This is a genomic window from Bifidobacterium ramosum, from assembly GCF_009299505.1.
In the GTDB taxonomy this organism is placed as follows: Bacteria; Actinomycetota; Actinomycetes; order Actinomycetales; family Bifidobacteriaceae; genus Bifidobacterium; species Bifidobacterium ramosum.
Map to the genome: position 1 here is coordinate 57,672 of NZ_WBSM01000012.1, position 52,795 is coordinate 110,466.

At 63.6% G+C, this 52,795-nt stretch carries 44 protein-coding genes (1 of these 44 running past the window's edge); 13 read left to right on the forward strand and 31 right to left on the reverse strand.

Annotated features, from left to right (window positions below):
* The 4 genes in view from DSM100688_RS10020 to DSM100688_RS10035 are tightly spaced (at most 48 nt apart) and all read right to left on the reverse strand, a layout consistent with a single transcriptional unit that may run on beyond the window.
* A protein-coding gene (locus tag DSM100688_RS10020; protein ID WP_152358956.1) for a sugar phosphate isomerase/epimerase family protein crosses the window boundary here: on the reverse strand, positions 1-419 show its 5' end (the start). 469 nt of this gene lie to the left of the window's left edge; the window shows 419 of its 888 coding nt (coding positions 1-419); the start codon lies at positions 417-419; its stop codon lies off the left edge, out of view.
* A gap of 35 nt (positions 420-454) precedes the next feature.
* Positions 455-2,200, reverse strand: coding sequence for a glycoside hydrolase family 43 protein (locus tag DSM100688_RS10025; RefSeq protein ID WP_163146942.1), 1,746 nt, complete (start codon positions 2,198-2,200; stop codon positions 455-457).
* A gap of 5 nt (positions 2,201-2,205) precedes the next feature.
* Positions 2,206-4,377: a glycoside hydrolase family 36 protein gene (locus DSM100688_RS10030; protein ID WP_152358957.1), complete on the reverse strand. Its 2,172-nt coding sequence runs from the start codon at positions 4,375-4,377 to the stop codon at positions 2,206-2,208.
* 48 nt (positions 4,378-4,425) lie between these two features.
* Positions 4,426-5,562 (reverse strand): glycerate kinase, encoded by a 1,137-nt coding sequence (locus DSM100688_RS10035; RefSeq protein ID WP_152358958.1) that lies wholly within the window; start codon positions 5,560-5,562, stop codon positions 4,426-4,428.
* Between the two features lie 148 nt (positions 5,563-5,710).
* Between DSM100688_RS10035 and DSM100688_RS10040 the strand changes: the two genes are divergently transcribed.
* Positions 5,711-6,811 (forward strand): LacI family DNA-binding transcriptional regulator, encoded by a 1,101-nt coding sequence (locus tag DSM100688_RS10040; protein ID WP_152358959.1) that lies wholly within the window; start codon positions 5,711-5,713, stop codon positions 6,809-6,811.
* Between the two features lie 190 nt (positions 6,812-7,001).
* Here the strand turns inward: DSM100688_RS10040 and DSM100688_RS10045 are convergent, their stop codons facing one another.
* On the reverse strand, positions 7,002-7,997 hold the full coding sequence (locus tag DSM100688_RS10045; protein WP_163146940.1) for a hydroxyacid dehydrogenase: 996 nt from the start codon (positions 7,995-7,997) through the stop codon (positions 7,002-7,004).
* A 372-nt stretch (positions 7,998-8,369) separates the two neighbouring features.
* On the opposite strand from DSM100688_RS10045, the gene DSM100688_RS10050 reads away from it, so the two are divergent.
* Positions 8,370-9,251 carry a DUF3737 family protein gene (locus DSM100688_RS10050; RefSeq protein WP_152358961.1) on the forward strand — a complete coding sequence of 294 codons (882 nt, stop codon included), beginning with the start codon at positions 8,370-8,372 and terminating at the stop codon, positions 9,249-9,251.
* A 58-nt stretch (positions 9,252-9,309) separates the two neighbouring features.
* On the opposite strand, the gene DSM100688_RS10055 is transcribed toward DSM100688_RS10050, so the two are convergent.
* From DSM100688_RS10055 to DSM100688_RS10080, 6 genes are all read right to left on the reverse strand, one after another.
* Positions 9,310-10,521 (reverse strand): MalY/PatB family protein, encoded by a 1,212-nt coding sequence (locus DSM100688_RS10055; protein WP_152358962.1) that lies wholly within the window; start codon positions 10,519-10,521, stop codon positions 9,310-9,312.
* Between the two features lie 245 nt (positions 10,522-10,766).
* Complete coding sequence (locus DSM100688_RS10060) at positions 10,767-11,387, reverse strand: TetR/AcrR family transcriptional regulator (RefSeq protein ID WP_152358963.1); 621 nt, start codon at positions 11,385-11,387, stop codon at positions 10,767-10,769.
* Positions 11,388-11,794: 407 nt separating this feature from the next.
* Positions 11,795-12,193, reverse strand: a complete 399-nt coding sequence (locus tag DSM100688_RS10065; RefSeq protein WP_152358964.1) for a cupin domain-containing protein — start codon at positions 12,191-12,193, stop codon at positions 11,795-11,797.
* A 126-nt stretch (positions 12,194-12,319) separates the two neighbouring features.
* Positions 12,320-12,976: an ABC transporter permease gene (locus tag DSM100688_RS12285; RefSeq protein ID WP_338070098.1), complete on the reverse strand. Its 657-nt coding sequence runs from the start codon at positions 12,974-12,976 to the stop codon at positions 12,320-12,322.
* 259 nt (positions 12,977-13,235) lie between these two features.
* Positions 13,236-15,146, reverse strand: a complete 1,911-nt coding sequence (locus DSM100688_RS12145; RefSeq protein WP_152358966.1) for an FtsX-like permease family protein — start codon at positions 15,144-15,146, stop codon at positions 13,236-13,238.
* 10 nt (positions 15,147-15,156) lie between these two features.
* Positions 15,157-15,858 (reverse strand): ABC transporter ATP-binding protein, encoded by a 702-nt coding sequence (locus DSM100688_RS10080; RefSeq protein WP_152358967.1) that lies wholly within the window; start codon positions 15,856-15,858, stop codon positions 15,157-15,159.
* 210 nt (positions 15,859-16,068) lie between these two features.
* On the opposite strand from DSM100688_RS10080, the gene DSM100688_RS10085 reads away from it, so the two are divergent.
* Positions 16,069-16,716, forward strand: coding sequence for a TetR/AcrR family transcriptional regulator (locus DSM100688_RS10085; protein ID WP_152358968.1), 648 nt, complete (start codon positions 16,069-16,071; stop codon positions 16,714-16,716).
* Between the two features lie 278 nt (positions 16,717-16,994).
* Here the strand turns inward: DSM100688_RS10085 and DSM100688_RS10090 are convergent, their stop codons facing one another.
* Positions 16,995-17,204, reverse strand: a complete 210-nt coding sequence (locus tag DSM100688_RS10090) for a response regulator (protein WP_152358969.1) — start codon at positions 17,202-17,204, stop codon at positions 16,995-16,997.
* Positions 17,205-17,306: 102 nt separating this feature from the next.
* On the opposite strand from DSM100688_RS10090, the gene DSM100688_RS10095 reads away from it, so the two are divergent.
* Together DSM100688_RS10095 and DSM100688_RS10100 are read left to right on the forward strand one after the other, a co-directional pair.
* Positions 17,307-17,705 (forward strand): maltose acetyltransferase domain-containing protein, encoded by a 399-nt coding sequence (locus DSM100688_RS10095; protein ID WP_204316728.1) that lies wholly within the window; start codon positions 17,307-17,309, stop codon positions 17,703-17,705.
* 300 nt (positions 17,706-18,005) lie between these two features.
* Positions 18,006-19,103 carry a CTP synthase gene (locus tag DSM100688_RS10100; RefSeq protein ID WP_239519427.1) on the forward strand — a complete coding sequence of 366 codons (1,098 nt, stop codon included), beginning with the start codon at positions 18,006-18,008 and terminating at the stop codon, positions 19,101-19,103.
* 232 nt (positions 19,104-19,335) lie between these two features.
* Here DSM100688_RS10100 and DSM100688_RS10105 read toward each other — a convergent pair whose 3' ends face one another.
* Positions 19,336-20,430, reverse strand: coding sequence for an aldose 1-epimerase family protein (locus DSM100688_RS10105; protein ID WP_152358970.1), 1,095 nt, complete (start codon positions 20,428-20,430; stop codon positions 19,336-19,338).
* 253 nt (positions 20,431-20,683) lie between these two features.
* On the opposite strand from DSM100688_RS10105, the gene DSM100688_RS10110 reads away from it, so the two are divergent.
* Entirely contained in the window at positions 20,684-22,177 is a 1,494-nt protein-coding gene (locus DSM100688_RS10110; RefSeq protein WP_204316727.1) for an MDR family MFS transporter, read from the forward strand.
* Between the two features lie 177 nt (positions 22,178-22,354).
* Here DSM100688_RS10110 and DSM100688_RS10115 read toward each other — a convergent pair whose 3' ends face one another.
* From DSM100688_RS10115 to DSM100688_RS10130, 4 genes are all read right to left on the reverse strand, one after another.
* On the reverse strand, positions 22,355-23,875 hold the full coding sequence (locus DSM100688_RS10115; protein WP_152358971.1) for a DHA2 family efflux MFS transporter permease subunit: 1,521 nt from the start codon (positions 23,873-23,875) through the stop codon (positions 22,355-22,357).
* On the reverse strand, positions 23,872-24,387 hold the full coding sequence (locus DSM100688_RS10120) for a MarR family winged helix-turn-helix transcriptional regulator (protein WP_152358972.1): 516 nt from the start codon (positions 24,385-24,387) through the stop codon (positions 23,872-23,874). Before DSM100688_RS10120 ends, DSM100688_RS10115 begins: the two co-directional genes overlap by 4 nt.
* Positions 24,388-24,505: 118 nt before the next feature.
* Positions 24,506-25,120: an endonuclease III domain-containing protein gene (locus DSM100688_RS10125; protein WP_239519432.1), complete on the reverse strand. Its 615-nt coding sequence runs from the start codon at positions 25,118-25,120 to the stop codon at positions 24,506-24,508.
* Between the two features lie 104 nt (positions 25,121-25,224).
* On the reverse strand, positions 25,225-25,749 hold the full coding sequence (locus DSM100688_RS10130; RefSeq protein ID WP_239519426.1) for a PadR family transcriptional regulator: 525 nt from the start codon (positions 25,747-25,749) through the stop codon (positions 25,225-25,227).
* 258 nt (positions 25,750-26,007) lie between these two features.
* Between DSM100688_RS10130 and DSM100688_RS10135 the strand changes: the two genes are divergently transcribed.
* Positions 26,008-26,682: an NADPH-dependent F420 reductase gene (locus tag DSM100688_RS10135; RefSeq protein ID WP_276607811.1), complete on the forward strand. Its 675-nt coding sequence runs from the start codon at positions 26,008-26,010 to the stop codon at positions 26,680-26,682.
* 150 nt (positions 26,683-26,832) lie between these two features.
* Here the strand turns inward: DSM100688_RS10135 and DSM100688_RS10140 are convergent, their stop codons facing one another.
* The 7 genes from DSM100688_RS10140 to DSM100688_RS10170 form a co-directional block, all read right to left on the reverse strand.
* Entirely contained in the window at positions 26,833-27,879 is a 1,047-nt protein-coding gene (locus tag DSM100688_RS10140) for a LacI family DNA-binding transcriptional regulator (protein ID WP_152358975.1), read from the reverse strand.
* A gap of 243 nt (positions 27,880-28,122) precedes the next feature.
* Positions 28,123-29,073: a carbohydrate ABC transporter permease gene (locus tag DSM100688_RS10145; protein ID WP_152358976.1), complete on the reverse strand. Its 951-nt coding sequence runs from the start codon at positions 29,071-29,073 to the stop codon at positions 28,123-28,125.
* Between the two features lie 19 nt (positions 29,074-29,092).
* A complete protein-coding gene (locus DSM100688_RS10150) occupies positions 29,093-30,049 on the reverse strand; it encodes an ABC transporter permease (protein WP_152358977.1) in 957 nt (318 codons plus the stop codon).
* Between the two features lie 192 nt (positions 30,050-30,241).
* A complete protein-coding gene (locus tag DSM100688_RS10155) occupies positions 30,242-31,852 on the reverse strand; it encodes a type 2 periplasmic-binding domain-containing protein (protein ID WP_152358978.1) in 1,611 nt (536 codons plus the stop codon).
* 355 nt (positions 31,853-32,207) lie between these two features.
* Positions 32,208-32,741, reverse strand: coding sequence for a PadR family transcriptional regulator (locus tag DSM100688_RS10160; RefSeq protein ID WP_152358979.1), 534 nt, complete (start codon positions 32,739-32,741; stop codon positions 32,208-32,210).
* A gap of 102 nt (positions 32,742-32,843) precedes the next feature.
* Positions 32,844-34,208 carry an MATE family efflux transporter gene (locus DSM100688_RS10165; RefSeq protein ID WP_152358980.1) on the reverse strand — a complete coding sequence of 455 codons (1,365 nt, stop codon included), beginning with the start codon at positions 34,206-34,208 and terminating at the stop codon, positions 32,844-32,846.
* A gap of 57 nt (positions 34,209-34,265) precedes the next feature.
* The gene (locus DSM100688_RS10170; protein WP_152358981.1) at positions 34,266-34,592 is read right to left on the reverse strand and encodes a type II toxin-antitoxin system HicB family antitoxin; all 327 of its coding nucleotides are present in this window, start codon (positions 34,590-34,592) and stop codon (positions 34,266-34,268) included.
* A 174-nt stretch (positions 34,593-34,766) separates the two neighbouring features.
* Here DSM100688_RS10170 and DSM100688_RS10175 point away from each other — a divergent pair, with 174 nt between their 5' ends.
* Positions 34,767-36,101, forward strand: a complete 1,335-nt coding sequence (locus DSM100688_RS10175) for a hypothetical protein (protein ID WP_152358982.1) — start codon at positions 34,767-34,769, stop codon at positions 36,099-36,101.
* Here the strand turns inward: DSM100688_RS10175 and DSM100688_RS10180 are convergent.
* The gene (locus DSM100688_RS10180) at positions 36,067-38,589 is read right to left on the reverse strand and encodes an excinuclease ABC subunit UvrA (protein ID WP_420837503.1); all 2,523 of its coding nucleotides are present in this window, start codon (positions 38,587-38,589) and stop codon (positions 36,067-36,069) included. The genes DSM100688_RS10175 and DSM100688_RS10180 overlap by 35 nt on opposite strands.
* A 151-nt stretch (positions 38,590-38,740) precedes the next feature.
* On the opposite strand from DSM100688_RS10180, the gene DSM100688_RS10185 reads away from it, so the two are divergent.
* Complete coding sequence (locus DSM100688_RS10185) at positions 38,741-40,003, forward strand: MalY/PatB family protein (RefSeq protein ID WP_152358984.1); 1,263 nt, start codon at positions 38,741-38,743, stop codon at positions 40,001-40,003.
* A gap of 783 nt (positions 40,004-40,786) precedes the next feature.
* On the opposite strand, the gene DSM100688_RS10190 is transcribed toward DSM100688_RS10185, so the two are convergent.
* Positions 40,787-41,830 carry a zinc-dependent alcohol dehydrogenase family protein gene (locus DSM100688_RS10190; protein ID WP_152358985.1) on the reverse strand — a complete coding sequence of 348 codons (1,044 nt, stop codon included), beginning with the start codon at positions 41,828-41,830 and terminating at the stop codon, positions 40,787-40,789.
* 330 nt (positions 41,831-42,160) lie between these two features.
* On the opposite strand from DSM100688_RS10190, the gene DSM100688_RS10195 reads away from it, so the two are divergent.
* Positions 42,161-44,041, forward strand: coding sequence for a hypothetical protein (locus tag DSM100688_RS10195; RefSeq protein ID WP_152358986.1), 1,881 nt, complete (start codon positions 42,161-42,163; stop codon positions 44,039-44,041).
* A gap of 82 nt (positions 44,042-44,123) precedes the next feature.
* Here the strand turns inward: DSM100688_RS10195 and DSM100688_RS10200 are convergent, their stop codons facing one another.
* Positions 44,124-45,287 (reverse strand): sensor histidine kinase, encoded by a 1,164-nt coding sequence (locus tag DSM100688_RS10200; RefSeq protein ID WP_152358987.1) that lies wholly within the window; start codon positions 45,285-45,287, stop codon positions 44,124-44,126.
* A gap of 4 nt (positions 45,288-45,291) precedes the next feature.
* On the reverse strand, positions 45,292-45,972 hold the full coding sequence (locus DSM100688_RS10205; RefSeq protein WP_152358988.1) for a response regulator transcription factor: 681 nt from the start codon (positions 45,970-45,972) through the stop codon (positions 45,292-45,294).
* Positions 45,973-46,291: 319 nt separating this feature from the next.
* Between DSM100688_RS10205 and DSM100688_RS10210 the strand changes: the two genes are divergently transcribed.
* Complete coding sequence (locus DSM100688_RS10210) at positions 46,292-47,911, forward strand: beta strand repeat-containing protein (RefSeq protein WP_239519425.1); 1,620 nt, start codon at positions 46,292-46,294, stop codon at positions 47,909-47,911.
* 75 nt (positions 47,912-47,986) lie between these two features.
* Positions 47,987-48,811, forward strand: coding sequence for a hypothetical protein (locus tag DSM100688_RS10215; protein WP_152358989.1), 825 nt, complete (start codon positions 47,987-47,989; stop codon positions 48,809-48,811).
* A 241-nt stretch (positions 48,812-49,052) separates the two neighbouring features.
* Here the strand turns inward: DSM100688_RS10215 and DSM100688_RS10220 are convergent, their stop codons facing one another.
* Together DSM100688_RS10220 and DSM100688_RS10225 are read right to left on the reverse strand one after the other, a co-directional pair.
* Positions 49,053-50,117, reverse strand: coding sequence for an AEC family transporter (locus DSM100688_RS10220; RefSeq protein ID WP_152358990.1), 1,065 nt, complete (start codon positions 50,115-50,117; stop codon positions 49,053-49,055).
* A gap of 130 nt (positions 50,118-50,247) precedes the next feature.
* Positions 50,248-50,694, reverse strand: coding sequence for a MerR family transcriptional regulator (locus tag DSM100688_RS10225; RefSeq protein WP_152358991.1), 447 nt, complete (start codon positions 50,692-50,694; stop codon positions 50,248-50,250).
* A 255-nt stretch (positions 50,695-50,949) separates the two neighbouring features.
* Here DSM100688_RS10225 and DSM100688_RS10230 point away from each other — a divergent pair, with 255 nt between their 5' ends.
* Positions 50,950-51,957: an aldo/keto reductase gene (locus DSM100688_RS10230; RefSeq protein ID WP_152358992.1), complete on the forward strand. Its 1,008-nt coding sequence runs from the start codon at positions 50,950-50,952 to the stop codon at positions 51,955-51,957.
* 644 nt (positions 51,958-52,601) lie between these two features.
* On the opposite strand, the gene DSM100688_RS11945 is transcribed toward DSM100688_RS10230, so the two are convergent.
* On the reverse strand, positions 52,602-52,795 hold a 194-nt coding region (locus DSM100688_RS11945; RefSeq protein WP_205730652.1), incomplete at its 5' end, for a hypothetical protein.

Here is a 52,795-nt window from a genome sequence, read left to right on the forward strand (position 1 = left end):
GCGCCTCGCTTGGACACGCCGGCGAGGTTCATGCCCTTGGGCAGCACCATGCCGGGGAGCCTGTCCGGGTCCCACGAAGGCTCGAGCGGCGCGGTCGGGAAGACACGGACATATCGAGCACCGAGCACGGAGGCCATGTGCAGGCAGTGTTCGAGGCTCGCGACCAGTTCGTCGTCCTCGCGGTCGGTGTTGCACACCTGCACGCGCGAATCGACGCCGAAGATGGTCACGCCGGCCTTTTCGGCGAGTTCGTCGCGCATGGCCTTGAGCTCATCGTCGGTCGAGGCCATCGTGAACTTCATCTCGTCGCCGACGGCGACCTCGATCTGCTTGACGCCGGTGTTCTTGAACGTGCGAGCGAGTTCGTCCATCGTGTCATACGGTGCGCCGAGGGTCGACGCGGCCAGTTCCCATGTCATGATTCATGTTCCTTTCGGTATTGTTCCTGATGGTTTCAGTGTTGTTCCCGGTAGTCGAAGTACTGGAAGTCGGCGTGCGACTGTTTGGCGTCCATGTCCTGCGCGCAGATGCCGACCATGCCGCCGGTGAATGCGCAGCCCTTGATGGTGCGTTCCACGTAGTCGTCGCTGATGTGGTCGGCCGGCTGGTCGCCGCCGATCGCATGCCACGAGGCGTTGTCGGCATGCATGTTCGGCCCCTGTGCGAAGCGGAAGCGCGCCAAGGCACGTCGCACTTCCACGCGGATGCGCACCGGCCCGTCCTCGAGGGCGATCGCCTCGGAGCCATACGTCAGCTCCTCGTGGTCGCAGCGCAGCACCTGGATGATGCGCCGATCGGTACCTTCCGAATCGAACGACACATATGCGTAGATCCAGTTCTGCGTGTCGTAGTACAGGATCAGCCCGGCCATCTGCTGGTAGTTGGTCGGATTGAAATCGAGCACGGTCTCGACGTCGAAGTCGTACGCCTCCCAGCGCCGCGCGAACAGCACCTGATGATGCTGCGAGCGCAGCGACTGGTCGCCATACAGACGCAGCCAGCCGGGGCGGGCGGTGAGCGAGTAGTCCTTCTCGGCCGTGAGCGCACCGCGCAGGGTCTTCAGGCTCGGCGGAATGGCCGGGTCGGTTACGGATGTGAGCGGCACGCACGTCTGCGAGGAGCCGGTGACGCCGCTCCCCTCAGTCCGCTGCGCGGACAGCTCCCCTCCGAGAGGGGAGCCGGAATTCGTGTTCTCGATCTCAGCCGCGTCCGCCTCGAACTCGACACGCTCGGAGTGGTCGTTCCGCTGCACGACGCCCTGCGCGACGGCCGGCGCGGGCACGACCAGGTCCGGACTGATCGTGTCGTTGATCAGCCGCGGCCAGCCGTCCTCGGTCCAGTAGATCTTCTGGATCGCGGTTTCGCGACCGAGCGTGCAGTTGCCACGTTCGGTCAGGGGACGACCGCAGATCTGCGTGACGTACCATTCGTCGCCGATCTGCAGGAAGCAGCAGTGGCCGGACTTCTGCAACGGGTTGGTCGGCTCGTCGCGCGTGGTCATCAGTGGCGTATACGGCGAATCCTCAAACGGGCCTTCCAAAGACCGCGCGCGGGCCACGGTGGCGGCGTGCATGTAGCCGGTGCCGCCGGCCGCGCACAGCAGGTAGTACCAGCCGTTGCGCTTCAAAATCTGCGGACCTTCGCACACACCGAGCTTGGTGCCTTTGTAGAAGTGCTTGCGTTCGCCGACGAGCCGCATCGTTTCGGGGTCGAATTCCTGGATGACGGTGCCGGCGAACATCTGATGGCCCGGACGGTAGTCGTAGAGCATGTTGAGGAACCATTTGCGGCCGTCGTCGTCGTGGAAGATGGCCGGGTCGAAGCCGGAGGCGGTCACAAACGACGGTTCGCTCCACGGGCCGGTGATGCTCGGCGCGGTGATGACGTAGTTGAGCGTGTCCTTGAACGGCGCGTATGTTTTCACGTCGGTGTAGACGAGCCAGAACTTGCCGTCGGCGTAGCTCAGGTGCGGCGCCCACAGGGAGCCGGAATCGTAGTTGCCGTGCAGATCGACCTGCGATTCGCGGTTGACGGGTGCGGCGATCCACTCCCAGTTGACGAGGTCGCGCGAATGGTAGATGTCGATGCCCGGCCACCATTCGAACGTGCTCGTGGCGATGTAGTAGTCGTCGCCGACGCGCAGCGCGCTCGAGTCGGGGTGGAAGCCCGGCAGGATCGGGTTGGTGATCATCGTGGTCATTGGTGTCAGCTCCTTTGCGTTATGTCGTGTTCAGCGGTATGGCCGTTCAGCAGTACGGCGACGCCGTCGAAGTCGGTGAGACCGGAGACGGTGAGCATGCCGTCGTCCAGCGTGACGGTGACGCCGTCGCGGTGGAACGTGCGGACGATGCGTGCGGCGGTCTCGGTCGTCACGTCGCCGTCGACCGGCACGGTGATCGTTGCGGGCGCGTCGTGGAACGTGTGCAGGACGACGAGCGTGCGTCCGTCGGCCGTGGTGCCGGTTTCGCCGTCGCGTACGACGGCCTGCCAGCCGGTCGGATGGTCGTAGCTGCCGATCCGCGGCCCGTACCAGTGCGAGTCGCCGCGGTCGATGACCGGTGCGGCCGCATGGTAGAACGCGACGCCGTCATGGATGATCTCGTTCTTGCGGCCGGCGAATGCGGTCGCGTCGCCGCTGAAGCACAGTCGGCCGAGCAGTCCGGAGCAGATCTGATAGTACAGTTTGTCGTCCGGTTCCTCGTCGCGTACTACGGCCCAGATCTGCGATTGACGCGGCAGGATCATGCGGTGCATGTTCGCGGCGACGACGGGGATGTAGTCGCATTCGTGCGCGTCGGAGAAGCTGGCCATCGCGCCGATCGTCATGAAGCTCTGCACGAGACGGTGGCCGCCGGACGCGCAGATCTCGATCATGAGGTTCGGTAGTTCCTCGCGGATGCGGCGGAAGAACGCCTGCGACGCCTGGATCTGGTCGTACAGTCCCTCCCCCAGCGACGCGTGAGGATCACCCGGCGTTTCGCAGCCGATGCCGATCGTGTCGTTGTAGTCGACCTTCATGTAGTCGAAGCCGTTGCCGCGCAGGAAATCGATGACCTTGTGCGCCAAGTACTCGCGCACTTCGGGATTGCGCATATCCCACCAGCGGCGGTTGCCGGAGGTGATCGGCAGGCCGTCGCGCTTCAGGAGCCACTCGGCCTTGTTGAAGCAGTCGGGTTCCTCACGGCCGACGACCTCGAACTCGAACCAGATGCCGGCCTTGAGCCCGGCTTCGTGGATGCGGTCGACCACCGGTTTCATGCCGTGCGGGAACGCGGTCCGGCTGACCTCCCACTTGCCGAACTTGCTGGCTGACTCGAACGCCTGGTCGTCGAACCATCCGGCGTCGATCACGAAGTATTCCACGCCGAGTGCCTTGACCGCGTCGAGCTGTTCGGTGACGCTCCGCTCGCTCGGGCATCCCCAGGTCGAGCAGAATTCGTTGAAGATCACCGGCAGCCGGTCCTCGCACGCCGGCACGTGCAGGTCCTTGCGCACGTTGCCGGCCACGGCCTGCGCGGCTTCGTCCACGCCGCCGACGACGGCCGTCACGACCGCGTACGGCGCGTCGAACCGTTCGCCGGGGCGCACGACGTGCGTCCACTGGCCGAACTCACGGTCGGCGATGCCTCCGGACAGGCTGAGCCCATTGTCGCGGCGGTACGCTTCGATCTGCCAGCTGGACGCGTGCGTGGTCGCCGCCGCCCACGTCACGCCGGCACGCCGATCGGTCACGCCGACGAACGGCGCCCATTCGCGTACCGGGAAGCTGCCGATCGAGCCGAAGCGCACGGAATTCGCGCTGTACCGCTGCCAGCTCGGTTCGAGTTCGAGGTCTTCGACCGGCTGGGAGAGCACGCGGCCTTCGGCGCTCCACGTGCTGCGCAGCCGGTGGAGCATGAGGTTTTCCGGGTCAAGGCCGGTCTGGTATGGCGAAACGGAGCCGAGCGTGAAACTGGAGAGCATCTCGAACGTGATCGGCTGCGCGGAGTCATTGACGACGGCCGTGCGGATTTCGGCGGCGCGGCTGACCTTGGTCATGGTGAGCGTGTGCTCGTAGTGCCAACCGCGGTCGTCGGCGATGCGCGTCGTGACGGTGACGGTGCCGGTCGTCTCGTCACGACGTACGGTCGGCTCGCCGTAGGTCATGTGCTTGGTGACGGTGGTGGCGTTGCGCATGGTGCGGCCTTGGCTGAAGCCGAACGGATAGTCGTCGCCGATGATCTTGGCCTGAACGAGCGGTTCGGCGGCGCAGTCGTCGCGCATGATGTCCGCGACCTTGCCGGCCGGCGACAGGACGAGTTCGATGACGCCGGTCTCGTCGCGGCGGTATATGGCGGCGAGGTCGCCGCAGGTGACGGTTTCGAGGATGGTTCGCATGATTGATTCGATGTCCTTGTATCCGAGATTCGCGGACCGGGAACGGCGTTACCTTGTGAGCTTGAGCAGCCGCGTGATCTGCCCGGCGGTGCGTGCGACGTTCGCTGCGGCGTCATGCAGGAGCGTGTCGAGATCAGCCGCGCCGGGCGCGATGCCGAAGACCGCGTCGATGCCGATCGCGTGGAGCTCCTCGATGCCGTCGCCGATGTGGCCGGCGACGGCGATGACCGGCTTGCCGTACCGCTTGGCGGTTTTGGCCACGCCGGCCGGGGTCTTGCCGAACTTGGTCTGGAAGTCGATCGAGCCTTCGCCGGTGAATACGACGTCGGCCCACTGCACGGCCTCGTCGAGTCCCGCCCGGTCGATCACCAGGTCGACGCCCGGCTTGAACTCGGCGTGCAGGAACGTCAGCAGCGCCGCGCCGATGCCGCCGGCAGCGCCACCACCCGGCAGCGCGGCGACGTCCATGCCTAGCTGACGGCCGGCGACCTCGGCGAAGCGGGTCAACGCGTGGTCGAGCAGTGCGACGTCGTCCGCGGACGCGCCTTTCTGCGGTCCGAACACGGCGCTGGCGCCGTTCGGACCGGTCAGCGGGTTGGTCACGTCGCATGCGGCGATGATCGTCACGTCGTCCAATCGCGAGTCCAGTCCGCTTACGTCGATCGTCGCCAGATCGGCAAGCGCCGCGCCGCCCGGTTCGAGATCATGACCTGCCGCGTCGAGCAGCCGTGCGCCGAGCGCTTTGAGGATGCCCGCGCCGGCGTCGTTGGTGGCGCTGCCGCCGAGGCCGACGATGATCGTCGTCGCGCCCGCGTCAAGCGCGGCCTTGATGAGTTCGCCGGTGCCGTACGAGGTGGCGGTCAGCGGGTTGCGTTCGTCGGGAGCGAGCAACGCCAAGCCACTCGCTTCGGCGGTTTCCGCGACGGCGGTCGTGCCGTCGCCGAGCATCGCGTACCGCGCGGCGACGGGTCGGCCGAGCGGATCGTGGGCGATGGTCCGTCGCATCTGGCCACCGGTCGCGTCGGCCAACGCCTGTGCGGTGCCTTCGCCGCCGTCGGCCATCGGCAGCAGTCGGATGTCGGCGTCCGGGTCGGCCTGTCGTATCCCCTGCGCCATCGCCTGCGCGGCCTCCATGGCCGTCAGGCTCTCCTTGAAGGAGTCGGGAGCGCATACATATCGCGTCATGGCTACCAGCGTACCTCACGACACGCCGAGTCGGAAAGCGCTTACCCAAAAATTTCCAGCAAACACCATCATCAGCACAGCAAAATACACGATATACTGGTAAACGCTTAATACCCGTTTTCCACAGCAGTACCAAAGGACGGCAAACGTGGCAGAACAGAACGACAAAACGGCCCCCGCAACGCTGATGGACGTGGCGAAGAAGGCCGGCGTCTCCATCGCCACCGCGTCCCGCGTACTCAACGGCAGCACACGCAAGGTACGCAACGACTCCTACGTCAAGGTCATGGAGGCCGCGAAGAAACTCAACTACCGACCGAACGCCTACGCGCAGGCCGTCGCAAAGGGCACCGCGCCAAGCATCGTGCTGCTCGTCTCCGACATCTCCGACCCGTATTTCGCCTCCGTATCGCAAGGCGTCGTGAAGGCGGCGGGCGAACAGGGCGTCGCCGTGACGATCGGCGTGGCGGCCGGCCCCAAGGAGGAGCTGGAGGCCGTGCGCAAGGCGGTGGCGACCCGCCCGCGCGGCATCATCATCTCGGAAAGCGAATACGTCGACGCGCCCGAGCGCACGGCGCTCGAGGCGGAGCTCAAGCAATACGAGGCATCCGGCGGACGCGCGGTGTTCATCCTCAACCGCAACCTGCCGTTCCCGGCCGTGGACGTGGCCAACGAGGTCGGCGCACGGGCCATCGCAAAACTCGTGGTCGATTCGGGATACCGCCGGCCGGCGATCCTTAAGGGCGACGACAACCATCGGTCGTCGCGAGAACGCCTCGCCGGCGTGTTGGACGTGCTCGGCAAGGCCGGCATCAGCGTCGATCCGCGGGCCGTCGCCAACGGACGGTTCAGCAGGACGGAAGGATACGCGGCGGTGATGCAGCTGGCGCGGACCGGACTGCTCACGGCCGGTGACGGCGCGTTGTATGACGGTGCCGGCGTGGACGCGGTGATCGCGCTCAACGACGTGATGGCGATCGGCGCGATGACCGCGCTGCGTGCGAACGGCATCGAACCGGGGCGCGAGATCGGCGTGACCGGATTCGGCGACATCCCCTACTCCGCGGACGTGCACCCGTCGCTGACCACCGTGCACCTGCCCTTGATCGAAATGGGGCAGGCGGCGGTCGACTGCGTGCTGGCCGCGCACGACGAGGACGAAACCGCCGCCCCGCAACCCGCCAACCGGCTCATCTTCGTGCAGAGCGCGCCCGACATCGTGCTGCGCGAATCCCTGCCGCGCCGGTAGAACGGCGACGCGCCGGGCGGGTGATCACGACACGCTTGATACGTTCCGCACATTCCCGAAAAGTCGCCAATGTCGAAAATGCGTCAAGCGTGTCGTGATCACCCGGCCGGCGTGTCGCAATCAAATATGGTCGTGACCAAGTCATCGGTCACGACCATATTGTCCGCCGTCAACGGCGGCGATCAGGGTCTCACTCGCCGAATTCGAGCGGTTCGCCCTTGATCATGTGGGTCAGCTCGTTGACCACGTTCTCGCCCATGCCCTGCAGCTCGGTGCCTTCGGAACCGGCGATGTGCGGGGTGAGGATCACGTTCGGCATGTCCCACAGCGGCGAGTCGGCGGACAGCGGCTCGTCCGGGTCGGTCACGTCGAGGATCGCGTTGATGCGGCCGGTCTTGAGCTCGGCGATCATCGCGTCGGCGTCCACTACAGCGCCGCGGGCGGAGTTGATGAACCACGCGCCGTCCTTCATCATCTTGAAGTACTTCGCGCCGATCATGCCCTTCGTCGCCGGCAGGCTCGGGGTGTGCACGGAGATCACATCGGACTCGCGGAACAGCGTCTCCAGATCGACCTTGGTCGCGCCATACGATGCGGTCTCCTCGGCGTCCATCGAACGGGACTCCGCGAGCACGCGCATGCGGTACGACTTGAGCAACGTCATCAGGTGACGGCCGATGCGAGCGGACGCGGTGACCAGGCCCACGGTCTTGAGATAGTTGCCGGCGGTCGGGAACTCGACCTCGCGGTTGATGTATTCGCGACGTTCGCGGTAGATGCGCTCGGCGCGGAAGAAGTCCTTGTTGGCCATGAGGATCATCGCCATGCAGTATTCGGCGACCGGGATGCCATTGACATAGCCGGAGTTGGACATGAGGATGCCGCGCTTCTTGACCTCTTCGAGCGCTTCCGGGGTGAGCAGGCGCCACGCGTTGCCGGCGGCGGCCGCGATGCCCTTGAGGTTCGGCATCTTGGCGAGCGTCTCCGCGTCGATGCGGGCGTCGGGGCCCCAGCCGGAGAAGATGTAGTCGGCCTTGGCGAGACGGTCGTCGAGTCCGTCCGCGTGGAAGTCCTCGATGACGTCGCGGTCGACGTCGGCCACGGCGTTCAGCCGATCCCACTGGGTGTCGTTCATGAGCTTGTCCACCAGATTGGCGGGCTTCATGGTGAGGATGACGTTCGGCATGGTGATACTCCTTCGTTGGAAAGCGATTTCCGTTGTTACCACAAGAGAATAGCACATATAATTACGTCGAAACACCTTTGTGCGGTAACTTTGTTGGTAAGCCCTTACCACACAGGGCGCCATTCATGCGGCGTCACCGGCGACACGCCGGCCGGGTGATCACGACACGCTTGATACGTTCCGCACATCCCCGGTTTTCCGCCGCAGCCGAAAACGCATCATGCGTGTCGTGCGCAGGTCCCCGGCGTGTCGCGCCACCACCACACCCGCGCCCCTGCGCCGACAGCACAAACATGGCATCCGCGTTGACTTCACGCGCTCGAAGTTTCTATCGTCGTAACGGAACACATCAAGTCCGGAGGAGAGACACCAGTGAGCAACGCAACGCAGCAGCAGCAACACCAGCAGCCAGCCGACCACGAGGAGATCCGCCAGCAGCGGTTCATCGGCGAGCGCGCCGAGTTCTTCGCACACGACCGCCACTACATCGACTGCATCTTCGCGGACGGCGAGTCGCCGCTCAAGCATGGCCGCAACCTCGAGGTGACGTCGGGCGCGTTCCAGTGGAAGTACCCGCTGTGGTACTGCAACGACGTGATCGTACGCGATTCGACGTGGTTCGAGATGGCACGCGCCGGCGTGTGGTACACGAACCGGCTGCTAGTCGAGGACTCGACCGTCGAGGCGCCGAAGAACTTCCGCCGCGTGCGCGACCTGACGCTGCGCAACGTCGATCTGACGCACGCCGAGGAGACGCTGTGGAGCTGCACGGACGCGACGCTCGAGAACGTGGTGGCGCGCGGCGACTACTTCGGCATGAACAGCGAGAACGTGACGGCCGACCGGTTCCGTCTCGTCGGCAACTATCCGTTCGACGGCGCGCGCAACGTCACGGTGCGCGACTCGCGGCTCATCTCGAAGGACGCGTTCTGGAACTGCGACAACGTCACCGTCGAGCATTCGTACATCTCCGGCGAGTATCTGGGATGGAACTCGCGCAACCTCACGTTCGTCGACTGCACGATCGAGAGTCTGCAGGGCATGTGCTACATCGACAATCTGACGTTGAAGAACTGCCGTCTGATCAACACGACGCTGGCGTTCGAGTATTCGACCGTCGACGTGGACGCGCACGGCACGATCGACAGCGTGATCAACCCGTCGGGCGGCATCATCCGCGCCGACCGGATCGGCGAGCTGACGCTCGATCCGAACAAGATCAACCCGGCCGACACGACGATCGTCACGCGCTGACGTTTCGTGACGGCTGTCGCGCGCCGGACGTCACGTCTCGGCCGTCACGAAACCGACGTCAGGCGTTGAACACGTACCGGTCGAGGCGCGCCATCGCCTCCCGCACGCGGCTGAACGGCAACGCGAGGTTCACGCGGATCGCATCCGGCCAGTGGAACAGCGTGCCGTCCTCCCACGCGACGCCCACGTCCCAGCCGCGCTTGATCAGCTCGTGGATGGTAACGCCGTGGCGGGCGCACCACTCGGCGCAGTCGAGGAACAGCATGTACGTGCCTTGCGGCTTGGCGAGCGTGACGCCGTCGAAATGCGACGTGATGTAGTCGACCGCGTAGTCTACGTTTCCGGTGATCGTGGCGCACAGTTCGTCGCACCACTCGTGGCCTTCGGGTTTGTACGCGCCGATGAGCGCGTGCATCGACAGCACGTTCATCTCGTTGTAGTGCGACTTGGAGCCCTTCGCGACGATGCGGTCGCGCAGGTACGTGCTGTAGATGATGTGGTAGCTGCCGACCAATCCGGCGAGGTTGAACGTCTTGCTCGGCGCATAGAACGCGGCGGTGCGGTTGCGCGCGTCCTCGCTGACCGACTGGGTGGGGATATGCTTGTGGCCGGCGAGGATGATGTCCGACCAGATCTCATCGGAGATGACGACGACGTCGTTCGCGCGGTAGATCTCCATCGCGCGTTCGATCTCCCAGCGCTCCCACACGCGGCCGGTCGGGTTGTGCGGGCTGCAGAACACGGCGACGTGGATGCCGTGCTCCTTGACACGGCGGTCCATGTCGTCGAAGTCCATGCGCCAGATGCCGTCGGCGTCGCGGTGGAGCGGGCTGTGGACGATGTGGAAGCCGTTGTTCTCGATGCACTGCGTGAAGCCGTTGTAGGTCGGGCTGTGCAGCAGCACCGCGTCGCCGGGCGCGGCGAACGATGTCAGCGTGGAGATGACGCCGCCAAGTACGCCGTTCTCGTAGCCGATGTGTTCGGGGGCGAGTCCGGTGACGCCGTTGCGTTTGGACTGCCAGTTGATGATCGCGTCGTAGTATTCGTCGGTCGGCTGGAAGTAGCCGAACATCGGGTGTTGGGCGCGCTTGATGATCTCCTCCTGCACGGTCGGCACGGTGGGGAAGTTCATGTCGGCGACCCACATCGGGATCAGGTCGAAGCCGTCCTTCGGCGCGTCGGGGGCCATGCCGGGGATGGCGCCGAGCCCGTCCACGGCGAGGGCGTCCTTGCCGTGGCGATCGATGATGGACGTGAAATCGTAGGTCATTGGCTCTCTCCCTCCGGCGTGCGCGGCGTGGCGGTCCGGGCCGTCCCGGACCGTGGTCACGCGCGGTCACCGGTGATCACGTGCGGCCGCGCGGACGAATCTCTCTGTAGCTTAGTCGTCCCGCAGGGTGATCGTACGTAACGTACGACGTCGTGTCGCGGCGACGGCGACAACGGCTGTGACGCAACGTCCGGAGACCGTCGGCCGACCGTTGCGCAGGTACTGCGTACCGGACGGAAGTCCGGTTACGACAGCCCCGCAATGCGACGGAAGCCGTCGCGCAACGTCTGCGCGTCGCGCGGCACGTCGTCGAGCGCGCGGTGCAATGACATGCCTTCGATCATCGCGTCCATCAGCATGGCGGTGGGCGCGTCGAAGAACCGTTCGAGTTCGGCGCGGCTGGCGGCCATCCAACGGTCGGTGACGTCGCGGTACGACGGGTCGCGTGCGGCGAGCGTGTAGAACTCGAGGTTGATGGTCAGGTCGCGTTGCGTGCCGAGCAGGTCGCTTTCGATGTGGCGTGCGATCTGTTCGCACGCCTCGTCGGGCGTCGTCGCGGCGGCCATACGCGCGGCGAACCGGTCGATGCACTGCTGCGCATACTGGTCGAACGTCTGATGCAGTAGATCGTCCATGCCGTCGAAGTGATAGGTCATCGATCCGAGCGGCACGTTGGCCGCGGCGGCGACCACGCGATGCGAAGTGCCGCGCACGCCGCGTTCGGCGATGACGTCGAGGCACGCCTCGATGATGCGCTGCTTGCGGTCGGGGTCGAACCGTCGCGGCTGACGGGGCGAGGAGGCGGCGCGGTCCGCGCCGTCGGGTTCGGCAGCGGCTGCGGAATCGGTGTCGGCATCGTTGGTCATACGCAGCACGATACACGCGTACGCATACGCCCGTCCATTCCGCCCCGCAGCAAACGGCCGTAGCGGTGCCCGCCTTTCCCCGACTCTCCTCGCCGATCATCCACCCCTCCCCAACGGACATCCAGCCGATTTGGGTGATCGAATCGGCTGGATGTCCGTTGGAGGGGAAGACGGCACAACGTATCGGCCGCACCTTCATCGTCACTTTTTTAACGGACATCCAGCCGATTTCAGTAAGGTTATCGGCTGGATGTCCGTTAGGGGTTGAGAAGAGGACAGAGGTGAATTGCACCCCCCCCTAACGGACATACAGCCGATTTAGGTGGTCGAATCGGCCGTATGTCCGTTAAGCGGATGGGGATGGATGGCAACAGCGCACGAATGGGAGCGGAAGGCGGGCTCAGCCGTCATGCCAGGGCGCGGTAGGTGTCCTCGTCGACCGGCTCGAGCCATTCGGTCGAAGCGCCCTCGGCCTTGGGCATGACGGCCACGTGCGCGAACGACTCTGCGGGCGCGGCGCCATGCCAGTGCTTGGTGTCCGGCGGAATATATGCCACGTCGCCGGGCTTCAGTTCGACCGGCTCCTGCCCTTCGATCTGGTAGTAGCCGCGCCCGCCCACGGCGAGCAGGATCTGGCAGATGCCGTGGTGAATATGCCAATGGTTCGTGCAGCCCGGTTCGAAGGTGACATTCGCCACCGACACTCGCTCGTCGTCGGCGAGCGGCGCGAGATAGCTTTGCCCTTCGAAATACTGCGCGAACGCGTCGTTCGACGCGCCCATCGGAAATGCGCTCGGATTGTCCATGACGACTCCTTATCACTGTCGGCATCGAATATCGTCGGTCATCCCCGACGTTAGGAACTTCGAGCGCTCGAAGTCAACCGCACGAATCCCACGCGACACACGACACGTCACACGCCGCCCCGCACGTCACTCCGGACTCTTCAGCGCGCCGACCATGTCAATGCGGTCGAGCGACCGGTTCGTTGCCGCTTCGACCAGCACCGTAAACGCCAACGCAAGCACCGCGGCGGCCACGTAGCAGAACCACGCCACGTTCGGCACGATATTCATGCCCGGCAGGTCGAGCCGGCTGATCAGAAAGCCCAGCAATCCACGCCCGCACGGCAGGCCGATCGCGATGCCGAAGCAGGCGAGCAGCAGCATCTCCTTGTTCACGTAGCCGTGCACCTCGCGCCGGCGGAAGCCGAGCACCTTGATGGTGGCGAGTTCCCGTTCACGCTCGGAGATGTTCGTGGAGGCGAGCGTATACAGCACCACCACGGCGAGGATCGCGGCCATGACGACGATGAACCCGATCATCACGAAGAAGATGAGGAAGCTCTTCGCGAAGTCACGCTCCTGCTTGGCCGAACTCATCACGGACAAATAGATGTCGTTCTCGGCGATATCATCCGCAAATGCGATCTGTTCGTTCGTGTTGCCGGACTTCACGTTGATGAGGTCGGCGTTCGGTGCGAAGTCCGCGTCAAACGCGTGCTCGTACGCGGACTGCGTCATGACGACGATGTTGCCGGTGTAATACTGCGCGACCGCGGACACCATCACGGTAGCGGCGTTGGACATCGCGTCGTTCAGGTTGACTGTGTCACCGTCAGCGAGCGTAAGCTTATGCGCCGCGTTGGTCGTGACGATGACGCCGATGCCGTCGGCGTTGTTTCCGTCCTCGTCCAATCCACCGTTTCCGGAGCCGGATGAGTACGACCTCGTGTCAGACACACCCGGCAGCGCGATCGACGTGCCGTCCGCAGCGTGCAGATCGAGGTAGCCGTCGAGCGACTTGCCGTCGGGCACGACGAGCAGCTGTGCGGTGATCTGTGCTCCATCAGTCTGGCCGTGCGCCGTTGTCGCGTCGTCGGCGGAACCGTCGCGGTCCGCGCTCAGCGTCACGCTGCCGACCTGCAGCGGCAGGGTCGAGGCGACGCGCGCATCGTCGTCCAGCGCCCGCTGCGCGTCGTCGTGACCGGCGGCGGATGTGACAGCCATGACGTCGTACGTCGTGATCTCGCGGTGTTGGCGCGGCATGAGCGTGAACGCGGATGATCCCATGCCAAAGCCGGCGGTCATGAGCGCGGTACAGCCGAGCACGCCGACGATGACCATAAGCGCGCGACTTATAACGGAACAGGTTACGGGCGGTCACCTTGCCGAGGAAGCTCAGGTGATTCCAGATAAAGCCGACGCGCTGCACGATGATCGTGCGCCCGGCCTTCGGGGCCTTGGGCCGCATGAGTTCGGCGGGCTGCAATCGCAGCGATCCGACGGTCGCCGCCGCGGCCGCGCCGGTGATCACGATCACGAACAGCAGCACGCCACCGACCGCGATCCGCCAGTCCACGAGCAGCGGATAGCCGGGCAGTACGTAGATACGCGAGATCAGTCGGCGTGTGAACACGAACGGCAGTCCGATCAGGCCGAGCGTGTCGCCGAGCAGCCCGCCGAACAGGCAGGCCGCCCCCGAGTAGACGAGGTATTTGAGCATGGTTTCGTGGCGTGTGTAGCCGAGCGCCTTGTAGGTGCCGATGAGCTGGCGGTCCTCCTCCACCATGCGCGTGACGGCGGTCAGGCTCACGAGCAGCGCGATGACGAGGAACAGCACGGGGAACAGCGTGCCGAGGCGCGTGATCATCTCGCTCTGGGTCTTCACGTCCTCCCAGCTGGTGATGGCGCTGCGGTCGCGGACGATCCATGTGGCGCTCGGTATTGCGGCGACTGTTTCCTTGATGGCAGCCTCGGTTTTGGCGAGTTGCTGTTCGGCCGCGGTTTTAGCCGGCAGTCCGTTCGGCAGCGCGGCAATCGTGGTCTTCTGCGCGTCGAGTGTACGCATCGCGTTGTCGAGCGCGGCTTGGCGCACGGTGTCGGTGCGCGCCTGTTCACGGGACTTGCGGATGCGTTCGATCGCGGCGCGCGCATCGACGACCGTGTCGAGATAGTCGTCGTCGTACGTGTTCATCGCGGCCGCGCCGGCAACGGTGATCACGGCAGACGTGTACGGCAGGTCGGTCACGTTGCCGTCGTCGCTCGCGGCGAGCGCGTCGGCCGAAACGACCATCGGATACACGGTTTTGCCGCCGGAGATAAGCGCGAGCGGGCCGGACGGATTGACGATGTCGTTCGGGTCGATGATCGTGCCGACGATCGTGTACTTGCCGTCCGCGAACGTGCGGGTCGTCGTGTCCGCGACCCTCGACTTGCCCGACGTATCGTCCGCCGACGACCCGGCCGATTCCGTCGCTGCGACGGATGCGGCGCTCGCGGTTGTCATCGAATCGTCCGGGCTGAACTCGAGCGTGTCACCGATCGACTTGCCGGCGTCGTCCAGATACTGTTTGGTCACAGCGATCTCGTGACCGGCGTTCGGCAGGCGGCCGCCGGTCACATACGGACGGTCGATGCCGCGGTCGTTGAGCGCGGTGACGGTGGCAGACGACTGTTTGCCGTCGACCGTCGTGGTGACGGACTCGACGTGCTCGCCGGCCGCGTCCTTGACACCGTCCACTCGGCGCAGCGCGGCGATGTCGTCGTCATCGAGGCCGAGCGTGGAGACGATCATGATGTCATGCATGGACGTGTCGTCGAAGAATTCGTCGAGACCGGCGCGAATGTCGCGGCCGACCGAGTTGAGTCCGCCAAGCATCATCACGCCGACCGCGACGATCACCATCATCGCGGCGAAACGCTTGCCGTTGCCATGGATCGCACGCCACGCGTCCTTCCAAAGCGCTGTCTTCTTCATGCCCGCCCCCCTACCACTCGATGTCCGCGATCGGCGTCGGATTCGGGTTCGTCGTGATCTCGGTGACTCTGCCGGAGCGGAAGCGGATCAAGCGGTCGCCCATCGGCGCGAGCGCGGAGTTGTGCGTGACGAGTGCAACGGTGATGCCACGCCGACGGCAGGAATCCTGCAACAGTTGCAACACCTCCTTGCCAGTGGTGTAATCCAGCGCGCCGGTCGGCTCGTCGCACAGCAGCAGTTTCGGGTTCTTGGCGAGCGCGCGGGCGATGGACACGCGCTGCTGTTCGCCGCCGCTCAACTGCGCCGGGAAATTATCGAGCCGGTCGCCGAGGCCGACCTTCTCAAGCGTCTCCCGGGCGTCCAACGCGTTCGGGCAGATCTGGCTGGCGAGTTCGACGTTTTCGATCGCGGTGAGGTTGGGCACGAGGTTGTAGAACTGGAAGACGAAGCCGACGTCGAAGCGGCGGTAGTCCGTGAGCTGCGCCTCGTCGAACGTGGTGATGTCCTTGCCGTCGAGCCGCACGGAACCGGAGGTGGCGCGGTCCATGCCACCGAGGATGTTGAGCGCGGTGGATTTGCCGGCGCCGGACGCGCCGAGGATGACGGCGAGTTCGCCCCGTTCGATGTCGAAGGTGGCGTGGTCGAGCGCGCGCACGGCGGATTCGCCGCTGCCGTATTGGCGTACCACGTCGTGGAATGCAAGGAATGGCATGTCGATCGGTCCTCTCTTGCGATTGACTGTTGCGATTGACTTGGTGGGTTTGCGGTTCCAAGAAATACATCACCACGTCGGGTAAATAAATCCACGCAATTCGACATTGTGATGGGTTATCACAGGGGAACCGCATCATCGGGCCGACCATCGCACCGAAAACACGATATCGTGTTGAGTTAGGTACATCACACAGGCAAGGAGCGAACCATGGCACGACCAAGAGCCGAAGAACCGGGCGCACCGCAGAAGATGCAGGACGCGTTCTGGCGGCTGCTGGAGGACAAGCCGTACGCACAGATCACCATCAGCGACATCACGCGCGCGAGCGGACTCAACCGCAGCGCGTTCTACTACCACTACGCCAACATCCCCGAGCTGGCCGACGACGCGATCGCCGCGATCTACGAGGAGTCGGACATCACCGCATTCATCATGCACGTCATTCATCAGGACGAGAGTCTCGACGACATCCGCGACTATGCGCTCGCCTGTCTGGCCTCGCCGCAGCGCATCCGCAGCATCCGCCGTCTGTCGCTCATCGCCGGACCGCACGGTTCGGCCGGCCTTGCGGCGCAGCTCAAAGCATATGTCATCGAAATCTGGCTGGCGGCGCTCGGACGCGACCCCGCCACGCTGAACCCCGGCCAGCGCCTGCTGCTGGAGTTTGCATCCAGCGGCATGCTCGGCGTGCTCGCCAAGGCGCCGGCCCTGCTCACGCCGGAGAACGTCGAGTGGCTCAGCCGTTCCATCATGCCGAGCATCGTCTCCCAGCTCGTCAATTCGCTCAAGAACGACGTCTCATCGAAGACATCCATCACCGGCAGCGGTTCCTCCGCTGACCAGTTTGCCGATTGAGAGGCTGTTTTCGTTTCTGCAGACATCAGTTCGACGATCGAGAGGCGCCTGTGCCGCCGAAGAACCGCCAACGAACCACAAAAACCGGTCGTGCGGCCGCGTTCGCCATGCTCTGACCCGTTCGAAGAGCCTCTCGATCGTCAAACTGACCGTTGCAACAACCGATTATTGCCTCTCAACCGTCAAACCGTATCCAAGAGATCGCTCATACCTCATGCTGCACGCTCGTATGCGTCGATTCCCAGCACCGTCTCTCGAACACGACCGCTGCCGATCGTTCATCGAGGCAGGGCGCGGGCCTTGCGGCGCACGTCATCGATGAGACCGACCAGTCGCTCGACGGTCGGAGCCGTGCGACGGCCGGTGACGGCGTCGAACGCGCGGTTGTCATTCAGGCAGCCGGTCACGTCGTATCCGGCGTCGCGCAGCGTGTCGCAGGTGATGCCGTTGAGCGCCTTTTCGTCCTCCACGGCCAGCAGTCTCGTCATCCGGCCGCCTTCCGCCGCGCGTCACGCGACCCTTATAGAAATGCAGAAGTACGACGGGTGCATCATCCGGCATACGTATGCAACCACAGCAAAGGAGCGATCATGGACGACCGGCCGATCGAAGCGCCCATCATTCCCGACGATCTGAACCCCGAGGGGCGCGAAGTGTGGTCGCGCATGGTGTCGGGGCAGCCGTACTGGGACATGCATCCGGAGCTGGAACGCAAACGCGTGGAGGTGCGGCGGCTGTTCGAGGCGTACAACCGCACCGATTTCGAGGATGCGGCGCGCCGGCGGGCGCTGTTGAAGCGGATGCTCGGCTCGGTCGGCGACGACGTGGTGGTCGAGCCGAATTTCCGGTGCGATCTGGGATGCAACATCACGCTTGGCGCGGGTTCGGTCGTCACACGCGATGTCCCGGACAACGTGGTCGCCGTGGGCAACCCGGCACGCGTGCTGCGGCCGATCACCGACGCCGACCGCATGGGGTTCGCGCGATAGGCATCCGTCCCCGCGTCGTAATCGCCACCAACCGTCACTCAGTGCGCGCGACCGGCACTGCCGCGCGCACTGAGTGATGATTCGGACGTCGCAAACGTCACTCAGTGCGCGCACCCGTTACGATTGCGCGCACTGAGTGACGGCCCCAACGCCCGGTATCCCACCCATCGGACCCAACTACCACCCCAGCCACCGCCGAGTTATCCACAATCCGCCCGCGACACGCCGAAAAACCGACCTTTCGACCACATACCCCAGTTTGCATTGCGCGGCAATCCGTCCCACCCTCATCATGGCGGCATGAGAACGCACACCGACATCGACCGGCTCAGCGCCACGGCGGAACGCAACCAACGCTGTTTCGCCCCGGAAACCAACGCGCAACGTCAGGCTGCGATCACGCGCCTGCGGTCGGGCGCACTGGTCCGCCCGTACCATAATGCATACGCCCGCACCGCATATTGGACGTCGCTCAGCGCCGCGGAACAGGCCCGGCATCTCATTCGCGAACTGGCGCGGCAACGTCCGAACCGCGTGTTCGCCGGCCTGAGCGCCGCCGCCATGCTGGAACTCGAATACGGCTGGAGCCTGCACGGCGACGGCATGGTGTTCCTCGCGTCACCCGCCGGCGGCGCCACTCGTTCGCACGCATCCCTACGCCGCCTCATCATACGGCATCCGCCGGTGGTGACGATCGTCAGAACGCGGGAACGGACCGGCATCGTCACCACGTTGGCGAAGGACCGACCGGAGGACATCGTGGCACACGCCGGCACGGCCGACATCATAGATATGACGCGCATCACCGCGCCGGAACGTACGCTAGTGGACTGCGGATTGCGGTATTCGTTCGTTCAGGCGTTGCCGATGTTCGATTCGGCGCTGCGACGCGGCCTCGTCACGCGCGACGGAGTCCTGGAAATGTGCGACGGAATGCACGCCGATTGCGGCCCGGTACTGCGGTTGCTGCATTACGCAAACCCGCTCAACGAGAACGGCGGCGAGTCGCTGTGCTACGCGACAATCATCGAAGAGGGATTCGTCGTACCGGAATTGCAGCACGTGTTTCTCGATCCCGACGCACCGTGGGTCAAACATCGCGCCGATTTCGTATGGCATACGCCGGACGGGCGCGTGATCGTACTGGAATATGACGGCACCGACAAGTACGTGAACCCTGCGATGACGAAGCGACGCGATATACGGGATGTGGTGCGCGACGAACGCGCGCGGGAGGATGCGTTGCGTCGCGCTGGCGTCACGGCGATCATCCGAACCAGCTACGACGAGGTGATACGACGGTATCCGTTGCGGCACAAGCTGTTGGACGCCCGTGTGCCGATGACCGGGATGCTGATGCACGAGCGGAGGACGGATGCGCGCGGGCGGGAACGGTGAGATGTGGGTGTTTGCGTTGCGTCCGGCGTCGGTGACGTTCGGATCGTGCGTCACCGTCACTCAGTGCGCGCGATCGGCAGCGCCGCGCGCACTGAGTGATGATTCGGACGCCGCAAACGTCACTCCGTGCGCGCATCCGTTACGATTGCGCGCACTGGGTGATGGTTTACGCATGATTCGAACGACGGACTGACGGATTACCGGACCGACGGACCGCCGACCGGCAGTTCGTTCAGGCGGCGAGGAGCGCATCGCGGCGGGCGATAAGCGCGTCGATGGCCTCGTTACCTTCGACCACGGTGAACGTGACGACCTTGCGCTCGGTAGTCTGCGGTGCGATCGTATGCAGATCGCCGCGCTGCTCGTGCCAGCCGCGACCGTGCACACTGGAATTGGACGGCTCGAGACCGACCACGTAGTCACCCGAGCCCATCGACTTCCATTCCATGAAGTATGGGAAGTCGGCCGCATCGAATTCGATCACGACACCGAGGCCGAGCGTGCGGTTGACGACGCCGGCGAAGCTGCGACCGTTCGCATCGGCGGCCAGATCGTGCAGGTACACGCTTTCCGGCTTGTTGGCGACCGGCGCGCCGATCTCGTTCCACGGGGTCGTGTCGGCGGCGGTCGTCTCGTCACGCGGCGTGGCCTTGCGACTCGGGATCACGACCTCGGCTCCTTCGGCGAGCAGCGGCCAGCCGAAGTTGCAGTGGTACATCCACATGAGCGGCTCGGTGCGGAAGCTCTCGTTGGTCACTTCGTCCTCGACGGTGATCGTGGACGTGCCGTACACCGACGAAATGCGGCGGCGCAGCACCATGTTCTCGCCGAACAGTTCGGCCTCGCGCATTTCGCCGGATACCTCGAGCACGTACTGGTCGTTCTTGTTCCAGTACGCGTCCGACGAGACGTGTTCGGCCGGTGTGGTGCGGATGCGGCCGTGCATCGGGTAGCTGCCGGCCGGGTACTTGGAGCCTTCGGGCGTGACGTACGGCGCGCAGATGTTCTCGAACCCGCAGGTGAAGAACAGGCCGCCCATGATGGAGCGCTGCGCCTCGAGGCCGTTGGTGTCGAACTGGTTACGGCCGTTCAGCCCCGGCTTGGACAGGAACGTGAGGTTTTCGCCGCGGTATTCGATCTGTGCGATGTCGAGCGCGCGGTCGGCCATCGACATGAACCGCAGCGGGCCGTTTTTGACCTCGATGCCGCGCAGGCCGTGGGAACGGCCCTCCTGGTATTCGATCGGACGTGTGTAGGCGGCCTGCTGCAGGCTGCCCATGTGGGCGAGCATGTCGGCGCGGGTCGGATTGTCGTGATGGATAAGCATGGTTTTACCTCCTTGTACCAGTCCCCCAGCATACCGCACCACGAATGGTAAGCGCTTTCCCGACGTGTCGCAACCCGACCCACACCGGCCGTGTCCGCACCCGCGGTAGACTGGCCATGACATCGACCGGCAGGGGCTACGGCGTCGTCGGATGATCCGTCGCCGACCATGCGGCGAACGATCATCCGCATATCGCGACGTTGACCGAAATCAGCTGGGAACCACCATCGCACCGCAGCTGAAAGGAACAGCCATGCCTGATTCGAGCGCGTCGCAGCACACGTCGCAACCAAACGCACCGCAAACGAGCGCATCGCCATCACGCACGCCGCAACCGCACACGACCACATCGTCCGCGCAACCGGTAGCCATGCCCGATCACCCGATCCTGCCGATCGTCATCATGATGATCGGCTCGTTCACCGCGATCCTCAACCAGACGCTCATGACGAGCGCGCTGCCGCATCTCATGCTTGATTTCGGCGTCACCAGCAACACCGCGCAGTGGCTGAGCACCGGGTTCATGCTCACCAACGGCATCATGATCCCGATCACCGCGTTCCTCATCCAGCGGTTCACCACGCGCCAACTGTTCTTCTACGCGATCGGCATGTTCCTGTTCGGCACGCTCGTGTGCCTGTGCGCGCCGGGCTTCTGGGTGCTGCTGGCCGGCCGCGTCTTGCAAGCCACCGGCGCGGGCATCCTCATGCCGCTGCTGCAAACCGTGCTGTTTCTCACGTTCCCGCCGAGCCAGCGAGGCACGGCGATGGGCTGGTTCGGCATGGTCATCGCGTTCGCGCCGGCGATCGGCCCGACATTGTCCGGCCTGATCATCGATCTGCTGCCGTGGCGGTTCCTGTTCGTGCCGCTGGTCGTGATCGCCGTGGCCGTGCTCGCCGCCGCGATTCCGACGGTGCGTAATGTGACGCCGCAGACCGATCCGACGATCGACGTGCCGTCGGTCGTGCTGTCGACGCTCGGTTTCGGCGGTCTGCTGCTCGGGTTCTCGCTGGCCGGCCAATCCGGCTGGGCGGCGACCGACACGCTCGTTTCGCTGGCGGTCGGCGCGATCGCTCTGGTCGCGTTCGTCGTACGTCAACTGCGTCTGCCGAACCCGCTGCTCAACTTCCGCGTGTTCGCGCGTCCGATGTTCACGTTGCCGATGATCGTGATCGTGCTGGTGTTCGTCACGTTCATCGCGACGATGAACATCCTGCCGATGTTCATTCAGAACGTGCTGGGGATGACCGCGCTGCAGTCCGGCCTGCTGCTGGCGGGCGGCGGCATCGCCGAGGGCGTGTTCAATCCGGTCGCCGGACGTCTGTTCGACCGGTTCGGCATTCGTCGCATCGCGCCGCCGGCGATTGGTACCGTCGCGCTGGCCTCGTTCGCGCTGTCGCGGATGGGCGCGGACACGCCGGCGTGGTATCCGGCCGTGTGCTTCACGCTGATGATGGCGGGCGTCGCGTTCTGCCTGATGCCGTTGACCACGACCGCGCTCAACCAGTTGACCGGACCGCTCATCCCGCACGGCACGGCGATGAACAACACGCTGCGGCAGACGTGCGCGGCGATCGGCATCGCGATCTGTTTCACGATCATGACGACGAATACCTTGCCGGCGTCAGCCGCCGAGTCGACGGCCGCAGGACTCGCGCACGGCGTGGATGCAGTATTCGTCGTGTCGACCGTCACGTCGATCGTCGCGTTCGCGTTGTCGCTGCTGGTGCGCGACGGGCGACGCTGACAGTTGCCGGATGAACGACGGCGACGACCGACTGACGATTGCGGACGCGCGACTGACGACTGCGGACACGCGACTGACGGCTGCCGCACGTGTGACTGACATTCATCGGTCGCGTGGCAGTCTCCCCTCGCTCATGGTGTGGGTTTCCGTAGGAAATCCACACCAGCCACCCGTCCGCTACGCCTCAACCAGTTCCGGCGCATGCCGCGTCGAGCAGCGGAACATAAGCGCCGCAAGCACGACGCCAACCACGGCCATACCCGCAAGCACCCACATGCTTAACGAGAATCCCCGCACATAGGATGCGGCCTCACTGGCGCCGCCCCGGGCCGCGGCGGCGGAGAACTCGGACAGCAGCACGCTGGCCACGGCCGTGCCGATCGCGCCGGCGAGCTGCTGCACGGTGTTCATCACCGCCGAACCGTCTGCGTTGAGCCGCGCGGGCAGCTGATTGAGCGCATGGGTCTGGTCGGGCACGAGCACGAATCCGGAGAACGCCATGAACACCGCGTAGGCGACGGCCACCGCCGCCACGCTGCCGGATGCGAGGACGAGCACCATATCCATCACGGTCACAACCGCGAACCCGGTCATGATGAACTTCGGCGGGAAGTGGTTTTTCAGCGCGCCGCCGATCAGCGGCGCCGCGATCGCGCCGACCACCGCGCCCGGCAGCAGCGTCAGTGCCGCGGGTAGGCTGCCCATCCCGAAGCCGCGTTGCAGCAGAATCGGCAGCATGAAGTTCAGTCCGAGCACGCCGCCGGACGCCATGAGCAGAATCAACATGCCCAGCGAAAAACCGGGATACGTGAATACGCGCACCTCGACCAGCGGCCGAGTCATACGCAGCTGCACGAGCACGAACACGACCAATACCGCCACGCTCGCAGCCAGCGTCAGCCAGAACCGCCAGTCGCCGTTCCAGCTCGCGAAGAAGCTCACCGCGACGATCAGGCCGGCCAATCCGGCCGCGACCAAAAGCAGCGACGGCACGCTGATCGTCGCCTGTTCGGCGTCGCCGGGATGGCGGATCTCCGGCACGGTGGCCATGCCGAGCAGGAACGCGACGAGCAGGAACGGCAGCATCGTGTAGAAGATCCAATGCCAGTCGAGCCATTCCATGACCATGCCGCCGAACACCGGGCCGATGGCCGGCGCGGCGCAGGTGACGAGGCTGACGATGCCAAGCATCGCCCCGCGCTGTTCGAGCGGCGCCTTTTCGAGGATGATGTTGGTGATAAGCGGCAGCGAGATGCCGGTGCCGAGCGCCATGACGAGTCGCGCGGCGAGCAGCATCGGGAAGCTCGCGGCGAACGCGCCGATCAGCGTGCCGGCGGTGAAAATCGCCACCGCCGCGACGAACAGGGTTTTCGTGGCGAACCGGCGCACCATGAACGGTGAGCTGGGGATCGCGACCGACAACAGCAGCAAATAGCCGGTGGTGAGCCATTGCACGGTGGACGCGTCGACCGCGAACTCCTGCATGAGCGTGGAGTAGGCGATGTTGAGCGACGTTTCCGACAGGATGCCGAGGAACGTGAGGATCGCGAGCGCGATCACGCAGACGATGATGGCCGCGGGAACGGGGCGTTTGCCGTTGACCGGCTGGGCGGATGACTGCGCAGCCGGTTGCGTGGGCGACGGCACGGGCGGCGACGGCTGTACGGTGGATGACTGTGCGTCGGTTGTAGTGTTCATGATTCCCTCGCTCTCATGTCGCCCTGCATGAGGCGCAGGGCTTCGGTCAATGTGCGTACGACGGTTTCGCATTGGTCGGCGGTGATGCCGGCGAGCACGCGGCTGAGGTGCGCGTGGTATTCCTCGACGTAGGTGCGGCGCAGGTCGAGGCCGCGGCCGGTGAGGGTGAGCGTCACCGCGCGACGGTCGGTTTGGTCGGCGTGCTTGACGAGCAGACCGAGGTCGGCCATGTCGCCGACGAGTTTGGTAACGCTTGGCGTGGTGACGCCGAGGAAGGCGCTGACGTCGCCGACACGGGCGGTGCCGTATTGCTGCCCGTTCGGCCGGTTAAGATGCCAGACCGCGTCGATGACGTGGATATAGCGCGGTTTGATGCCGGCGGGCAGCGCCGGCATGAGTTCGGTGATGGCTTTCGCTTTCCAGCAGGCGTCGAGCAGCCGGCGCACGTCGTCGACCGGCAGGCCTGTGGGTTCGTCGGCGTGCGTCGTCGCTCGATTGTCGGATGGCGTCATATCGGATCTCCGATTACTTACCAATAGTCATTACTGTTGGTAAGTATATGACCAGCCGTGACAAGTAGCCGCGATGCGGAACGGGACGGTACGGCGACGCAATACGTTGCAACGCCCGTCAGCCGTGACGCCAACCAGTGAGGAAGGACGCGGCCTTGGCTGCGTCGTCGCGGTACGCCTTGCCGTATTCGTCGATGAGACCGTGGAATTCCTTGAGCTGGGCGACGGTCAGGTCCGAGGCGAGCACAGCCGGCGCGAACGCCTTGTGGAAGGCCGGATAGCCGGTCGGCACGGTGAAGCCGAGGAATGCGAACAGACGTCGGGCGTAGGTATCGGCGACGAACGCGCGGCGCGAGAAGACGTACAGCACCAGATCATCGGCCGTTTCGCCGCCGACGCCGAACAACGACAGCAGTTCGGATCGCAGCCCGTCGTCCGTCAGACCGCGCGCGCCGTCGGGATCCGCACCGCAACGCTCGACATACCAACGGCTGAGCGACTGCAGGGTCTTCGCCTTGTTGCGGTAGAAACCGGACGGGCGGATGAGACCCTGCAACGCCTCCGGCTCCAATGCGGCGATGGCGTGCGGGTCGAGCACGCCGGCGGACTTCAGTGCCGCGAGCGAACGGTCGACGTTGCCCCACGCGGTGTTCTGGGTGAGCACGGCGCCGACCATGATCTCGAACAGCGTGTCGGCCGGCCACCAGTTCGTGGGGCCAAGCTCGCGCTCCATGCACTCGTACAGCGAAGCGATGTCGGCCGGAGTCGGCACGCGGACGGGCGCGGCGGCTGCGACGTCGGCCGCACCGCCCGAACACTCCGCAGCTTCCGTACTGGTCACGCGTCGAGCTCGCGTTCGAGCCATTGGCGTTCGGCGTCGATTTCGGCGTCGTGGATCATGAGCACCGCACGGCGGTATTTGTCGGCGACCTTGTCGTTGTCGATCGGCCCCTCGCCGTCGCTGTACAGGCGGCGCACGTCGGAGCCGAGCGAGTCGAGCCGGCGTTGCAGCACGGCGCGGCGGTCGGCTTCGTCGGGGATGACGGAGAGGAACGACAGGACGACCGCCCATTTGGTGATGTTGGTGAGGTTGTAGCCGCTCGTGTTTTTCAGCTCCTCGATCAACCGCTCGCGGCCGGCGGGTTCGAGGTGGAATTCGCGCAGGCGGCGGCCGTTGACGACGGTGAAGGTCTCGCCGATGTAGCCGGCCTTGACGAATTTGTTCGTCACCGAGTGGAGCGTGCCGTCGGAGACGGCCTGCATGTAGCCCTGCAGCTGTTCCATCTTCTTGCGCAGACGGTAGCCGCACAACGGCTCCTCGCTCAGGAAGCCCAGGGTCATGAGTTCTATCGTGTTCATCATATGTTCATGATATCTCAATCCGAGATATCTCAGAACGACACGCCGACAGTGAACGCATCGACGCCGCACGTCATCGGCGGAATCACGCCGTTCTTGCGGCATCTATAAATCTTTCTGATATATCTCAGTTTGAAATATCTCTTTCTGAGGTGCATACTGGCATCAGCGCGAACGCAACGGACGGAAACCCCACCGCGGCGATCGCACCGCCAATAACCGAAACGAACACCAGCCATAACCAACAACCACCGCAGGCCCATCACATACAGCACACGGCATGCGGCACACGGCACCTTCGAAAGGAACACCACCATGAGCACCATCACCATCTTCGGCGCAGGCAACATCGGCTCCGCGGTCGCGGGCATCGCCGCCAAGTCCGGCGCGAGCGTGCAGGTCATCGACCGCAACCCGGACAAGGCCGCCGCCGCGGCCGAGGGCGTCACCGGCGCCAAGTTCGGCGAGGCCGCTATCTCCGGCGACATCGTCGTGCTCGCCCTGCCGTTCCCGGCCTACGACGAGGTGCTCGCCACCTACGCCGACCAGCTGGCCGGCAAGACCGTGGTCGACGTGGCCAACCCGATCGACTTCACCACCTTCGACCTCGCCCTGCCGGAAGGCTACAAGTCCGCCGCCGAGTACGTGGCCGCCAAGCTGCCGAACAGCACCGTGGTCAAGGGCTTCAACACCACGTTCGCCGCGACGCTGGCCACCGGCGAAAACGACGGCGCGCCGACCGTCGTGCAGCTCGCCTCCGACAGCGAGGACGCCAAGAAGGCCGTCGCCGCGTTCATCGAGGGCGCGGGCCTCAAGACCGTGGACGCCGGCGCACTCAAGCGCGCGCAGTACCTCGAGGGCTACGGCGCGCTGCAGATCATCCTCGGCGTGACCGAGCAGACCCCGTGGACCGGCGGCTTCAAGGTCGTCAAGTAAGCGTCGGACAAGCAGTCAAGCGAGCCGGCGGGTTCGGCCGGTCCAGTCCGCACGAACCCGTCCCACCTTACCTAACCAGCGGGCATACGGCCGATTCCGGTGCCGGGATCGGCCGTATGCCCGCTGAAGGAACGTGGCGCGAGAACGCAGCTACCGTACCGCCACCGATTCCTTCTCCACTACAGCGCACCGGATACGCCCACGATCCACGGATAAATCGGGCAGAACGGCGCGTGTTTCCACCGCATCGAGCGCACCGCCCATGTCCCGTCCTTCGATCATCGAGATCAGCTTGCATGCACCCCAATAGCCCATTTCATAATGCGGCAGTTCGATGGACGTCAACCGCGGTTCGAAGAACACGGACAGCAGTTCGAAATTGTCCACGCTGACCACGGACAGGTCCCGGCCAATGCGCAGGCCTCGCCGCACGGCCGCCTCGTAGATGAACCGCGCGCGCACGTCATTGAAGCAGAACACCCCGTCTGCGCCCGTGTCCAGCAACGCTTCGGCCTGCATGTCGGCGTCGACCTTCTCGTCCGGATCGAACACAGGCCGGTCGTCACTCGCGATGCCGGCCCGGTCAAGAGCCGCGTGATATCCGGCCAGTCGACGAGGCTGCGCGATGACCGTCGGCGGCGAACCATAATACGCAATGCGTCGGCATCCGGCGGCCAGCAGCCGAGCCACCGCATCTTCGCCTATCCCCTGCTCGTCCGGTCCGATGGACGGGCACTGTCCGTCCTTGTCCTCGGCATCCACCATGACCGTGGGGCAATCGTCGAGCGCGTCCGGCAGCGTCATCACCCGGTCGTACATGGCTGCATAGAGGAAGCCGTCGACGCCGTAGCGGCGCAGCATGTCGATCTGCTGCCGTTCGAGTTCCGCGTCATTGCCGGTGTTGACGACCGTCAGCAGGTATCCGAACGTACGAGCCGCATCTTGTGCGCCGAGGATGATACGACCGGCATATGGCGTGGTGGCGACGTCATCGCCGATCAGTCCGATCATATGGCTGCGGTTGGTGCGAAGCCCCCGCGCGATGGGATTGATCACGTAGCCCATCGCTTCGGCTTGTTCGCGTATCTCATGGGCGATCTCGGGTTTGATGCGTCCCCGGCCCTTGCCGTTGAGCACGCGTGAGACCGTCGCCGTGGAGACCCCGGTCTTGAGCGCGATATCCTTCAACGTGACCATATGCATCCCTCGTCGCGTCGATATCGATGTAGCACCGCTCATAGTAACGTGCCCCGTCCCACTCAATGTCCACCCAATGTCCATTCAACGGCCGTGCTGCCGTCATTTTCGACGTCAGCACGGCCACTCACCTGCCGCAAGCCGAGCGCCGTCGTCATATGGGGACGGCGAAGGCCGGAGCGGATCGCACGATCATACGTGCCTCTTCGCTCCGGCTCATGCCCGCATTCCGTCCGGTTCCGCTCAGCCCTTGACCGCGCCGAGCATCACGCCCTTGTTGAAGTACTTCTGCAGGCACGGGTACAGCACGAGCAGCGGGATCGTGGCGACGATGATCACGCCGAACTTGATCTGGTCGGCAAGCTGCTGCTGCGCGGCGGCGTTGAGGTTCGAGGCGACGGACTGCGAGACGAGCAGGATCTGCTGGAGCACGACCTGCAGCGGCTGTTTGTTCTGGTCGGAGATGTAGATCAGGCCGGTCATGAAGTCGTTCCAGTGGCCGACGAAATAGTACAGTCCGATCACGGCGAGGATGGCGGGGCTCAGCGGCAGCACGACCTTGAAGAAGTAGCCGAGATAGCCGAGTCCGTCGATCTGCGCCGCATCATGCAGCTCCTCGGGGATGGACGACTCGAAGAACGAGCGGGCGACGATCACGTTGTACACGCTCACCGCGCCGGGCAGGATGAACACCCACATCGTGTCGATGATGCCAAGCTGCTGGAACAGCAGGTAGTTTGGCACGAGGCCGCCGGCGAAGAACATGGTGACGGTGAACAGGAACAGGATGACGCGGCGCGGTTTGAATTCGGGGCGGGACAGGGCGAACGCGCACGGGATGGTCACCGCCATATTGACCGCGGTGCCGAGTACCGAGTAGACGATGGTGTTCCAGTAGCCGCGCCAGATCTGCGCGTTGGCGAAGATCTTCGCATAGCCGGCGAACGTGATGCCGGAAGGCAGCAGTCGCGTCTGGCCGGAGGCGACGCTGTTCGGATCGGAGAACGAAGAGATGACGACGAACCACAGCGGATACAGCACGATCAGCACGACGAGCAGGATCAGGCCGTCGATAACGCCAAGGGTGATCCAGTCTCCGACCGTGCGCCGTTCGCGCTGCTTTGTGTTCCATGGGATGTCGTTGCCGTTGGATTTGGGGGCCTGGGCCATGGCCGTGGCGATTGATGCGCTCATGATGATGCTCCTTCTCGTCTTAGAAGATGCTCGCGTTGGACACTCGCTTCGAGATCGCGTTGGCCGCGACCAGGAAGACGAAGTTGACGACGGTGTTGAACAGGCCGATGGCCGTGGAGTAGGAGAACTGGAAGTTGATCATGCCGATCTTGTACACGTAGGTGGAAATCACCTCGGTGGCCGGCAGGTTCAGCGTGTTCTGCATGAGGAAGATCTTGTCGAAGCCGACATTGAGCACGGAGCCCATGTTGAGGATGAGCAGCACGCCGCAGGTCGGCAGGATCGCCGGGAAGTCGACGTAGCGTATGAGCTGGAGCCTGCCGGCGCCGTCGAGTTTGGCGGCCTCGTACAGGGATGTGTCCACGGAGCTCAGCGCGGCGAGGTAGATGATCGCGTTCCAGCCGCAGTGCTGCCAGACTTCGGAGATCCAGTAGACGGCGGTGATCGCGCCCGTGCTGCCCATGAGGCTTTCGTCGCCGAAGAACTGGCCGATGATGCCGGTGTTCGGCGCGAGGAAGATGTTGAGCATGGAGACGATGACCACGATCGAGATGAAGTGCGGCATGTACGTGATGGTCTGCACGAAGCCCTTGACCCTAGCCGAGTGGATCTGGTTGATGAGCAGGGCGAGTATGATCGGGAAGATGAAGCCCATGACCAGCGTCCACAGGCTGATGCGGACCGTGTTCGTCATGATCTCGCCGAACAGCGGCGAGCGGAAGAACTTGTTGAAGTATTTGAATCCGACGAAATCGCCGCCGGTCAGCCCCTTGTCGGGGTCGAACTCGCGGAAGGCAAGCTGAATGCCCCACATCGGCACGTAGGCGAACAATCCCACGAACACGAGGGCGGGCAGGGTGAGCAGCCACAGTTCCCAATAGCGGCGGAAGTGATCGGCGATGCGGGCGAATGGGCTTGGCTTGTTGATCGGCTCCTGTACGGGCCGGCTGGCTGCGGAAATGGTGTTGGTTGACATGATGACGCTTTCGATGGTGACGGAATCATGGATGATGACGGCCGCTGCACGATGCGGCCGCGTACGAAGAAGGCGAGGTCTGTCGGTCGGATCGGCGGTCACGGCCGACGGACCCGCAATGGCTGCGCCGGGAAAAGGGGAAAACCGGCGCAAGTGTCGATGGATGCGGAGGCCGGTTGACCACCATCGCGGCTATTTGACGGCCTGGTCGTAGTACTTCTGCCAGATCGCGATGTTCTCCTCGAGACCGAGCGTGGGTTCGGCGATGTTCTTGAGGTACGTGTTCCATTCCTTGTCGATGCCGCCGCGCTGCACCCACTTCGCCAGCTGGTTGTTGGCGTAGTTGCCGATGGACGTGTTGTTGTCCGACAGGGTGTCGAGGTCGTCGCTGCTGGGGCGTACGTAGATCGGGATCACGTCGCCGGTCGGATCGACGCGGTTCAATGCATCCTCGACGGCCTTGTTGGCTTCGGTCACCTGATCGGCGTTGTCGTCGTTGACGATGGTCGCGTCGTCCGGCACCCATCCGGCGAATCGGTCCTGCAATGCGATGGCTCGCGTGTCGGGGTATTCGGCGTACGCCTTCTCACGGTCGATGGTGTACGTGTGATTGCCGTCGTCGGACAGCGTGGTCGGAATGGAACCGAAGTAGCCTTCGACCGACAGTTTCTCGCCATACATCGCGTTGACGATCTTGTAGACGGCCTGCTTGTTCGCGGCCTTCGGGCTGACGGACAGGCTGTAGGCGAATTCGGTGGCGTCCTGCGAATAATCCCATTTCACGTCCGATTCGGGCGTGGATGCCGTCTTCTTGAGCGGCGGGACACTCACGTATTGATTGGCCAGACTGTTGCCGTACTCGCTGTATGCGGACCAGCCGAACGTGACGCCGGTCAGTGCGGTCTTGCCGTCGTTGACCGTCTGCGCGACGTACTGCGAGTCGTCGCGGGTGAACGTGTCCTTCGGGATCAGTCTTTCGGCCACGAGTCCGTGCAGGAAGGAGATAACGTCCTTGAGTTCCTCGGACGTGTAGTAGCTTTTCACCTTGCCGTCCTGCACGTAGTAGCCTTGAGAGGACGCGCTCGAGCCCATGAAGTTGGTGACGACGCCGGACGAGTTGAGCAGCACCAGTGGACTCCAGAGGCCGAAGCCGAGGCTTCGGATGTTCATCGGGATCTCGTCGGCCTTTCCGTTGCCGTTGGGGTCTTTGGTCTTGAACGCCTCGAGCACGGTCTTGAGTTCATCCCACGTGGTCGGCATCTTCAGCCCGAGTTTGTCGAGCCATTGCTTGTTGATGAACATGTGCGTGGCGGAGACGCGGTAGCCCTTGCCGCGGTCGGACGGCAGGAGTTTGATCTGTCCGTCGCTGTTCTCGGCCATCTTGCGGGCCACCGGATGCGCCTCGAAGAACGCTTGGACGTTCGGTAGCTCGTCGAGATGCGCGCCGATGTCCTCGAACTGGTTCGGATACCGGCTCACGTCGGTGGGATCGTACAGGGTCAGGCCGATGTCCGGAAAATCGTTGGCGACCATTTTCGGAGCCTTCTGCTGACCCCATGAACTGTCGGCGATCTCCTCCCAGTCGATGGTGCAGTCGCAGGCCGTCTCCAGCTGCTTGGAATATTCAGTGTCCTTCATCGGATTGTCGGTGACGTTGCGACGCACGCGGATGGTGACGATCGGCCTGCCGTCCGCATCGACGGTGGGCTTGCTGTTGCCGCATCCCGCCAGCGGCACGCACAGCGCGACCGCGGTCATCGCGGACGCCATGATCCTACGGATGCGCAAACTACGGCGTTCCATAAGTCTCCTTACATTGATTCTCTTCCGCCGGAGGACTCAACCACTTCATTGTCGATGACCTTCAGCTTTGCCGTCCTCGGATAGCAGAAAATATATCACGGCAATCGATTGCCGGCAATCGATTGCCATTCGGCGTGTCGAACCGCTTCGACGCATGAATCGGAAAAAGCAACAAACAAAACAACGACGTCATCGCCCTTCTTCAACAGGCATACGACGACGAACGGCTGAGGAAGGGCCGAGCAGACATTCTCTGTTCCGGTTCTTCCCTCCCCTAACTTCTTCCTCTCCCCTAACGGACATACAGCCGATCCCATCCCGGTTTTCGGCTGTATGTCCGTCGAAGTTTGGAACGCTACTGCTCCTCGATGCCGAGCATCGTGCGCAGCCACGTCAGCTCCGCGGCGATCTGCGCGTCGTGCACGGCGACAATGCCGCGCCGATACGGATCATCCAGCCGATCGAACGGAATCGGATGGCCGGCGTCGCAGTAGAAGAAATGGATGTCGCCACCGTTCAGCACGTCGTAACGTCGGCGCAGCACCGCGTCACGATCGGCTTTGTCCGGCACCACGGACAGGAACGTGAGCACCACCGTCCATCGCGTGAAATCGGTGACGTCGAAACCGTCCGCGGTCTTCAACGCGTCGATGAGACGCGCGCGGCCGGCGTCCAGCAACGTGAACAGACGACGCTGCCGACCGTCGCGCATCTCGGAGCATTCCTCGATCAGCCCGGCCTCGACGAGACGGGTCGTCGCCGGGTAGATCGCGCCGTCGCTGAACTTGCGCGCATAACCCTGCAGCTGTTCCATCTTCTTACGCAGCTCGTAGCCACACATGGACCGTTCCGCGAGGAATCCCAGAATCATCGTCTCGATCACACTCATACGGTTCAGTATATCGTTGCACAATGCCACGTTTCGACATATTCGCGGCCGGCGTGACGGCCGATACGATCACCACGACAGCGTCGGCCGATGCGGCGCCGACTACCGCAGCCCCCGCAGAATCCGGCGCAGCACCGGAATGGTCACCGCGCACGACAGCACATCCGACACCGACTGCGCCATCTCCACGCCGAGCACGCCGAGGAAATGCGGCAGGATCAGCACGACCGGCGCGAGGAACAACCCCATGCGGCACACCGCCAGGAACGACGCGATGCCGGTCTTGCCCATCGTCTGCGTGATCATGTTGCCCATCATGTTCACGCCGTTGACCATCACCGTGACGCACTGGAAGTGCAGCGCGGCCACGCCGACCGCGACCACGGCCGGGTCGGAGCGGAAGATCTCGACCAGCTGCGGCGCGAACGCCCACACGAGCGCGCCGATCACCATGAGTACCACGGTCGACAGCCGCACGCAGAACCAGAACGCCTCCCGAACGCGCCCGTAGAGCCCGGCGCCGTAATTGTAGCCGCACACCGGCTGGAAGCCTTGGCCAAGGCCGATGATGACCGAGTTGGCGCCGAGCATGATGCGCATGACAATGGCCATGCCGGCGATGGCCGCGTCGCCGAACGGGTTGGCGGCGATGTTCACGCACGTGGTGGCGATGGAGCCGGCGCCCTGGCGGACGAGCGACGGCAGGCCGCCGCCGACGATCTCGCGCATGAGCAGCACGTCGGGGCGGCAGTTACGCAACGACAGCTTCAGCACGCCGAACTTGCGGCTGAGCGTGGTGAGGATCGCGAAGCTGAGCGTCTGGCAGATACCGGTGGCGAGGCCGGCGCCGAAGATGCCGAGATCGAGCACGAAGATGAACAGCGGGGCGAGCAGGAAGTTGAGCAGCGCGCCGGAGACGAGGCCGATCATGCCGAACGCGGACTGGCCTTGGTAGCGCAGCAGGCCGTTGAGCGCGAACGAACCGCACACGCAGGGCGCGGCGACGAGGATCGGCGTGAGGTATTGCACGGCGTACGGCGCGATCGTGGCGGTGGAGCCGAGCGCGACGACCAGCGGGCGCAGGGTGAGCAGTCCGATGATCGCGACGGCCAGCCCGCACAGGACGGCGCCGGCGAAGCCGACGGCGAGCAGGCGTGCGGCGCGATCGTTGTGCTGTTTGCCGAGTTCGCGGCTCATGGAGTTGCCTGAACCGTTGCCGAAGAAGAATCCGATGGCCTGCAGCACGGTCATGATGGAGAAGGCGATGCCGATCGCGCCGGATTGCGCGGTGCCGAGCTGGCCGATGAAGAACGTGTCCGTGAGGTTGTACGCGGTGGTGACCAGATTCGAGATGACGGCCGGAATGCACAGCCGCAGGATCAGCGGAGGGATCGGCTGGCCGGTCATCTGCCGGTATTTCGCGTCGGCGCTGGCCCGTGTGATCGTATGCATCTGTTTCTGCCCCATGTGGCGTTACCTTACTCGCGGGCGGGGTCGTATCCACGGATCGGGGCGCGCGTGCGCTCAGGACAGGCGCGACTGCACCAGACGGTTGAGCGACACGCCTTGCTCGGCGGCTTCGATGGTCAGCCGACGATGGACCTCCGGCGGCACGCGGACCATGATATGGCCGGAATAGTGGCGATCCTCGAACGGCTCGGGCACATCCTGGCCCTTGCTGCGCATGGCCGCGACACGTTCGGCCGCCAGCACGCGCAGGCCGGACAGCGCATCCACCGACGAGCGCGCGATGAACCGCAGTCCGGGGAGTTCCGCCACCGTGGCGACGAAGCCGTCATCGTCGTTCGACCAGTGGATGCGGTACACGTACCGATCGCTTTCATCCGCCATTGCGCACCTCCCTGACGCCGTCATCACCGCTGTCACCGCCACCATATCGCATGCCGACGCCGACCGGCACCGGCCGCGACACGCACCACCACATGATCGAACATATGTACGAGCTTTATGATATCACTATTGATATCACCACAACGGAGTGCAGGTCCGGCGAAAGGAGTGACCATGGCAACCTCGACTCTGTATGCGCCCGAGGTGGACGGGCTGACGCGCATCGGCAACGCGCATGCGCCGGATCTGATTCTGCCGCTGGGCATGCTGGCGCAGACGCTGATCGCGCTGCTGCGCAACATCGTGCCGGTCGGCGGGCTGCGTTCGCTGTGGATCGAATCGGAACGAGGGCCGATCGAGGCGTTCGGCACCTACGAGACACTGCACGACCAAGGTCTGTTCGACACGTATGCCGAGTTCGAGGATCACTGGCACGCCTGTTATCCGTCCAACCGGAAGTGGTATCGGATCACGTACGACGAACGCGGGGACGCGCCGCGGTTGTCCGTCAACGACCGGTTCGCCGTGCGGTTCGTCGCGGACGCACCGGAATGTTCGGATCCGGCGTTCGCGATGCAGCTGCTGTCGTGGCTGGTCAAGGGCGCCGAAACGTGCGTCCGGCAGTGCGCGCAAGGCACGTATAACGAGCGGATCAGCGAACAGCTGCCGTTCGACATGCGCATGGGCGTGCTGTCAAGAAAGGCGTATTGGTCGATTTTCCCGGAAAGCCGCGAGTATGTCCGGCGCATGGTGCGTGACAAGGACATCGACCGGTTCGTCGCGCTGTTCGGTGGCGAGGGCCGGCAGGGCGGCGTTCACGTCGATGGCCCGCTCGGCATGCCGGCGGCCGGAACGACGGACGGCTTGCCGACGATGAGCGTGAACGACTACTTGCACGTGTGCCGCACCACATATCTGGCGTTGGGATTGTCCGAACCCATGACCGATGCCACGCCGGCGGATTGGCATGCCGCATACGCGAATCCCGTGGGCCGGTCGATGGCGGCCCTCGATCGGGACGATCCGAAGGAATTCGCCTCGTGGATTGCCGACGGGCGGGATGACGGGCATACGTGGGAGATCGCGCCCGGCCCCGGTTTTTCGTGGTTCACTTTGACGCCGGTGCGTCGCGACGACCGGTGGCTGCTGGAGTTGCGCAGTGCGGCGTATCCGATGTGCGCCGATACGATTCGGCTGGCGCTGCTGCTGCACGACACCGGGTTGCCGGTGACGGTGCCGAACGCTCGCGAGCTGGCCAACACGGTGCGTGGCGACGACAGCATCGGCATCCTGCCGCATTATCTGATGCCGCCGTATGACGACGTGGCGTTTCCGGACGCCGCGGTCACCGAATACATCGCATTGCCATATGAACGTATGAAGGAGGTGATATTGCACGCACGGTGGTATCCGGTCGAGGAGGTTCGGTTATTCGACCAGACCGCGGAGGAGCCGGTCGACGATGTGCCTGCCGTCACCGGTCGTGGATGTCCAGATACCGGCCGGTGATGCTGGCGGCGTCGGCGGCGATCTGTTCGGGAGTGCCGGTGGCGACGATGCGCCCGCCCGCTTCGCCGCCGCCGGGGCCCATGTCGATGACGTAGTCGGCGTTGGCGATCATGTCGAGATCGTGTTCGATGACCACGACGGTGGCACCGGCGGCGACCAGCCGGTCGAATACGCGCAGGAGCACGCGTACGTCAAGCGGATGCAGGCCGATGGTCGGCTCGTCGAAGACGAACACGGCGTCGGACTGGGCCTTGCCCATTTCGCTGGCGAGCTTCAATCGTTGCGCCTCACCGCCCGAAAGGGCCGGCGTCGGTTCGCCGAGGGTGAGATATCCCAGGCCCAGCTCATGCAGCGTGCTGAGCCGCGCATGGACGGTGCGCAGGTCGCCGGTCGCGGCCAGCGCCTCGTCGACGCTCATCGACATGAGCTGCGGCAGACTGAGTTCGCGCCCGTCTTTGGCACGGCGACGAATGTCGGACGCCGCTGGGGCGTACCGGCTGCCGCCGCAGTCGGGGCAGGTGATGTCCACGTCCGGCAGGAACTGCACGTCCAGCGAGATCATGCCGGTGCCGTCGCAGGTCGGGCAACGCAGACGGCCGGTGTTGTAGGAGAAGTCGCCGGCCTTGTAGCCGGCGGCCTTGGCCTGTTCGCACCGCGCGTAGGCGCGTCGCAGATCGTCGTGGACGCCGGCGTAGGTGGCGACGGTGGAGCGGACGTTCGCGCCGATCGGCGTCGCGTCGATGAGGTTCGCCCGTCGTATGCCATCCGCACTGATCGCATGCACATGCGGCGGCAGTGCGGTCCCGTCCGCTGCGGCCCGCAGCGCCGGAATAAGCGTTTCGAGCACCAACGTGGTCTTGCCCGAGCCGGAGACGCCCGTCACCGTCACCAACCGCCCGCGGGGAATATCGACCGACAACGGCTTGACGGTATGCAAGGCGCCGGTCGACAGGTGAATGCGGCCGACACCGAACATGTGGCCGGGCTCAACCCGGGCGCGCACGCGGGTCTGGCCGTTCTCCCGCAGGAACGGCGCTATGCGGCTGCCGGGGTTCGTCTCCACGTCGGCGACGGAGCCCTGCGCGATCACCTGCCCGCCGTCGGCACCGGCCACCGGCCCCATTTCGATCAGATGGTCGGCGGCGGCGAGCACGCGCACGTCATGGTCGACTACCACCACGGAGTTGCCGTCCGCCACCAGATCGCGCATCACGCCGAGCAGTCCTTCGACGTTCGACGGGTGCAGGCCGATAGACGGTTCGTCGAGCACGTACAGCACGCCGGTGGTGCGGTTGCGCACGGCACGCGCCAGTTGCACGCGCTGGCGTTCGCCGGTGGACAGGGTCGAGCCGGCGCGCTCGAGCGACAGGTAGTCGAGACCGAGTTCGATCAGCCGTCGTGCCGTGTCGAGGAAGGATTCGCCGATGTTCGTGGCCATCGCGCGCATGTCGTCCGGCATGGTGGCGGGCACGCCGCGCACCCAGTCCACCGCTTCGGCCAGCGTCATCGCAGTGGCTTGGGCCAAGTCGATGCCGCGCACGTGCGGCGCACGAGCCTTGGCGCTCAGTCGCGTGCCGGCGCAGTCGCTGCAGGGACGTTCTTCGAGGAATCGGGCGACGCGTTTGAGCCCTTTCTCGTCCTTGGCTTTGGCGAGCGCGTTCTCGACCGTATAAACGGCGTTGTAGTACGTGAAATCCAGTTCGGCGAAGTCGTCGCCCTTCTTCGGCCGGTACAGGATGTGCTTTTTGACGGCCGGCCCGTTGAACACGATGTCGCGCTCCTCGGGAGTCAGGTCGCGGAACGGCACGTTGGTGCGCACGCCCATCGCGCCGCAGACCTGTTTCATGAGGTCCCACATCAGCGAACCCCACGGCAGCACCGCGCCGTCGTCGATGGACTTGCTCTCGTCGGGTACCAACGCCGCACGGTTCACCACGCGCACGATGCCGGTGCCGGAGCAGGTCGAGCATGCGCCGCCGGAGTTGAAGGCGAGGTCTTCGGCGCCGGGCGCCCGGAACGACGCGCCGCAGCCGGTGCAGATGATCGGCAGGTCGGCGGCCACGTTGATCGTCGGCTCGTTGCGTGTCCCGCATTGCGGGCAGACGTGCGCGGCGCACCGCGAGAACAGCAGTCGCAGGCTGTTGAGCAGTTCGGTCATCGTGCCGAACGTCGACCGGATGCCGGGTACGCCGGGCCGCTGGTGCAACGCCAGCGCCGCCGGCACGTACCGCACGTCGTCCACCTGCGCGCGGCCGGCCTGCGTCAGCCGTCGCCGGGTATAGGTCGACAATGCCTCCAGATACCGCCGCGATCCCTCCGCATACAGCACGCCCAACGCCAGCGACGATTTGCCCGAACCGGACACGCCCGCGATGCCGACCAGTTCGTTCAGGGGAATGTCGACGTTAACATCCTTGAGATTGTGCACGCGCGCACCGCGCACCTCGATCGCGCGCGGCCGCCGTTCGACCGTGTCCGTATCCCGCATCGTCCCCATCGCTGCCTCCGATCGTCGTCGGAACCGCCCGCGCTCGCACGCACGCGGTTCCCATACTCCCCCACTGTAGGCCATACGCACCCGCGCCCACGGTTCGACGCCGCCTTCGACTACGCTCGGTACCGTCAGAAAGGATGTTGGCATGACCGTTGACTTCGATACGCCGGTGGACCGTTCCGGCACCGATTCGCTCAAGTGGGAGGAGGCCGGCGACGCGCTGCCCATGTGGGTGGCGGACATGGATTTCGCGACCGCGCCCGCGATCCGCGAGGCGCTGCAGCGCCGTTTCGACAACGGCGTGTTCGGCTATTCGATCGTGCCGGACGCGTGGGAACAGGCGTACGTCGACTGGTGGGGCACGCGGCATGGCCTCGTGATCGACCCGCAGTCGCTGATCTTCACGACGGGCGTGATTCCGGCGATCTCGAGCATGGTGCGCAAGCTCACCACGCCGGCCGAGAACGTGGTCATCCAGACGCCGGTCTACAACATCTTCTTCAATTCGATCCTCAACAACGGCCGCAACGCGCTCGAGTCGCAGCTCGCCTACGATGCCGTCGCCGGACGCTACACGATCGACTGGGCCGATCTCGAGGCGAAGCTCGCCGATCCGCAGACTTCGCTGATGATCCTGTGCAATCCGCACAATCCGACCGGTATGATCTGGGATCGCGCAACGCTGGCGCGGATCGGCGACCTGTGCTGGGAGCATCACGTCACGGTGATCAGCGACGAGATCCACTGCGATCTGACCGATCCGGGCGCCGCGTACGTGCCGTTCGCGTCGGTAAACGAACGGTGCGCGGCGATGTCGGTGACGTGCATGGCACCGACGAAGGCGTTCAACATCGCGGGGTTGCATACGGCGGCCGTGATGGTGCCCGATCCGACGCTGCGGCACAAGGTGTGGCGCGGGCTCAACACCGACGAGGTGGCCGAGCCGAATGCGTTCGCGATTCCGGCGGCGATCGCCGCGTTCGAGCATGGCGGCGAGTGGCTGGACGAATTGCGCGCGTATCTGGCCGATAACAAGCGCGAGGCGCGACGGATGATCGACGAATATAACAGTACCGCTTCGGCGGATCGACAGGTCACGTTGGTCAGCGGTCCGGCCACGTATCTGCTATGGCTTGACTGTGCCGCGTTCATCGGGACCGCCGGACGTTCTGCTGCTGATGACGACGCGGACGGCTTGCGGGACGACGGCACGCGGAGGACCGGCGGCCGGTTCGCCGATGCCACCGCATTGTGCGATTGGCTGCGTCGGGAGCATCGTGTGATGTTCTCGTCTGGCGTATCGTTCGGCGGCAACGGGAGCCGGTTCATCCGCGTCAACGTCGCCTGCCCGCGATCGCAGATGCGAGAGGCATTCATCCGCCTGTTCGCCGCTCTCGTCACGCTCTGATATCCCGGTGCCCCGCCACGTCCGATATCCCAGCGTCCCGCCATGCTCTGATATTCCAGTGTCCCGCCATACTCTGATCTCCCAGTGCCCCGATACCTCGCCGCTCCCGACACCAGTCCCCTGAAAGCATCACCACTCCAACGAGCATCTCCCTCTAACGGACATACAGCCGATTACGCCGTCCAATCGGCTGTATGTCCGTTGAAGGTAGGAGCAGAAGCCTCTTTGAGCCTCTGTACCAGCACATATTCGCACGCCTCATCTCCGTTCCCTCTCAACGGACATACAGCCGTTTTCATCGTTGCAATCGGCTGTATGTCCGTTGAGAAGGGAACTGCGGTCTCCCGGAAGCATCGAACGGGCAGACCGGTCGACCGCTCCGCCGTATCGGCGCAAGAAATTCGGGGAATCACCCCCATCGTCCTGAAATCCTTGCACTGACCGTCCCCCAGCGCAAGGATTTCAGGAAAACATCCCCACAGTCCCGAATTTCTTGCACTGACCAAATCTCAGCACAAGAAATTCGGGAACGACCATCACCCTCGGCAGACATACAGCCGATCGTGCGGAGAAAACGGCTGTATGTCCGTTGGAAGGTAGGAGCAGAAGCCTCTGTGAACCGCCTTATCGCGCACATTCGCACGTCACACGCCCCAATCCTCAACGGACATACAGCCGATTCCGGCCATCAAAACGTCTGTATGTCCGTTAGAGAGAGGGTGGCAAGGGAACACAAAAGGGAGCAAACGCAAGAAAAGACGCCAAGCAACGCCTCGTCCCGACCTAGAAGCGGATGAGCGACTTGATGACCTTGCGCTGATCCATCGCCTCGTAGGCGTCCTGGATGTGGTCGAGATCGTATTCGCCGGTGAACACGCGGCCGGGGTTGATCTCGTGACGGAGTACCGCATCGAGCAGACCGTCGGCCAGATCATAGTGGCGCACCGGCGCCGGACCGCCCTTGATGCCGATGTTGCCGTAGAACGTGCCTTCGGCGCTGATCTCCACATCGTGCGGCAACCCGACACGGCCGATCACGCCGCCGCGGCGGATCAGCCCGATCGCCGTGTCGAACGACTGCTTCGAACCGACGCATTCGAGCACGGCGTCCGCGCCGTAGCCACCGGTCATGCCGAGCACGGCGTCGATCGCGGCCTGATCGCGCTCGGCCACGACGTCGGTTGCGCCGAACTCGCGCGCCACGGCCGCACGGTCCTCATGCCGGCTCATCGCGATGATTCGCGCCGCGCCGCGCATTTTCGCCGATAGCACACCGCACAGGCCGACCGCACCGTCGCCCATCACCACGGCGGTGTCACCGGGCTTGACTTCCGCGGACACGGCCGCATGATAACCGGTCGACATCACGTCGGCGATGGTCAGCAGCGAGGCGAACGTCGCGTCGTCATAATCCTCCGGCGCGCCGGGCACGACGACGACCGTGCCGTCGGCCTCCGGCACACGCACGTACTCGGCCTGGCTCGCACCGAAGTAGCCGCCGTGCGGGCACACGGACTCGAATCCGGCCTTGCACACCGGGCACACGCCGCAGCTGTACGGGAACGGCAGCACCACGAAATCGCCCGGCTTGACGGACGTCACCGCCGAACCGACCTCCTCGACCACGCCGATCGACTCATGGCCGATCTGCGCATGGCGCGGGTGGTCGGACAGCCCGCGGAAATACCACAGGTCCGACCCGCATACACAGGCGCGCACCACGCGCACCACGGCGTCGGTATCGGCCTCCAGCCGCGCCTTCGGCACCTCCTCGACGGCCATATGGCCCGGTTCCACGAAGATCGCGGCCTTCATCGTTGCGCTCATGTTGACTCCTTACGTTGATCGTTGACATTGCCCACGCTAGGAAGTTCGAGCACTTGAAGTAAAGCGGGCGACACGCCGGCGGCCTGTACACGACACGCTTGATGTGTTTTCACAAACCGCAATATGCCGCCGCTCCCGGAAACGCATCGTGCGTGTCGTGATCACCCGCCCGGCGTGTCGCCGCGACCTTCCCCCAAACAACACCCGCGGCCGCATACCGATTTATCGGTACGCCACCGTCAATCGCACACATAACCCCGCAGCGCAACCACCCCCGCGCAGTACCGTGATCCCCAGAAAACAGACGATGTCGTCCACAAGGACCCGATTATGCCCACCATGCAACGATTCCGCACACGCATCTCACATCTCACACGGTCATGCGTCGCCGCAACGGCCGTCATCTGCCTGTTGGCGACGTCATTGGGAGGCTGCACGATCGGCAGACGATACGATCACGACACGGGGCCCATCGAACTCACCGTCCGGCCGATGGACAAGGACGGCATTCAGGAACAGCTGCGCCGCAGCGCCTATCCCGGCCCCGGCTACCGCTATGCGAATCCCAGCCGCCCGTCCGAAGTGAGCGGCACGATCACCTACTTCATGCGCGCCGCGAAGCACACGCTCAGACTGCTCGACACCGTCGCGCTCACCGATCCGACGCCGCTGCTGGACGTGCTGCCGGACCGCTCGACATACGACATCCTGTACACGTTGCGATCATTGGCAGACCCACGTTCAACGCTCGATGACGGCACGATCACGAAGCTCAAGCAGCTCTTCGACGCCCAGTACGACCGGAAGTCCGGCGCGTATCTGCAGGACGTGAACGCCGCCACGATCAACAATCCCAACGGTTCCACCGACTCGGGCAGCGACTCCGGCGTGCAATCGATCGCCGACACAACCGTTCAGCGGACACCGGATCTGCTGAACACCTACCTCATCGTCGAATCCAGCGAACTACTGGGACTGGAGCATCAGCCGATCCGCACCTGGCTGACGTCGTATGCCGACGACGCGCTGGCGCATCTCGACGAGACCGACCCTCACGGCTACACGCTGCTGTACGAACTCATGGACCTCGAGCACATGCATCCGGCCGACCGGTTCCGTCCGGTGCTGGACATGTACGTCAGCGAGCTCAAGCGCGTTGCCGGACGGATCGAAGCGGACGAGTCGATGACGATCGGCCTCACGGCGTACGGTGCGGTGCGGCTGATGGAGCGGCTCGGTGTGGACGTGACACCGTATCGCGAGACGATACGCCGCGCACTGCTCAATGATGATGGCAGCCTACGCGATGATCTGTTCGAGCTGTACAGCCCGGAACGCATGTACTACGCGTATTACGCGCTGTGTGCGGTCGATCAGGACTGCGCGGCGGTACCCGGCGTGCGGAAGGCGATTGACGACGACGATCATTATCTGTACGACGACGAGACGTATGGACGGATTCTTTCGTACAACGATCCGGGCGCCATCGACACGCAGGACGCCGATCAACTCATCACCGCGCTGCAGTTGAAGGATTACGTCGGCATCGACCAGTTTCTGCAGGACTATCATGACCGGCTTGATCTGCAATCGTATTCACTGGTGCCGTATCTCACGCTGCTGCAGCGCCACGGCAAGATGGACATCGTCGACGATCGGTGCGACGAGATCGCGGATCGGCTGCGCAGCCTGGTCACGGATTCGATGGGTTCCGACGACACGGCTCCCGAATCGTTGTGGCAGTTGTGGCAGGCGCGGCATCTGTATGACGCGTTCGGCGTGGATTGGACGAATCAGACGAGACTGCATACGATCGCCACGAAACGATGGTCGACCGGACAGCCACGGTACGATCTGCTGTATGCCGTCTGCCAGCTCGGTGCCGCCGACGTGCTGCATCTGACGCGCTCAGAGGTCGACCGGCTTGTGGAACGCGTGATCGACCGGTTCTACGACTACCAGTCGTCCAGCGATGTCGAATCGCGCATGCAGCTCGAATCCATGACCGTCACCGCGTTACAGGAACACGATGTCGTCATTCCCAGCACCATGCTGCTACTGATCAATCAGGACGTCGATCGCATGTCCACCGACACCGGCCTGTTTCGTTCCGGCCTGTCGGACGCTGACAGCATCACCTTTGAGAGCACCGCCAATGCCCTCACCATCAAGGAAACCATCACCAATCAACTGACAAGGAGAACATCATGAAGCACAGATTGCTCGCGCCGCTGGCAATGACGACGGCAATGGCAGCAACTGCTCATGGGACATAAAACTGCTCAAAATTGCGTTAAGACAACGGAACAACGACCCGCATCACCCAATTTCCAGACTCCACATCAAAACCGATTTCACCATGCAAGGATTCAATAATGGATTGATGATATTGCAATCCTCTTCCAGATGACGAACAGTAATTGACATTGTTATCATGTATAGTATTCATTTGAACCAATGAAATACTGGTCTGATCAATCATCAACGAAAAGAAAAATACATCGGAATTCGGATTGCAATGACGCAAAATATTCGTTGAACATTCCTTCATCAAACTCGAAAACTCATTAAATATAGATTTTGCTATTCTACAACGCCTTCCCTCAAAAAAACATGTGCCTTTAAAGCCGACATCGTGCAAGGATTGCTCTACATCAAGGAGTCTTTCCTCCAGCGTCTTTGCGTCAATTTCCTGACAGTCATCAGGAACGGATCCGTGCAACCAATCCAGTATTCCGCGCACATGCACGAATGATCTTTCAGTACGGTCAAAAACCAATCTCCACGCTTCAGCCCCGGACACGTCACCGGACATACGACAATGACGTTGCTGCGTTTGCGCAATTATCGATATGAAAGACAAATCATTGGTCAATGAATCATGCAGCTCACGAGATAAGAGAAGATCACGCTGCATATATTTCAAAGATTCAACTTGCTGTTTCAACACGATATTGCGCTTTTCAATATCATTGATCTTACGAGTCCACGCAATGGCCCAGCCAGCTATTGCGGCAACCAAAATAAGCACGGACATCGTTGATGTGTATCGATATGATGCAATACCGTCTTGCATCATGCCAGTACTCCATATAAACAAACCGAGACCAACAAGAGCTACACACCCTATCTTTTTAGACTGGGTGGCGCAAATAACCGCGACGGCAAAACAAAGACCAGGTATGGAATCATCTCCGGGAACCTGTGGGATCAACACCCCAATGATGTAGACGAACAATACTGCGCATGAGGCAGGAAATGGCGCTATTCCAATACATGCCACACAAATCGCATGAACCACCAAAAGAACGATGCTTACCGGATTCTGTTCGCTTGTCACCAAACTGGCAATGACATCCAACAGAGCAATGGAAACCGCCAACGCCAACGTCCAGGAATGTTTCATCCGCGCAAAACGTCCGCGAACATATCTGCGGATTCCAGCGACCGTCATCATTCATTCACCGACTTCCGTTGAAGCGATACCATTGAATGGCGAGTTCCACACGATTCGCGACGCCGGCCCTTCTGCAAGCGTTGCGGAACAACGTATCGACGGTCGCTTTGGCGATGCCGAGACGAGACGCTATCTGTTCCGACGAATATCCCTGGACGCACAGTCGAATGACGTCGTTTTCGCGCATCGTCAAGGATTCGATGCCTTGCGTCTTGTGCGAACGAACCCGGATACATGCATCCCGTGCCGATTGGAAGACGACGCCCAACGAGTTGTCGGAATAGCTGCCGAACCGATCGTCGAGGATTCGACGGATGGCCCGTTTCAGTTCACCGAACTCCCCCTGCTTGGCGATGATGCCCTGGGCTCCCGCATCGGCAACTTGCTGCGCGTAGTCGGACAGCGGGAACGACGTCATCGCCAGTATCGCCGGACGTTCGCCCTGCCTGCGGATCTCCCGGCATACCGCGGGACCGCTGGCGCCTTCCAGCGACATGTCCAGCAACAGCAGATCAGGGCACGTGCCCTCCACACGAGTACGGGCAATCGCCGTGCCGCCCGATTCCGCGGTCCACAGCACCGGGCAATCGGGCAGGATCATCTTCAGGGCATTGCCCAACGCCCACAATACGGTTTTGTCATTATCAACGATCGCCAACGATCCGCAACAGGCACGCGCTTCCATGTGACGGCTCCTTTGTTTACAACGTTGTAATTCTATTATTTACCATGCGACACGCCGGCGGGGTGATCACGACACGCTTGATGTGTTTTCGCAAACCGCAATATGCCGCCGGTCCCGGAAACGCATCGTGCGTGTCGTGATCACCCGCCCGGCGTGTCGCCGCAACCATACCCCCGTCACCCCGTCATTCATCCCCAGCAACCGTCCAGAAAACATCCAGAGACCCTTGCCGAACCCGCCAGCCGACCTTGCGCGCCACTCCAGCGCGCTCCACGAAACCGGCCGTTTACTGGAGTCATCCAAGCGAAAGGATGCGATCATGAACAAGAACAAGCGCCCAGCAGCCCGTCGTAACGGCACCGCCGCAACCCGCGCCACCCTTGCCGCACGACCGACACTCGCCACGACCAAGCTCATCGCCCTCGCCGCGGCCGTCGCCCTCGCCGGCGGCATGGCAGCAGGCGCCGGCACCGCCTACGCCATCCGCCGCAACGACAACGGCGCGAACACCATCACCATGAGCACCCCCGGCGGCATGGGCGGCGGCGCGAACACCATGAGCTACGACTACTCCGGCTCCTACACCGCCGCGCTCACCGCGGACGGCACCGACAAGACCTCGACCGGCGAGACGACCGAGGCCACGACCGCCGACCAGAACGTCGCCCTCGCCCAGAACGGCGGCACGCTCACGATCAGCAACGCCACGCTCACGAAGTCCGGCGACTCCGACAACGCCGACAACAACAACTTCTACGGCACCAACTCGATCTCGCTGACCGTCGGCGACAGCTCGAAAACCGTCATCTCCGGCAGCACGCTCACCGCGTCGAGCTCCGGCTCGAACGGCGTGTTCGCCACCGACTCGGGCACCGCGCTCGTCTACGACACGACGATCAAGACCACGTCCGACAATTCGCGAGCGCTCGACGCGACCTACTCCGGCACGATCCTCGCCGGCAAGGTCACGGCCGACACGCAAGGCGACCACAGCGCGACCGTGGCGACCGACCGTGGCGGCGGCAATGTGTCCGTCACCGACTCGACGCTGTCCACGGCCGGCTCCGGTTCGCCGCTGCTGTATTCGACCGGCGACGTGCAGGTCAACAACGTGACCGGCACCGCCACCGGCAGCCAAATCGCCGGCATGGAGGGCTACAACACGATCCTCATCAACAACTCCACGCTGGAAAGCACGAACACCGGCAAGACCGGCTCCGACCCGATCGCCAACGGCGTGATCATCTACCAGTCCACGTCCGGCGACGCCGAGTCCTCCACCGGCGAGCACGCGACGTTCCAGGCGAAGGACTCCACGCTGAAGTCCGCGATCACGTCCGGCTCGATGTTCTACTTCACGAACACGACCGCCGACGTGGTGCTGTCCAACACCACGCTCGACTTCGATACCAGCAAGGCCACGCTGATCAACGCGTCCGGCAACGACTCCAACAACTGGGGTTCGGCGGGTTCGAACGGCGCGACGGTCACGTTCACCGGACGTGCGCAGACGTTGGAGGGCGACGTGACGGCGGACACGATCTCGTCGGTCGACCTGTATCTGCTGGAAGGCTCGACGTGGACCGGCGCGGCCTCGATCACCGAGAACTCGTCGGCGGCGAACGGCTCGACCAGCGACGCGCCGATCACCGTGAACGTTGACGGCACGTCGACGTGGGTGGTCACCAAGGACACGACAATCTCCGCGCTGAACGTCGCGTCCGGCGGCAAAATCGTCGACGAAAACGGCGATACCGTGACGATCGTCGCGAACGGCAAGACCGTGGTGTCGGGCGACAGCGACATCACCGTGACCGTGACCGGCTCGTACTCCACGACCGTCGACGCCGGCTCCGATACGGAACTCGCGACCGAGACGATCGACCGCTCCGACTTCGACAGCCAGTTCGGCACCAGCACCAGCTGGACGATGGCATAGCCGAAGGCCACCCATCACCCCCGTCATCGATACACCCCATATTCACACGTCATATCCATCGCGAAAGGAACCATCATGAGCAACGACACCACCAAGATCACCGACACCACCACCGAGACCGCCGCGACCGAGGCACTGCCATTGGCCGAGCAGACGACGCAGACCGAGCGGACGGCGCAGACCACGACCATCCCGTCGGCGAGCGCACCGGCGGCATCGACCGGCCTGTTCGCGCACGACGACGGCACCGCGACGGCGACCGACCGGTCCGGCGAGCAGCGGACCGAGTCGTCCGAACAGTCAGGACGGTCGTACGGTCAGCAGTACGGCGCCACGTATGGTCAGAGCGGCCAAACGTATGGTCAGCCGGAACAGCAGTACGGCCAGAACGCGCAGCCGTACGGATATCATCAGCCGTACGGCCAGTATGCGCAGCCGGGCCAGCCCGGTCAGCCGAATGGAGCCAATCCGTTCACGCCGAACGGCCAGCAGTACGGTCAACCCGTCCAGCCGATGCAGGGCCAGGTACCCGCGCCGAAGCAGCATGATCCGAAGGCCAAGTTCTGGGCGATCGTGGCCGGCGTCTCGCTGGTGTGCGGCTTGATCGGCGGCGCGGCCGGCGCGGCGATCGTGAACGCGGTCAGCGGCGGCAACGACGGCAACGGTTCGAGTCAGCAGATGCAGATGCCCGGCGGCGGCATGGGCGGACAGTCCGGTCAGTCCGGCAACTCCAACGGCCAGATGGGCGAGCCGCCGAGCGGCGGCATGGGCGGCAACGGCCAGTCGGGTCAGTCCGGTCAGTCGGACAGCCAGTCCGGCAGCGGATCCGACAGCCAGTCCGGCAACAGCAGCTCCAATGATTCGAGCAGCTACACCGGCAGCGGCTCGATCGAGTCCTGATCCGGCAGACGGTCGTCGGACGTTGGTCGTCGGACGCCGTCCGACGACCAACCAACGATCACCGATTGACGATCCGTTACGATCCGATCATCAATCACCGCGAACGATCACCGTCACTCATCGACCGACATCACGAATGGCTCCCCGCCACGCGACAGCGCACGGCAGGGAGCCATTCGCATGACGCCACATAACAGCGTCACATCAGCGTCACGCCGCTGCCGCACACAACGTCCGCCGACTACAGCACCACCGCCGACACCACAGTCAACGTGAGCAACGAACACAGCGTGGTCACAAGCACGAAGCCGACGCCGTATTCGGGCATGTTGTTCGTGCGGCCGGTGAACATGGCGATCGTGGTCATGGTCGGCAGGGCGGAGACGAGCGTGATCATGAGGATCATGTCGTGCGTGATCGGCATGGGCAGAAAGCCGGCGATCGCGTTGAGCAGCGCGTAGAACCCGAGCGGGAACGCGATCATCTTGACCAGCATGCCGACGTACAGTTCGTAGCGCGTAAGCACCGTCCACCAACGGGTGAGCGCGAACAGGCCGCCGAGGTAGATGAGCGACATCGGGGTCGCCATCGCGCCGATCTTCTGCAGCGGCGCGAGCACGATCGGCGGAATCTGGATGCCGATGAGGATGAGGATCAGCGCGGTCATGTTGCCGATGAACGCGGGGTTGACGAACCGGTGCAGCAGGCCGAGCACGCGGCGGCCGAACGACGGGCGCGGCGGACGCACGGTTGCGGGTGTTGCGGCTGCCGTCGTTGCAGCAACGTTGTCAGCCACGGCGGCCTCTCCCCCATCGCGCTTCATGCCGCTCTTCGCATCGTCCCCGTGCACCGGCTCGCACAGCCACACACCATACGTCCACAGGATCGTCTGGTCCACGAACGACATCAGCGCCACGAACAGCGCGGCCTCCTTGCCGAACAGCGATAGCAGAATCGGAATGCCGATGAAGCCCGCGTTGCCGAAGATCATCGAGCACTGGAAGATATGCGAACGATTGCCGCGCAGCCGCAGCACATGCGCGACGACGAAGAACACGGCGATCAGCAGCGCGTACATGATGATCGTGAGCACGATGTCGCCGCGGTTGTCGATGAGCTGCGCGCGCGTCGTGCCGTCCACCGCGTTCGAGAACACGAGCAACGGGATGAGCACGCTCAGCAGCAGCGAACACATGCCGTTGAGCGCGGTCTGACCGTACAGCCGCAGCCGCACGCAGATATAGCCGACCATAAGCATGATGAAGAAGCCGACCAACTGGCCGACCACGATTGCGAACTGTCCCATTCCCCGTTCCGATCCTCTCTCCGTTGCGCCGCTGACGCCGGTCCGCGGCAGCATCGCGCCCCGCCATCAGCGTGCCCGCGATGCGTCCATCGCGCGTTCACCGCGCACCCACCGTACGTTCGTCACGCGCTCACTGCACGTACCGGCGCCGCGCATAGACGCCCCAGTCCGGCCGCGGCTCATGCTCGCGGATGCTGGTGCGCACGTCGCCGTAGAAGTCGAGTTTGCGCAGCACGTGATCGTAGGCCGCGTCGAGCGCGCGCCGCTGCTCCTCGATGGCCTCGCGGCGGTGTTCGAGCAGGTCCATCATCTCGTCGATGTGGCCGGCCTCGTCGGCTTCGTACGTGAAGAACCGCTTGAGTTCGTCGATGGTCATGCCAGCGTCCTTGAAGCAGCAGATCGAGCCGAGACGGTCGACGTGTTCGCGACGATAGATGCGCTGCCCGGTTGCGGTGCGGCCGACGTTCGGCAGCAATCCCTGATCCTCGTAATAGCGCAGCGTCGATGGTTCCATGTGGAACCGGTCGGCCATCTGCCGGATCGTGTACGTCTCGTCATTGCGATCGCGATCGGTCATCGTATCGTCTCTCCTGTTTACCTCATGTATCCGATATGACTTTACTCGCAACGTTGCGACACGCCGACGACATAATCACATGCGCCACAACTTGCGTTCAAGTACACTTGAAGCGCAATGATAGTACTAACAGTTGCCGAACATGCGTTTCGTATGACAATACGTGACCGTGACACGAACCGTGCGGACGGCAGCCGACGACCGTACACCAAACCGTGACATCACCGTCACGGCCATCATCAATGGGAGGATGATATGTTCGAACCGACTTTCGACTACGCGCCCGCGGCCACCCGGTACGATTCGATGCGCTATAACCGTTGCGGCACCAGCGGATTGAAATTGCCGGCGATCTCGCTCGGTTTCTGGCACAACTTCGGCGACATCACGCCGTACGAGCAGATGAAGGCGCTCGTCTTCACCGCGTTCGACCACGGCATCACGCACTTCGACCTCGCCAACAACTACGGCCCCGAGCCGGGCGCGGCCGAGAAGAGCGCCGGTCGGCTGATCCACCAGTACTTCGCCAAGCACCGCGACGAGCTGATCGTCTCCACCAAGGCCGGCTATGAGATGTGGTCCGGCCCCTACGGCTTCGGCGGTTCACGCAAGTACCTGATCTCCTCGCTCGACCAGAGCCTCGAACGGCTTGGCCTCGACTACGTCGACATCTTCTACCATCACTGCCCGGATAACGACACCCCGCTCGAGGAGACCATGGGAGCGCTCGCGCAGATCGTGGCGAGCGGCAAGGCGCTGTACGTGGGCCTGTCCAACTACGACGGCGAGCGTCTCGCGAAGGCGTCCGCGATCCTCGACGAGCTGCACGTGCCGTTCGTGATCAACCAGAACAAGTACAACATCCTCGACCGCACGGTGGAGCGCAACGGGCTCAAAGACACGGCCAAGAAGCTCGGCAAGGGACTGATCACGTTCTGCCCGCTCGAGCAGGGACTGCTCACCGACCGTTACCTCAACGGCATTCCGGCCGATTCGCGCGTGGCGCACGATCCGCGCTTCCTGCACGAGGATCGCGTCGAGAGCGTGCACGCGAAGATCGTCGCGCTCAACGACATCGCGCAACAGCGCGGCCAGACGCTCGCCGAAATGTCGCTCGCGTGGCTGCTGCGCGACGACACGGTGACCAGCGTGCTCGCCGGCGCGTCGAAGCCGCAGCAAATCCTCGACAACATCGGCGCGCTGAAGAACACCGAGTTCAGCGACGATGAACTCGCCGCGATCGACAAGATCGCACTGGGCTGAGCCTCGCTCCTCACGGTTCCGGGACGGCGCACGATGCGGCCGTTCCGGAACTCTTCCGCAGTCTCGTCACTCATTTATTCGTCATTACTTCGTCTCACGCTCCACTCTCTCTTTCCTTTTCATTTCTTTTCCTTGACGGACATACAGCCGATTGCGACGGCGGAATCGGCTGTATGTCCGTCGAAGGGAAGAGGTTCGGAATCGACACGACCGTTCCAGTATGCGTATGCTTCCGCCTCACCCTAACGGTCACATACTCGTCTCGTCCTAGCGGCTGCACGCTCGTCCCACCCTATAAACGGACATGCAGCCGAAACGAGCCGGCAGATCGGCTGTATGTCCGTTAAGGAAAAAGCCTGACGTCGATACGACTATCCCACAATGTATACGCTCTCATCCCGCCCTAACGGACATACAGCCGAAACGAGCGGGCAGATCGGCTGGATGTCCGTTAGGATAACGGACACATGATTTCGGAACGGTCGTACCCGATTCTGCCTCGTCCTCTTTAACGGACATACAGCCGATTTCGACGATGCAATCGGCTGGATGTCCGTTACGAGTAGGTCGCAGCCACTCATCATCCGTAAATGATCTCCGTGACATCCGTATGTCATCCCCATATCATCCGTAAGTCACCGCTATCATCCGCCGGCGCAGGAAATTCGGGAAAACAGGCCGTTCGTCCCGAATTTGTCGTACTGACCGCGTCTCAGCGCATGTAATGTCTCGGGGCCTAAATGACGCATGTGTCGGGGCATGGTTGACGGTATGTCCTGGGGCATGGTTGACACATGCGTCATGTCGGTGTCATTCAACTGTCGGTTTGTTTCTTGGC

Coding starts and splice junctions, on each gene's coding strand:
- DSM100688_RS10025 (WP_163146942.1), bottom strand. CDS start 2,200: ATGACCACGATGATCACCAACCCGATCCTGCCGGGCTTCCACCCCGAC.
- DSM100688_RS10030 (WP_152358957.1), bottom strand. CDS start 4,377: ATGCGAACCATCCTCGAAACCGTCACCTGCGGCGACCTCGCCGCCATA.
- DSM100688_RS10035 (WP_152358958.1), bottom strand. CDS start 5,562: ATGACGCGATATGTATGCGCTCCCGACTCCTTCAAGGAGAGCCTGACG.
- DSM100688_RS10045 (WP_163146940.1), bottom strand. CDS start 7,997: ATGCCGAACGTCATCCTCACCATGAAGCCCGCCAATCTGGTGGACAAG.
- DSM100688_RS10055 (WP_152358962.1), bottom strand. CDS start 10,521: ATGACCTACGATTTCACGTCCATCATCGATCGCCACGGCAAGGACGCC.
- DSM100688_RS10060 (WP_152358963.1), bottom strand. CDS start 11,387: ATGACCAACGATGCCGACACCGATTCCGCAGCCGCTGCCGAACCCGAC.
- DSM100688_RS10065 (WP_152358964.1), bottom strand. CDS start 12,193: ATGGACAATCCGAGCGCATTTCCGATGGGCGCGTCGAACGACGCGTTC.
- DSM100688_RS12285 (WP_338070098.1), bottom strand. CDS start 12,976: ATGTCCAACGCCGCTACCGTGATGGTGTCCGCGGTCGCGCAGTATTAC.
- DSM100688_RS12145 (WP_152358966.1), bottom strand. CDS start 15,146: ATGAAGAAGACAGCGCTTTGGAAGGACGCGTGGCGTGCGATCCATGGC.
- DSM100688_RS10080 (WP_152358967.1), bottom strand. CDS start 15,858: ATGCCATTCCTTGCATTCCACGACGTGGTACGCCAATACGGCAGCGGC.
- DSM100688_RS10085 (WP_152358968.1), top strand. CDS start 16,069: ATGGCACGACCAAGAGCCGAAGAACCGGGCGCACCGCAGAAGATGCAG.
- DSM100688_RS10090 (WP_152358969.1), bottom strand. CDS start 17,204: ATGACGAGACTGCTGGCCGTGGAGGACGAAAAGGCGCTCAACGGCATC.
- DSM100688_RS10095 (WP_204316728.1), top strand. CDS start 17,307: ATGGACGACCGGCCGATCGAAGCGCCCATCATTCCCGACGATCTGAAC.
- DSM100688_RS10100 (WP_239519427.1), top strand. CDS start 18,006: ATGAGAACGCACACCGACATCGACCGGCTCAGCGCCACGGCGGAACGC.
- DSM100688_RS10105 (WP_152358970.1), bottom strand. CDS start 20,430: ATGCTTATCCATCACGACAATCCGACCCGCGCCGACATGCTCGCCCAC.
- DSM100688_RS10110 (WP_204316727.1), top strand. CDS start 20,684: ATGCCTGATTCGAGCGCGTCGCAGCACACGTCGCAACCAAACGCACCG.
- DSM100688_RS10115 (WP_152358971.1), bottom strand. CDS start 23,875: ATGAACACTACAACCGACGCACAGTCATCCACCGTACAGCCGTCGCCG.
- DSM100688_RS10120 (WP_152358972.1), bottom strand. CDS start 24,387: ATGACGCCATCCGACAATCGAGCGACGACGCACGCCGACGAACCCACA.
- DSM100688_RS10125 (WP_239519432.1), bottom strand. CDS start 25,120: ATGGAGCGCGAGCTTGGCCCCACGAACTGGTGGCCGGCCGACACGCTG.
- DSM100688_RS10130 (WP_239519426.1), bottom strand. CDS start 25,749: ATGATGAACACGATAGAACTCATGACCCTGGGCTTCCTGAGCGAGGAG.
- DSM100688_RS10140 (WP_152358975.1), bottom strand. CDS start 27,879: ATGGTCACGTTGAAGGATATCGCGCTCAAGACCGGGGTCTCCACGGCG.
- DSM100688_RS10145 (WP_152358976.1), bottom strand. CDS start 29,073: ATGAGCGCATCAATCGCCACGGCCATGGCCCAGGCCCCCAAATCCAAC.
- DSM100688_RS10150 (WP_152358977.1), bottom strand. CDS start 30,049: ATGTCAACCAACACCATTTCCGCAGCCAGCCGGCCCGTACAGGAGCCG.
- DSM100688_RS10155 (WP_152358978.1), bottom strand. CDS start 31,852: ATGGAACGCCGTAGTTTGCGCATCCGTAGGATCATGGCGTCCGCGATG.
- DSM100688_RS10160 (WP_152358979.1), bottom strand. CDS start 32,741: ATGAGTGTGATCGAGACGATGATTCTGGGATTCCTCGCGGAACGGTCC.
- DSM100688_RS10165 (WP_152358980.1), bottom strand. CDS start 34,208: ATGGGGCAGAAACAGATGCATACGATCACACGGGCCAGCGCCGACGCG.
- DSM100688_RS10170 (WP_152358981.1), bottom strand. CDS start 34,592: ATGGCGGATGAAAGCGATCGGTACGTGTACCGCATCCACTGGTCGAAC.
- DSM100688_RS10175 (WP_152358982.1), top strand. CDS start 34,767: ATGGCAACCTCGACTCTGTATGCGCCCGAGGTGGACGGGCTGACGCGC.
- DSM100688_RS10180 (WP_420837503.1), bottom strand. CDS start 38,589: ATGCGGGATACGGACACGGTCGAACGGCGGCCGCGCGCGATCGAGGTG.
- DSM100688_RS10185 (WP_152358984.1), top strand. CDS start 38,741: ATGACCGTTGACTTCGATACGCCGGTGGACCGTTCCGGCACCGATTCG.
- DSM100688_RS10190 (WP_152358985.1), bottom strand. CDS start 41,830: ATGAGCGCAACGATGAAGGCCGCGATCTTCGTGGAACCGGGCCATATG.
- DSM100688_RS10195 (WP_152358986.1), top strand. CDS start 42,161: ATGCCCACCATGCAACGATTCCGCACACGCATCTCACATCTCACACGG.
- DSM100688_RS10200 (WP_152358987.1), bottom strand. CDS start 45,287: ATGATGACGGTCGCTGGAATCCGCAGATATGTTCGCGGACGTTTTGCG.
- DSM100688_RS10205 (WP_152358988.1), bottom strand. CDS start 45,972: ATGGAAGCGCGTGCCTGTTGCGGATCGTTGGCGATCGTTGATAATGAC.
- DSM100688_RS10210 (WP_239519425.1), top strand. CDS start 46,292: ATGAACAAGAACAAGCGCCCAGCAGCCCGTCGTAACGGCACCGCCGCA.
- DSM100688_RS10215 (WP_152358989.1), top strand. CDS start 47,987: ATGAGCAACGACACCACCAAGATCACCGACACCACCACCGAGACCGCC.
- DSM100688_RS10220 (WP_152358990.1), bottom strand. CDS start 50,117: ATGGGACAGTTCGCAATCGTGGTCGGCCAGTTGGTCGGCTTCTTCATC.
- DSM100688_RS10225 (WP_152358991.1), bottom strand. CDS start 50,694: ATGACCGATCGCGATCGCAATGACGAGACGTACACGATCCGGCAGATG.
- DSM100688_RS10230 (WP_152358992.1), top strand. CDS start 50,950: ATGTTCGAACCGACTTTCGACTACGCGCCCGCGGCCACCCGGTACGAT.